Origin of the sequence: Coleofasciculus sp. F4-SAH-05, assembly GCF_040222985.1 — a bacterium.
Lineage (GTDB): Bacteria > Cyanobacteriota > Cyanobacteriia > Cyanobacteriales > Coleofasciculaceae > Coleofasciculus > Coleofasciculus chthonoplastes.
Genome location: NZ_JAVKBY010000255.1, coordinates 1 through 57,671, shown reverse-complemented (window position 1 = coordinate 57,671; position 57,671 = coordinate 1). Strand labels below are relative to the sequence as shown.

Below are 57,671 nucleotides of genomic sequence, written 5' to 3'. Positions count from 1 at the left end.
CTCAATGCCCTGGGAATGCTGCGGGAGTATTATGAAAAGGAATTAGGAATTAGTCATCCTGGGGAGGTTTCCTTTGGGTTTGAATGTGCTGGGGAAATTGTTGCAGTTGGGGAAAATGTTTCTAATTTCCAGATAGGCGATCGCGTGATGGCGTTGGCGACAGGAAGTTTAGCGAGTTTTGTCACCGTCTCAGCGACTCAGGTTGCCCTCAAACCGGAAGGGTTCAGTTTTGAAGAAGCCGCCGCGATTCCCGCTGCCTTTTTAACCGCTGACTATGCCCTGCACGAGTTAGGGAAGATTCAGGCAGGTGAGAGCATTTTAATTCATTCTGCCGCAGGCGGTGTCGGGCAAGCCGCTGTACAACTGGCGCAACGGGCGGGAGCAGAAATTTTTGCCACGGCGAGTCAGAAAAAATGGGAGTTTCTCAAGGCAATGGGAATTAATCATGTAATGAACTCCCGCACCTTAGCCTTTGCGGAGGAGATTAAACAACTTACCAATGGGCAAGGGGTGACTATTGTCCTAAATAGCTTTAATAAAGAGTTTATCGATAAAAGCTTTGAAATACTGGCTGAGAATGGACGATTTATCGAACTCGGTAAAATCGATATCTGGGATAATCAGAAAGTTCAGCAACTCCGCCCCGATGCCGCTTATTTTCCTTTTGAATTAGGAGAAGCCTACCAGCAAAACCCAGATTTACTCCCTTCCCTGTTTGCTCACCTCTTATCCGGGTTTGCCGAGGGTAGCCTGAAACCCTTACCGATGAAAGTCTTCTCCCTAGAAAATGTTGTTGATGCTTTCCGATATATGGCAGGCGCCAAACATATTGGCAAAGTTGTCATATCCATGTCAGCGTCGCCATCTTCAACCGTAGTTCGAGGCGAGGGCAGTTATCTAATTACTGGCGGGTTAGGCGGTTTAGGAATTAAAGCCGCTCAATGGCTAATTGAGGAAGGCGCCAAACATATCGTTTTAGCCAGTCGCCGAGGCATAAACTCACCAGAAGTCGGCGCAGAAATCCGCCAATTAGAGGAAAAGGGAGCAGAAATTTTGGTGGTGAAAGCCGATGTCGCCCAGTATGAGGATGTGGCTCACTTAATCGCCGCTTGTCCCCAACCCCTACGCGGGATTATTCACGCCGCTGGCGTGTTAGATGATGGGGTGCTGCAAAAACAATCCTGGGCAAGATTTGAAACAGTCATGGCGGCGAAAGTGACAGGTTCCTGGAATTTACATCAGTTAACCAAAGATGTACCCTTAGACTTGTTTATTTGTTTCTCCTCAGCAGCATCCATTACCGGAATGGTGGGGCAAGGAAATTATATCGCTGCCAATACATTCCTGGATACAATGGCTCATTACCGTCGCGCCTTAAATCTACCCGCTCTATGTGTAAACTGGGGCGCTTGGAGTGACGTGGGGATGGCGGCTCAACTCAGCCAAGAGCAACAGTTGCGATTAGCGGCTCAAGGGATTGATTTGATTACCGATTCAGACGGGTTTCAAGTGCTGGGCAAATTAATCGCCGAAAATGTCACCCAAGTTACTGTACTACCGATGACCGATTGGTCAAAATGGATGGGTGGATTGCCACAAGTGCCGCCTTTCTATGAGTATTTGAGGTCAAATGTTGCGGCTGCACCGGAGGAATCAACGCCGTCATTCAAGTTAGAGTTGGAGCGAATCCCCGCATCAGCGCGTCGAGATTGGCTCACGTCTCATGTTCGAGGATTGGTAGGGAAAACTCTAGGCTTAAAGGAACCGGAGAAGATTGAGGTAGGGCAACGGTTGTTTGATTTAGGGTTAGACTCGTTGATGGCAATTGAGTTAAGAAGTTATCTACAAAGGAGTTTGGGATGTAATTTACGATCGACTCTACTGTTTGACTATCCAACCTTAGAAGCCCTGGTTGATTATCTCGCGATCGCGGTTCTGGGTTTAGCCGAGTTAACCCCAACTTCACCTAACAGTAAGAGTGACTACTGCTCCACCCTAGTTGCGATTCAACCTCACGGTAATAAACCCCCCTTGTTCTGTCTGCCGGGAATTTTAGGCAATGTGTTTGAACTGGAACCCTTAGCCCGTTATCTGGGAAATCAGCAACCGTTTTATGGGTTGCGATCGCTGGGTTTGGATGAAGACATTGAACCCTATACCAATATGGCTGATATTGCCGCTCACCAGATCAAATCCATCCAAGAGATACAACCCCATGGTCCTTATTTTCTCGCTGGGCATTCCTTTGGGGGAAAAGTGGCGTTTGAAATCGCCAACCAGTTACAGGCTCAAGGGCAGGAAGTTTCTCTACTGGCAATTATGGATATTCAAGTACCTGTTGCCGAACATGAAAAAGATGCCATTCATTGGCATGACAGCAAATATATGATTAGTCTTGCCAGGATGTTTGAAAGCTCCCTAGAGCAAGACTTAAACCTACCATCATTCCTTGACTCTTTGAGTTTGGATGAGCAAATTAACCTGCTTCTCTTGGCTTTGAAAAAGGTGGGACAGGTATTTAGCGAAATCGAATTGAGGCGACTGTTTCAGGTTTATAAAGCCAATATGCAAGCCATGACTCAATATGTCCCCTCGCAGGTTTATCCCAACTCAATCACCCTGTTGCGAGCGAGTGAAATTCACCCAGGAGATAATTTTCTCCCGGATGAAGTGATGACGCAACAAGACCCAACTTGGGGCTGGAGTCAGCTTTGTTCCCAACCCTTAGATGTTCAAATTGTTCCCGGAAATCATTTCACCATGATGATGGAACCCCAGGTTCATAGTTTAGCCCAACCACTCAAAACTTTTCTATGAAAAAACAATAACAATAAAGTTATAAATATGCTCGAAACACTAGACTTAATCATTAATAAACAATTTGTAACTATTCAGGGGAAACGCTTCCACTACGTTATCTGTTTTTGTGCCAATGCTGGAAAGTATTTTCAGCCAAAAGTTGATAATCAAGATAACTATGTCAGATAAAATCCAGTGGGTTTATAGTTCGCCAAATAATCGCCAACTCCGCGATCGCTATAACCAATGGGCAAAGGACTACGAACGCGATTTAACCGAAACCTTTGGTCGTCCCAACCGCGAACCTATCGTCGATCTCACACTTAAATACGTCCCCCAAAATGCCCTAATCTTAGATGCTGGCGCAGGCACAGGTACAATGGGTCAATGGCTGCACAAGGAAGGCTATGACAACCTAGTCGGAATTGACCTTTCCCCAGGAATGCTGGCTGAGGCACAAAAGAAGCATGTCTACACCCAGTTACGCCAAATGATATTAGGCGAACCCTTAGACTTTCCCACAGCTACCTTTGATGCGGTTACAGCTTGTGGCGTATTTACTTATGGACATGCTCCGAGCCATTCGTTTGATGAATTAATTCGTGTTACTAAACCCGAAGGATACATTATTTTTACCCTACGCCCTAACTTCTACGAAAGCAGTGACTTTAAAGACAAAATGACGGACTTAGAAACACAAGGAAAATGGACATTAACCGAACGGGGAGATAAATATCAAGCGGAACCCAAAGGACAACCCGATCTGTATTTACAAACCTGGGTGTATCAGAAGGTTGGACAACAGCACAGTCTCAACAGTGGCAAGCCCCGTTATATTGGGAACAAATCGATGGTGATTGGTGGTTAATGACACTGGGAGGAATGCGTCGCTTAAATGAAAACGAACCCTGACCAATGACCAATGACCAATGACTTAAATTATGTGTCGATTACTGGCTTACTTCGGTTCTCCCATTCAACTGGGTGGGGAACGAGCTCGCACCGACGATGCATCAAATTGATTCAAATCTAAGGACTGAAAAAGTATCATGAAAGACGTTCCTGTTTTAGTGTATTTTCAAGGGAAAGGTAGAGCCGAACTTTCACGCCTTATTTTCACCTGTGGCGAGGTTCCCTTTGACGATCAAAGACTCTCCTTTGAAGAGTACGGGCAAATGCGCTCCAGTGGGGAGCTTCCTTTTGGTCAACTACCGATTCTGAAGCTGGGGGATACCGTAATCAGTCAGTCATGCGCGATCGCACGTTATGCCGCTAAACAGGCAGGACTTTATCCCATAGACCATTTACAGGCAGCCCTATCCGATATGATCGTTGATGCCTGGAGAGACCTCCAAGATCTACTATATGGGTGTTATGTTGACCGGGTGGTGGAACAAGGTCAATTCATTATGAAAATGAGAGACGCATCCGTTAAGGTGAAGCGATTAAACGAGTATTTTGCCACATCTGTACCCATGCACTTAGAGAAACTTGAGCAACTAATCACTCAAAATCAAGCTTCTTCATTTCTGGTTGGCTCATCCTTAACCTGGGCAGATATCGCGGTGTTTGACATTCTGTGTATATATGATCATACGGGGAAATTATGGAATGATCCCACTGCATTTGCCTACATCCCAGAACCAGATGGACCCTATCAACCGCCAAAGGATTTGTTGCAGCCTTATCCAAACCTAGAGACGCTGAAAAGTACAGTGAGTCAAATCCCACAGATTACCGCTTGGCTACAAGCTCATCCCTATTAAGCGAACACGCATTTAAATAAGCTGTCTGATGCCGCGAATTTCCAGCGCTAAGGCAAAACGACGATAAAATTTAAGCAACGAGAATCGAACGCCAAGGAGGGAAATTTATGCCGAACCCGTTTCCGGGGATGAACCCTTACCTAGAACACCCAGAAATCTGGCCCGGAATCCATCACTGGCTAATTGTTGAATTAGCTAGGTCACTTTCTCCTCAATTGCGCCCAAAATACAGAGTGGCGGTTGAGGTGCGTCTGTATGAAACCGCTGGCGAACAATCCCTACTCGTGGGTATTCCCGATTTAACGGTTAAAGGTTCACAGGCGACAACGAAACAACCGATGAGTAATGTTGCTGTCGCCCCATCTCCAACTCAACCCAAGACTGTACAAGTTCCTGTACCGGAAACAATTAAACAAGGATATTTAGAAGTCCGAGAAGTCGCCACGGGTGAAGTTGTAACTGTTATTGAGATACTCTCTCCGATTAATAAACGTTCTGGAGAAGGACGCGATAAATATGAAACTAAACGCCATAAAATCTTCGGCAGCTCAACTCATTTAGTAGAAATTGATTTACTGCGTAAGGGAAAACCCATGCCAGTATATCATAGCAATGGTCAAACTCATTATCGAATTTTAGTCAGTCGAGGGGACTGTCGCCCTCAAGCTGATTTATATGCCTTTAATCTACCCGATACGATTCCCTCATTTCCCTTGCCATTGAAGTCGGGCGATGCAGAACCCGTAGTCGATTTACAGGTATTGTTGAATAATGTGTACGAGCAAGCCAGTTATGATTTGGCAATCGATTATACGCAAGAACCCGTACCGCCATTGTTAGCAGATGAGCGCGTCTGGGTTAATACAGTGTTAACCGAGCAACAACTGCGATAGTGCTAGCAGGGAAAGCTGTCGCGATCGCATCCTAGAAAATGGTTATTAGCCAAAATTTATTTTAAAAGTTTCCTTTAGTCATAAAAATGGTGCGTTACGCTTCGCTAACGCACCCTACAATTTTTTGACAATTTTGCTTATTGATAATGATACAAAATCTCAGTGATACCAAATCTGCACTAGGAAGCGTGTTAATTCTTCTTATCGATTCAGCTTTTGAACAAACTTACGGATTCCCCAAGCACCTATGGCGAATAAACCTAACGTTGTAGACGCTTCTGGAATATCAACGGGTTCTGAATCGGTGGGAATCCGAGTAATGGCAACCGCATCCAGATATGACCGATTTTGGCGAAACCGAAAGCTGAGAGACTCAAAATAGTCTTGACCTACCAGATTATCTTGAATACTGACGCTCATGGGTAGCGTTGAACCGTCTTTGGCTGAAAACACTTGCCAATTATCATTCAGCCAATAGTAGGGCGTGACTTCAACTGTATCCACTCCCGTTTTACTCAATGTGAGTCGGAAATTCTCATAGGTTTCAGTATCAGGAAATTGATCGGGAACAACCAGTTCTTGCTCAACCTCATGGGGAATATTAAATCCGGGATCAACGTAAAGTAGATAGGGTAAATTGCGGAAATTGCCATCACGGGGAGAAACAGGACGGATATTCCAGTTAATTTGGCGCGGTTCCTGGGTATCTGTTGGTGCAACATTCAGTTCCATAAAGAACTTACCCAGTTCTGGCTTACTTCGATCTGTGCGAGCGCTCCAGTAAAGAGCAATATCACCCTCATCTAAATCCAATTGATTCAACGATGAGAGATCGTAGTAGGCTGATGCCCAATTCGCCTCAGGATTAGCCTGAAGTTCACCCTGAGCGACAGTAGTATTGTTTAGCTGCCAATCATTTGCGTTATCAAATGTGCTGTGATAAATTTCTTGCTCATTCGGATTATAGGTAAAAAAATTCGCCGCTTGCGCTTTTGCCGCTACACCAGCGACGAAGGCGACTGATAGTAAAAAAGTTAATTGAAGTTTCACGGAATTACCTCTAAGCAGGAGTTTCGTCTACTCGCCATCATAATTAACCTTCACCAGCGAATAGGTAAAATCCGTATGAATTTACCCGCTAAATCTATGAATTTTTAGTGAACTAATTTTATTTTTTTGAATAAATTTAGTTTTGTTAACTTCTATCAAAATTTATTGTCTGAACCTTGACAAATTAGGTGCGAATACTAAAACAAAAAGCTCTATTTTTCTCTAAAAATAAATTAATCAACAGGACGAATCCCGTTGATCCAGCTTGGTTATATCGGATTTCAGAGAAGCCAGGGAAATCACCACTTCAAAAACGCGGCATCCGATCCCTGTTCACGGCGAATCTTACTATCGTTTTCAAACCAATCAATCACCTGCTGAGGCGTCAACTCTTCCACAGCCACTCCTGTGTCTTGGGCAATATGGGTTAAAAGGCGCAGGGATGAAATAGTTAATCGGGTTAAAAACTTCTCATGGGATGCGAGTAAAGCTTTATCTACCGCAGCAGATTCCTCTGGACTTAAAAATTGTGTTGTTGGTTGTTGAGACATACGTAAAGTGGAGGAGATGGGGGAGATAAGGGAGCAGAGGGAGCAGGGGAAGCCGGGGAAGATGTAGGGGCGGGTTTTACCTATAAAATTTTGACCCAAACCAATCACTTAAGTAAACCCGCCCCGACCACTTACTATAGTTATCTGACCAATGACCAATGACCCAAATCATGGTGCGTTACGGCGACATTCCCATTAGGAGGATAATAAATATGAGTTGTTACGCCTAACGCACCCTACGGTTATACGGTTCTTTCAAATGACAAATGACCAATGACCAATGACAAATGACCAATGACAAATGACCAATGACCAATGACAAATGACCAATGACAAATGACCAATGACAAATGACCAATGACCAATGACAAATGACAAATGACAAATGACAAATGACAAATGACAAATGACAAATGACAAATGACCAATGACCAATGACCAATGACCAATGACGAATAACAAACTATTTCGCCTTAATCAAATAGCCACACTGATGTTCTCCATGATTAATCCAGTGGGTGCGCTCGACTTGACAATCGGGTAGGATAGCGGCAAACATTTCTAACTCATGTCCGCAGACGCTGGGAAAGGATTCAGCGACGTTGGAAATTGCACAATTGTGTTCTCTGAAAATAAACTGGTTATGAGTTGACTCGCTAGCATCGCTGGATTCGACCGGATACCATTCCGCCATGTATCCTTCACTTTGGCGCAGTTCTACCAATTTGGCGACTCGTTCGGCTAATGAACCTTGACCCAAAAGCTGGCGGTATTCCAGGGCTTTGCGTTCCCACTGTTTCTGGAGGATGGTACTCACCTGATCCCGACCCACGGTTTCTTCCAGGGTGTCTAGCAAAGACACGGCAAACTCACCATAATGGTTAGGGAAGCGATCGCGTCCTTTTTTGCTCAAGCGGTAAACATGTTGAGGACGCCCCATCCCCATGGATACCGATTGATACTCAATCAGTCCCTCAGCCTCCAAATCCTTCAGGTGACGGCGAATCGCTTGGGGACTAATCTCCAGAGCTTCCGCTAATGAATGCGCGATCGCTTGCTCCTGTTTGAGTAAATACTGCAAAATGTCTTGCTTGGTAGAAGATTGCTGAATGGTGGTCATCGGCTTTTGGGGTGAAATCACGCTTATGTTAGGGCAAGAGAAGAAATGTAGTTGACTTTGACAACATCTTAGTTGTTAATATAACCTACAATAGAGTTAAACAACAAAGGTGTTGTTTTAGTCTAGAGCTAGTGCAACGTTACCGCAATCAGCCCGAACCCTGTAAAACTGGTAACAACAGACTCACCACCTCCCATCCTTAATTAATCGAAGAGAGAATACACAAGCGAATGACTGCTACTGTTAAAAAATTAGTCAACCAGCCCTACAAGTACGGCTTTGTCACCGATATCGAAGCCGATACCATTCCCCGTGGCTTGAATGAAGACGTAGTCCGCCTGATCTCTGCCAAGAAGAACGAACCGGAGTTCATGCTGGAGTTTCGTCTCAAAGCCTATCGCCAATGGTTGAAGATGGAGGAACCGACGTGGTCTCACGTTAACTATCCGCCCATCAACTATCAGGATATCATTTACTACTCCGCCCCGAAAAAGAAAACGGAAAAGCTGAACAGCCTAGAGGACGTTGATCCCGCCCTGCTGGAAACCTTTGAAAAACTGGGGATTCCCCTATCTGAACAGAAGCGACTGTCTAACGTCGCTGTAGATGCGATTTTCGATAGCGTTTCCGTCGCCACCACATTTAAAGAAAAATTAGCTGAATCTGGCGTTATCTTCTGTTCCATCTCCGAAGCGCTGCAAGAACACCCAGAATTAGTACAGAAATATCTGGGTAGTGTGGTTCCCGTCGGCGATAATTACTTTGCTGCTCTGAACTCGGCGGTGTTTAGTGACGGTTCCTTTGTGTTTATTCCCAAAGGCGTCAAATGTCCCATGGAATTGTCTACCTATTTCCGGATTAATGCTGGGGACACGGGACAGTTTGAGCGCACCTTGATTGTCGCTGAAGAAGGGAGTTCGGTGAGTTACTTAGAAGGGTGTACCGCCCCCATGTACGACACCAACCAACTCCACGCCGCCGTTGTCGAACTCGTCACGCTAGATAACGCCGATATTAAATATTCCACCGTACAAAACTGGTTTGCAGGGGATGAAAAGGGTAAAGGTGGAATTTATAACTTTGTCACCAAGCGCGGTTTGTGCAAAGGGGTTAACTCCAAGATTTCCTGGACGCAGGTAGAAACGGGTTCAGCGATTACCTGGAAATATCCCAGTTGTGTTCTAGTCGGAGATAACTCAGTCGGTGAGTTTTACTCCGTGGCGTTAACCAATAATATGCAGCAAGCCGACACGGGAACCAAAATGGTGCATATTGGCAAAAATACCCGTAGCACGATTATTTCTAAAGGGATTTCCGCTGGCAATTCTAAGAATAGCTATCGGGGTTTAGTGAAAGTGAGTCCGAAAGCAAAAGGGGCGCGGAATTATTCCCAGTGTGATTCCATGTTGATTGGGGATACTGCTGAGGCAAATACGTTCCCTTATATTCAAGTTGAAAATAACCTGGCGAAGGTTGAACACGAAGCCTCAACCTCGAAAATTGGCGAGGATCAGCTTTTCTACTTTACCCAACGCGGAATCTCCGAAGAAGACGCGGTTTCCATGATTGTCAGTGGGTTCTGTCAGGATGTTTTCAACGAACTGCCGATGGAATTTGCCGCTGAAGCCGATAAATTGTTGAGTCTGAAATTAGAAGGAGCCGTGGGTTAGGGATTGGAGAAGTACCATGGCGCGTCTTTCACAATTATCGTTTGAAATGGTGCGTTACGCTTGAAATGGTGCGTTACGCTCCGCTAACGCACCCTACGCACCCTACATCCGCCCCGATTGTAGAGACGTAGTATGATACGTCTGGAACATCCCATCCCATCCCATCTCATCTATCAGAATTGGCAAAACCCTGTAGTAACGAGCAATGATTAGAGAAAATAGCGACGTAATTTTATCCGTCCGCAATTTGACGGCAACGGTTGAAGGACAACAAATCCTCAAAGGCTTAAACCTGGAGGTGAAGGCGGGAGAAATTCACGCCATTATGGGACAAAATGGCTCCGGCAAAAGTACCTTTTCTAAGCTGTTAGCCGGACATCCTGCCTATGAAGTTACAGGGGGCGAGATCACCTTTCTAGGACAAAATCTGCTGGAACTCGAACCCGAAGAACGAGCATTAGCTGGCGTATTTTTGGCATTTCAGTATCCCTTAGAAATTCCTGGTGTCAGCAATTTAGACTTCTTGCGCGTCGCCTATAATTCCCGCCGTAAGCATCAGGGATTAGAGGAAATTGATACGTTTGACTTTGAGGATTTGATAGAAGAAAAGCTGGAAATTGTCAAGATGAATCCCAGCTTTTTAGAACGGAGTTTAAATGAAGGCTTCTCTGGCGGTGAGAAGAAGCGGAATGAGATTCTGCAAATGGCGCTGTTAGAACCTAAACTGGCAATTCTCGATGAAACGGATTCCGGTTTGGATATTGACGCACTGAAGATTGTCGCTAATGGGGTGAGTCAGTTGGCAACTTCCGACAATGCCATGATTTTGATTACCCACTACCAACGGATGCTCAATTATATTGAACCGGATTATGTCCATGTCATGGCAGGAGGGCGCATCCTCAAAACCGGGGGTAAGGAATTGGCATTAGAATTAGAATCCCGTGGTTATGACTGGGTAATAGAAGAAGCGGCGGCTGAGGTGATTGCCTAATGAGTATACAACTATCTGCAAAACCGGAAATTTCCTATTTAAAGGCGTTATTAGACCAATGTCGCCAAGATGAACCCTTTGTTGGAGGACCATTAAACGCCACTATCGGGCAACTGCGGGATCAAGCGGCGGCGATTGTGGAAGAATTAGCGATTCCTACCCGTCGAGATGAAGAATGGCGGTTTACGGATTTGTCACCGTTATTGGCGGTGAATTTCCAAGGGGTTGAGGCGTTTTTTGAACAGTTCCTGCAACACTTAGACCTAACCTCCCTCATCCTACCTGAAACCCCAGATAGTCGATTAGTCTTCGTCAATGGAGTATATGCACCAAATTTATCATCGGTGCATGGATTACCCGAAGGCGTATATGTGGGGAATTTGGCGGGTTTACCTGCGGCATATCAGGGACGAATCCCCAATTATCTAGGCAAGCAACAAGGGGCGTCGGATGTCTTCACCGCCCTAAATACATCGGGACTCACGGATGCGGCGGTGGTGTGGATACCCAAAAACAAAGTAGTTGAAACACCGATTCATCTGCTGTTTATTTCCACCACTAACGACGTACCTGTCATTTGCCAACCGCGCTGTCTAGTGGTTGCTGAAGCGGGTTCGGTGGTGAATCTGATTGAACATTACGCAGCGAATGTAGAAGGATGTCCTGATATTCCGGTAAATCGTCCTTATTTCAATAACCAAGTGACGGAGATTTGGATTGAGGATGACGCCCAGGTTATCCATACCCGGAATCAGCGAGAAGCGATTGATGGGTTCCACATTGGTAAAACAGCCGTCACCCAAGCCCGGAATAGCCGCTATACCTGTAACGCGATTAGTTTAGGGGCGAGACTATCCCGACATAATCTAGAAATCGTGCAAACCGGTGAGGCGACTGAAACCACACTGAAGGGTTTAACCATGATTGGTGGGGAACAGGTAGCCGATACCCACAGTGCGGTGCTACTGAATCATCCTCATGGCATGACCAACCAGTTGCACAAATGTATCATAGATGACCGGGCGCACGGCGTCTTCAATGGTAAGGTTTTCGTGCCGCAAGCGGCTCAATTTACTAATGCGGCTCAATTGAATCGCAATTTATTGCTTTCAGCTAAAGCCCGTGTGAATACCAAACCGCAATTGGAAATTACGGCAGACCAAGTAAAATGTTCTCACGGTGCGACAGTGAGTCAATTAGACTCGGAGGATGTGTTCTATTTACGAAGTCGGGGACTTAATGAAACCAATGCCCGGAATCTGTTAATTGATGCCTTTGTCGCGGAGATTCTCCAGCGAATCTCGGTGGACTCACTACGGCAAAGACTGTCCCAATGTGCGATGTGTAGAACAATTTAGGGAATGGGGGAGATAGGGAAGATAGGGAAGATAGGGAAGATAGGGGAAATTGTGTAGGGGCGGGTTTCACTACATTGGTGTCAACTTAAGCTCAACCCCTCTCCCGTGCAAAAAAAGCTCCCGCATCCGCTGTCATCCCCCCTCTTGTAGGGGGGAACGAGGGGGGTAGGGGGAAGGGGGGTCCGGAGTTGGGGTTAGGGGATGAGGGGAAATGTCAAGCAGTAAATAGACACAGCTTAAAACCTTGCCAGCATTGGTTTTTTACCTTAAGTTGACACGGATGGTTTCACTACTATCTTTTTGGTTACACCCAGATGTAAATAAACCCGCCCCGACTAAATGACAGATGACAAATGACAAAGGACAAATGACAAAGGACAAATGACAAAGGACAAATGACCATTACCCAAGAAAAAACCCTAGCTGCTATCGTCCGTTCTGACTTTCCCATTTTGCAGGAGAAAGTTCACGATAAACCGTTAATTTATCTTGACAGTGCTGCCACCTCTCAGAAGCCGTTGGCGGTGCTTAATGCGCTGCAAAACTACTATGAAAGGGACAATGCCAACGTCCACCGAGGCGCTCATGCGCTGAGTGTCCGCGCCACAGAAGCGTATGAGTCAGCGCGGGATAAGGTGGCGGCGTTTATAAATGCGGCGTCGCGGAATGAGATTGTGTTTACCCGAAATGCCTCAGAAGCGATTAACTTGGTGGCGTATAGCTGGGGATTAAATACGTTGCAGCCAGGGGATGAAATCATTCTCTCGGTGATGGAACATCACAGCAATATTGTTCCTTGGCAAATCATTGCTCAGAAGACGGGGGCGGTGTTGAAGTATGTGGAACTGACGGAAACTCAGGAGTTTGATTTAGAACAGTTCAAGTCTCTGATTTCTGAGCAGACAAAGTTAGTTGGTGTTGTCCATGTCTCGAATACGTTGGGATGTATTAACCCAGTTGAAGAGATTTGTGCGATCGCACATAAATATGGCGCTAAGGTATTGATTGATGCTTGCCAATCTGTCCCCCATACACCCATTGATGTGCAGGCGATGGGTTGTGACTGGTTAGTCGCATCAGGTCACAAAATGTGTGCGCCGACTGGGATTGGTTTTTTGTATGGCAAGTTAAACGTGCTGCTGGAAATGCCGCCGTTTATGGGTGGGGGTGAGATGATTTCCGAAGTCTTTCTCGACTATTCCACCTACGCCGAATTGCCCCACAAATTTGAAGCCGGAACCCCTGCGATTGGGGAAGCGATCGCGCTGGGTGCGGCGGTAGACTATTTAATGGGGATTGGTATGGATAAAATCCATGCTTATGAGGAGGAATTGACGGCGTATCTGTTTCAGCAGTTACGGGATGTTCCTGATTTGACCCTGTATGGTCCTCAACCGACTGCAGAGGGGAAAGGAAGGGCTGCTTTGGTATCCTTTAATGTGGAGGGATTGGCGGCGAGTGATGTGTCTACGTTATTGGACCATGAAGGGGTGGCGATTCGTTCGGGTCATCATTGTACGCAACCGTTGCATCGTATTTTAGAGGTAACGGGTTCGGCGCGGGCGAGTTTGTATTTTTACAATACGCGGGAAGAGATTGACGTGTTTGTTCAGGCTTTGAAAGAGACGATTGATTTTTTTAAAAGCGTTATGGAGTAGAGTTGTGGGGTGGGTATTGCCCACCCTACGGTTTTTGGTTGTTAGGGATTTATATTTTTTTAACGCAGAGGAACGCAGAGGTAAGCGCAGAGGGACGCAGAGGTTTTTTGGGAGAATAGGTTAGTGCTATTCAATTGAGATTATAGATATGTTGATAAGCTCAACTCTAGCTGAACAACGAACTGTTCTGGACAATATTAGTTGGCAAACTTTTGAGGCGTTATTGGTAGAAACGGGTGAAGACAGGGGGTATCGGTTTGCTTATGACGGCGGCACGTTGGAAATTATGACGCCTCGTTTTGACCATGAGAATCCTAAGGCTAATTTGGGTAATTTTATTGTTGCATTAGCTGAAGAGTTAGATATTGAGATTAAAAGCGCTGGTTCGACAACACTGAAACGAGAAATAGTTAAGCGGGGGATAGAACCAGATAATTGTTATTATATCCAAAATGAGCCTGCTGTTCGAGGTCGGCAAGACATTGATTTAGAAATTGATCCGCCGCCTGATTTAGCGATTGAAATTGATATTACCAGCAGTTCTGTGGATAAGTTGGGGATTTACTCGGCGCTAGGTGTCCCTGAAATTTGGCGGTATAATGGACAAGTTTTGCGATTTTATCAATGGGTAGAAGGACACTATGTTGAGTATGAATCTAGTTTGGCTTTTCCTTTGGTATCTGTGAGTGCAATGAGCCGATTTATTCAGCAGAGTAAAACAATGGGTGAAATTGCACTGTTGAAAGCGTTTCGCGCTTGGGTGAGAGAAAATTTATAAATCAAGTATGAAATACAGTTGTGGTACCGCTAAAATAGCTAAAATATTGGAATAAGCTTTCACGCATTTAAATTGGGTATTAGTAGCGAGCAAGATGCTCGCACTACAAGGATTTCTTCTTTATAACCGTAGGAGTTATCAGCGATGGGTATTGAGAATAGAAGATGGAAAGGATTATTCGCTCCCACTGAAGTTGTTGAACTCAAACAGATGTGTCTAACCCCTGGACAGATGTTTCAACCAGGAAAATATAAGGCTGAAGATTTACCAGAAATTGCCTTTGAAATGGGTTTGGTTGAGAGTGTGACAAATGGGGAAACTCAACAGGATAAAGTTGATCCGGCTACTGAAAACGAGTAAGCGAAGACGCATTTAAATTGTGTGTTACCTGTTGCCTGTTCCCTAATCTCAACCTTATGTGGAATGTCACGATCCTTAAGGCTGGTGGGCAATGCCCACCCTACTGGCGTGACGGAAAACGAGTAAGCTAAGACGCATTTAAATTGGGAATGATAGCGAGCAAGATGCTCGCACTACAAGCAAGGATTTCGTAATTTTTTACATTAGGCTTTAAATGCCGAACAGTTTGTTTTCTGTTGCCTGTTCCCTAATCTCAACCGTTAACTTTCTACTTATGACAACCAATCCTTATGCTTGGTTAGAAGACTCTCTTTCTACTATCCACAAAGCTAACTGGTATCGTTCAGTGCAAACGCTGCACAATCGCCCCGGTGCGGTGGTAAAACTGGAAGGGCAAGAAGTCATTAATTTTGCTAGTAATGATTATTTAGGATTGGCGGGAGATGAACGTTTAATTCAAGCCGCGATTATAGCAACTCAGCACTATGGTACAGGTAGCACTGGTTCTCGGTTACTTAGTGGACATCGGGAATTGCATCGAGAATTGGAAAGTGCGATCGCATCCCTGAAACAAACCGAAGATGCATTGGTGTTTAGTTCGGGTTATCTGGCGAATTTAGGTGCGATCGCGGCTTTAGTCGGGAAGCGAGATCTGATTCTGGCAGATCAATATAATCACTCTAGTCTCAAGAATGGGGCAATTTTAAGTGGTGCAACGGTAATCAACTATAGCCATAGGAATATGGAAGACTTAAAGCGTCAACTGGTTCACCATCGCCCCAATCACCGTCGTTGTCTTATCACCACCGATAGCGTTTTTAGTATGGATGGGGATTTATGTCCGTTGCCAGACATTCTATTACTCGCTGATCAATTTAGCAGCATGGTATTAGTAGATGAAGCCCACGCCACGGGTGTTTTAGGCGTTACAGGTGCAGGCGGTGTAGAACATTTTGGCTGTACAGAACACCCCTTAATTCAAATGGGAACATTGAGTAAAGCATTGGGGAGTTTGGGGGGATATATTGCGGGTTCAGCGACTCTAATTGATTTCTTGAGAAATCGCGCCCCTAGCTGGATTTATACCACCGGATTATCTCCGGCTGATACGGCGGCGGCATTAACGGCGATTGAAATTGTCCAAACAGAACCGCAACGTCGCGATCGACTGTGGCAGAATGTAGAAATGCTCAAGTCTTTGATTCAGCAAAAGTTACCGGAGCTGAATCTATTGCCCTCTGAATCTCCGATTCTGTGCCTTCAATTTCCCAATGTTAAAGATGTTTTGAACATGGCACAACGGCTAAAAACGGTAGGTATTTTTGCCCCAGCGATTCGTCCTCCCACGGTTCCCACCAGTCGGATTCGCATTTCGGTTATGGCAACTCATGAAGCGACTCACTTTCAGTTATTAGTACAATCACTGCTGCGGGGATTGGCTTAATGATATAACATTTTACGGTAAGTCTAGAACCCTGATTCGGGGCGGGTTTAGTTACATCTGGGTGTAACCCAAAAGGTGGTCGTGAAACCCGCCCCTACAGAATTTTATCCATTGTTAATTTGTGAATGTATTACCCTCAATGCTTAGTGTTATATTATTCATACTCAGCATTTTCTGGTTCAAATTTAACCTTGTTATACGCATCAGTTAAAGAAATTTCAAAATCGAGTGAGGAGAACGAGATCGCCTCATCTGATTCGTCATATTCGCGTAATGACCATTGTTTAGTGTCTGTCTTAGAAAAATGTTCGACATATCGTTTAGTTTGATCCAGGGGTAAAGGTGCGTTACGCTACGCTAACGCACCCTACGAGTCTTTACCTCCTTAACGGTTAAATAATGACAAATGACAAATGACGTAGCTTGCTTCTCGCTTGCGCGAGTATGACATAGGACAAATGACTCAGAAGTCGATGAGAAGTCGATAAGAACTCGAACAACTCCATCACGAACTCAAATCACCACCGGATTTAATAGAAATTAGCAAGAGAAAACCCTTGCAATTAACTGAGTTCACGAGGACATTCATGTGTTATCCCAAGTTTTGGCACAGGCGACGACTCAATCAACCTTTCGGATTACTCCCCCTATATTTTGGCTGATTACAGGTGTTCTACTTTGCCTAGTTGAATTCTTTATCCCCAAATCTTGGGCGAAGCGATTCCGGTTTATTGCCCTAATGATGGGTGTAGGTGCGCTACTTGTCTCATTTATTGTATGGCAGGGCGCGATCGCACTGGGGTTTGAGTGGCAATTCCTGATGTATGACGGCTTTAGTTTGCAGGTGATGTATTGGATGGGATTATCCTTTGCATTTGCCATCTGGTTGCGCCCGATATTGATTCGGCGTCCTAAATATACTATCCCAGAGGCAACTCAAGCCCAGGTGTTAACCGAGATCTTACCGGGAGAAACGGGACGAGTCATGTATGAGGGTTCCTCTTGGCAAGCCTGTTGTGCCGATCCGCATCTTGCGATCGCACCTAACCAAACGGTTTATGTGTTGCGGCGAGAGGATAATACCTTGATTGTCATGCCATGAGTTAATCCTTCCTCGTTTGTCCTTTATAGAAGGTAAGCGTATGCTAAATTATCGCGCGATCGCTATATTGAATCCTCATCCATCCTGGTTCTGGTTTTTTAGCGGTATTGTTCTTTGTCTGCTGGAGTTGTTTCTGCCGAAAGTATTAATTCCTAAATTCCGGCTTGTGCCGCTGTCCATGGGACTTGTTGCGCTAATATTAGGCTTAAAACTGTTTAGATTACACTATGTTTTGGCGTTTAAATGGCAAGTCGCTTACTGGATGTTACTATCTACTTCCTCGGTTATCTGGATACGTCCAATGCTGCTGAAGCGGAAAAAATTTAAAGTTCCAGAAGCAACGGAAGCCAAAACATTAACGGAAATTTCACCAGGAGAAACCGGACGAGTTCTCTATGAAGGTAGTTCTTGGGCAGGGCGTTGTCAAGAACGGCACATGAGTATTCCTGCCAATCAAACCGTTTATGTTATCGGACAAGAAGATAACACATTAATTGTTTTGCCGGAACATTTATTTCGAGCATAATGGGTTCTTTCTCCGCAATATTCGCAAACCATCAAGCCAGTAACATTTAATGGCTAATCGATTCACATTCAATCAAATTGTCTTTCAACAGGAGAATTAAAATGTATCAGTGGTTATTTATGGCATTTATCGCATTAACCGGGACAACTTTAGCCGGGAGCGTCAAAATCATTAAGCAGGGAGAAGAGGCGTTAGTTGAAACCCTGGGTCGATATGATGGTAAAAAACTGGAACCCGGTTTAAACTTTGTCATTCCTTTTCTCGATCAGATTGCCTGTCAGCAAACGATTCGGGAACAAGTGTTAGAGATTCCACCGCAAAATTGCATTACCCGTGATAATGTTTCGATTAGTGTGGATGCTGTGGTATATTGGCGGGTCATTAATTTAGAAAAATCCTATTACAAAGTTCAGAATCTGAAAGCCGCCATGGTGAATTTAGTTTTAACTCAAATTCGCTCAGAAATGGGGAAACTTGAACTGAACCAAACCTTTACCGCCCGCACTGAAGTGAATGAGATGCTATTGCGGGAATTAGATATTGCCACAGCACCGTGGGGAGTCAAGGTAACACGGGTAGAATTGCGGGATATTGTGCCATCTAAAACCGTGCAAGGGGCAATGGAATTACAGATGTCAGCCGAACGGAAAAAACAGGCGGCAATTCTCACATCAGAAGGAGAACGAGAAGCAGTGGTTAATAGTGCCAGAGGGGAAGCTGAGGCACAAATCATTGAGGCAGAAGCGCGTCAACGAGCCGCTATTTTAGAGGCGGAAGCGCAACAAAAGCAGCAAGTTCTCAAGGCGCAAGGGACAGCCGCCGCGATGGATATTCTTGGCAAAAAGTTAAACGCCTATCCCTCATCAGCCCAAGCACTACAGTTTTTATTGGCACAAAACTATTTGGATATGGGGATAAAAATTGGTAGTAGTAACAGCAGCAAGATCATGTTTATGGACCCGCGCACGATTCCAGCGACGTTAGATGGGATTGGTTCGATAATAACAGAGGAGAGTAATGGAGAGTTAAGTAAGTTGGCTTAGAATTAATTTCATCGGGTGCGTTACGCTTCGCTAACGCACCTAAAATGCTGATTTGTTGTCGTCCTCACCAGAAACCGGGGTTCTAGGAATCTGATCTGCGTAAAGTACGGAGTTTAGTCAGTTTTGAATGTATGCGATCGCGTATTTCTGGATGTAGAAACCTACTCCAATTTTCTGTTTTTTGCGTGTCGTTTGTGTCGGCTAATCTATTGAAAACAATAAACGCAGTCTGATTGAATAAGTAACTCAGAAAAGCCCAGATGGTGTTCGACTTACACCAATTTTACATTGTACAGTTTGAAGCGATTATCATTTGTGATGATCATATAATCTTCGGCTTTCGCTTGAGCGATAATCAAGCGGTCAAAAGGATCTTGATGATGAAAGGGCAAATGCTGCAATATTTCGTAATGACTAAACTTAGCGTCTAAAATTTGAAACTGATTATTTATTAGAAAAATTTTCAACTCAGACAATGAAATCGACAAAGACAACTTGCCAATACTAATCTTAATGGTCATTTCCCACAAACTCGCTTGACTGACATAAATGGAATTAGCAGGATTACCGATTAAGTCTTGTGCCTGCTTAGAAAGGTTAGTGTTCCCTTCAACAAACCAAATTAAGATATGAGTATCAATTAAATAGTTCATGGTAGCATATAGTCTTCAAAACCCGGAGGTGTTGCATCAAAATCATCTGCCACATAACTAAAAATACCTTTGCCACAACCAAATTGGCGAGGCTTAGTAGGGACTATATTTTCCGCTGAATTTTCTTTGATAGTCTGGATCTCATTTAAAAGTTGAACATCTTGCAATAATAAAATCCACTGAATTAGTTCTAGTTTGAGAGATTCTATCTTCATGGTTTTTACAGATATAAGTTTTTTGAATTAAACTACGCGCTAGTAAGATGAGGCACTAGCACATCTAAATTTATTTATAATGCGAGGGTTTTGAAAGGGAATAGTGGATATAGCGGTAAATATATTGATATCGATATCAGGAGTTTCCAAGAATATACTTTTCGACTTGCAAACTCGCCTGATCAATTGCGTTGATAATTGCATCAATATCATTTTTTTGCTGCTCTAATGGTGCAATTTGTCTAACTAATGCACTACGCTCAGCATCACGATTAGCGGTTTGAACCGTCCGTATCCGTAGGGTTTTTCACGGGTGCTATAAAAATAGACTGGCATACTGGCAATTGGTATTTTTGTACTATTTTAGTCTAAGATGAATGGCACTGACTGGTATGCTGGTGGGCAATGCCCACCCTACGATATATCAAAGTTTCGTCGCTCCAAAAATGCTTATTGAGCGTGCCATTGAGTCTAAGAGCCTGTAATTGTGCGATCGCCCTCGCGTGCAAGTTACCAGAGCGTTGTATTGTGCGCCTTCTCAGTTACTAGGGGAACTCCGCCGATGAGTTATTACACACTCTTTAAAGGGTGGCTACCTCTAAGCCAACCTATCGGGTTCTTCGCACTCCCCGTTCTCTCTCCGCCCACTGTTAATAGAACAGCGTTACTCTTCCTCTCGTACTAAGTATGTAGGCTCTGAGACGTCAGGGCACGCAAGGCGCGATCGCAATCCGGTTCATAAGTAATAATTTATACCTTATACGTCAATTCTAGGGGGAGGTTTAGCCACAATTGTAGGGGCGGGTTTAGGGACAATCGTAGGGGCGGGTTTAGGGACTCAATTCAGATATTCACCAATAACGGAACAACAAAACCCGCCCTCCTCACCACTAACGGAACAACAAAACCCGCCCTCCTCACCACTAACGGAACAACAAAACCCGCCCTCCTCACTGAAAAACAAAACTAGCCCTGATTCATAAATTATCAACTGGAAAATCTGATGCTAGGATTAATTAATCTGTTTGTAGTAAGCGCTTCAGCGCTTCTTCTGGCACGAAGCGTGCCTACTACGAACGAACTCCCGAAAACTATGTCCTCGCCACGCTCTCTGAGAATTGAACTCACTGTTTCTGCCTCCAATCCCAAGTTACTCGAAGGTTTAGAAACCTGGTTGCGCTTGGGTTTAATCAGTGATGCCCAAGTTAAACAATTCGGTCGAATCTATTTATCTTGTCGCCTCCCTCAACCAGCAATTGCGCCGCTTCCCTCTCGCCCCCAATCCCGGAAGGTGGAAACCAAGGTAGAGGAACCCGTTCCTATTCCTACTGTGTCGCCCCTATCCCGCATCTGGCAGTCATGGCAAGAGGAACTGAGTGTACGCTGGCTGCTGTTTCTGGGTGTCTTTCTGGTTGTTGTCTCCTCCGGTGTCCTCGCCGCGACTCAATGGCAGAATTTTCCGCCAGCGGGACAGTATGGTGTGTTATGGACATATACCATTGTCTTTTGGGGAATTAGCCTGTGGGCGGGAAAACGTTCTAATTTAAAATTAACCTCTCAAACCTTACAACTGATTGCCTTACTTTTAGTCCCAGTGAATTTTTGGGCAATGGATGGTTTTGGGTTAGGGCGTCATCCCTGGGAATGGATAGTTGTTGGTATTGCGGCGTTAAGTTTAACGGGAATTACGGTTATCAATCCGTCTATCCAAACCAACTCATTCCGGCTTACCTCCCACGCTTCTCTAGTTTTATGGTTAAGTTATCTACACTGGGGTTGGAATTGGTCACAGGTTCCATTAGTCGCTGTTTATTTAGGCGTCATCGGAACTGCGATGTTTCTCCCCTCTGCCGCTTCAACCCCTCGCGCTTCTCCATCTGTGCCGAATAATGCACCCACGGGTAGTTTAGTGGTCATTTATGCCCTCACGGTGTTATTAGGACGGGCAATTTTCGTGATCAATGTGCCAATTACCCAACTCGGTTTGGCGATGGGAATCTGTGGTTGGTTGTTGGCGCGACAGGGAAAGCCTTCAGCCGACGCGCGTGAGTCTGTTTCCTCCTTTAGCACAAAAGTCTGGGATGGAATTGGCGGGGGATTACTGTTGATCGGTTGGTTGGTTTCGGTAGGAGAAGAAATTCCTTGGCAAGCCACGGCGGTTAGTGGGTTGGCGATTGGGTTTTTCGCCCAGCGCTTACAGTATTTTCGGCGGCGTCTGGATTTAGCTGCCATTTTTTTGATTGGCTTGCAAACGCTGTTTTTACTATGGCGATTAATCCCTGCGGCGGTACAAGAACAGGTAATCAGTTTCCTCTCTCAACAGTTTGGTTCAAACGTGGAAGCTTGGTGGGGTATCGCCCTATTTCCCTACATTATTCTGTGGGTGGGTTTGACCGATTGGCTATATCGGAAGTCGAACCCTAAATTAGCCCGGTTTGGGGAAGGACTTACATTAGGATTAGGTGTGATGTTAACGGTAATCAGTACCCTAAATCCGACGACGCGATCGCTCAATCTGTTACTCTCCACTGTCACCCTTGCTATTGTTACTCATCGCCGCCCTCCGCTGCGGGTGCCTCTGGTTTATCTCACCCACATTACTGGATTATTAACCCTCTGTTCGTTTATCGATGGATGGTTTCCAACTCTCAGCGAACCCCTCTGGGCAAGTTTATTGTTAGCGTTAATGGTGGCAGAATGGAGTCTGAGCATAAGGCAGGAACCTTTCAGAAGGCAGGAGGCAGTGGTTCGACAGGCTCACCAACCGGGCAGGAGGCAGGAGGTTTCCAGAAGGCAGGAAGGGCAAACGGTAGCAGCAAATCCTCCGTTTTCTGTCCCCAAACAGAGTTGGTATCTAAGTTGTTGGCACATTGGTTTTGTCCTCGCTGGCATCAGTTATGTGTTACTGGCTGGGGAAAGTGTTACCTATTTGATTCCCTTTCCCACGCACCCTTCGACTTCGCTCAGGGTTAACCCTTGGGGACTTTTATGGTTACTCACCCCATTAACCTTAACTGGAGTTGCCAGTCTTACTCAGCGATCGCGGCGCATTCAGGCAGTTTCGTGGAGTGCGATCGCGTTATTTCTAGTACAAGGGCTAACCCTAGCCTCACCGCAGAGTCGGCTGATTGGCTTAGGGGTAGCCACAGTGGTAATGTTCCTGAATAGTCGCTATTTGCGCCAAACGGTAACCGCCGTCATTACGATTGGTTTTGCCCTCAGCTTTTTTGCTGCATGGCTGTGGCAAGGAATTCCCGGATTACCCGCCCTATCTGTCGCCGATTGGTATTTGGTTGGTGCGATCGCAAGTTTCGGATTGTGGCTGCTACGGGCTAGCTTAATTCCCCAATCTGGCGATTTAGCCGCCTTGTACGCCCAAGCCTCAGATAGATGGGCAATTGCCCTGTCTTCTACAGAATTAGGATTCCTAACGCTGCACAGTACCCAGAGTTACGTCGAACTCATTTCATCCAGTTGGCATTACCTAGCCGCATCAGTGTTAATGAGCGGTGCGATTTGGTTTCGCTGTTGGCGATCATTTACACAGTTTGGTGTCTATGGCATCAGTTGGGCAATCGAATTAGCGATCGCGGATACGATTCTGTTACGAAATGGTTCATCCTTAACCTTAGCCACCGCCAACATTATCCTGGCACTTGTGATACTATTCCTCACCGATTGGTGGTTTGCCAGTTTAGAGGGGGATACAGAGGAACCTGTAGAGACGCGCCATGGCGCGTCTGGCGCATCTAGGGATGCACTGGAGATTTTACCCTTAATTTATGCCCTAATTGGCGTTAGTTTACGTTGGACGTATTTCACCCCTTATACCGGGTTACTCACCCTCGGTGCAGCATTAACCGGTATAGGCGTAGGGCGTCGCCGTCTTCCCTGGAAAGGGATCACCTATCTTTCCCTAGCAGGTATTTCCATTGCTTGGTATGAATTGGTAATTTACCAGATGATGCAAGCCGATGGCGGAAATCCGGCAGATGGCTTTACTATTCTAGGAGGTGTAGCGGCTGCGATCGCGGTTATTTATCGAGTGTTGGCTTGGTTTTGGCAATCGCGCGATCGTTCCACCCTTCTCAACCTCAGTATCACTGAAATTAAAATCACCGCCCACATTCATTGGGCAATTGCCAGTTTGCTGATGGTGTTAACGGCGGGAATGTCTGTGGGAACAACACCAAATCTGAGAACCATCGGACTTGCCATCAGTTGGATACTGGCTATTTATGCGTTATTACAGGGGCGTATAAGACAAAAACGCCAGTTATCTCCCTCATCTCCCCCATCTCCCAGACGCGCCATGGCACGTCTCTACATGGCTGCTAACCTCTGGATATACGCCGGATTAACCGAAGTCGCCGCCACAGGTGTTTATGCGCGTTTGACATGGACACAGTTGAGTATATTTGACCCTTGGAGAGGGGTAATGGCTTGTTTATTCGCGATCGCGCTTTTTCAACTGCCTTGGCGACGATGGGGATGGAATGATAAACCTTGGCAACATTACGCCATTATCTCTCCTTTACTAACGGTTTGCCTCAATTATCAAACCCTATCTTCCATCAATTTACTAGCCGTTGCCGGATTTTATACCTGGGTTGCCAACCGCCAGTCTAATTTACGCTGGACATATTTGAGTCTATTTTTTGTTGATTGGGCAATCTGGCGGGTTTTGGTTAATCAACAGATCACTGAACCGTTGTGGTATGCCGCCCTCATTGGCGGATCTTGCCTCTACATTGCCCAAATTGATCCAGTATTAAGACTTCCCCGACAACGACAAACTCGTCATTATCTCCGCTTACTGGGTAGTAGCATCATTTGTTTAACCGCGTTCTTTTTCCATCAAGAGACGGGACTGATTCCGGGAATCATTAGCCTAATTGCCATATTTACTGGATTAGGACTGCGAATTCGAGCATTTTTAATGGTTGGCACTGCAACATTTGTGCTAACGGTATTTTACCAGTTAGTTGTGTTAAGTTTTCGCTATCCCTTTTCCAAATGGGTCATTAGCTTAATCGCTGGCATCATTTTTATTAGCATTGCCGCTAACTTTGAACAGCGACGGGAGCAAATTCTGGGAATTTTCCAAAACTGGGCGAACCAGTGGCGAGAATGGGAATAAGGATTTCGTCATTTGTCATTTGTCATTTGTCATATTCGTGAAGCACTAAGCCAGCTAGGTCATTGGCTTTATTCAGTGAGTATTCAACCAGACATAATATGAAATGCTGACCACTCAGCCAGGTGGGAACCTCAAGGTTTTATGGAACCTACAACCAACGCCCTGGATTTAATCGAGGGTTAACCTTTATGGTTTGAGAGTTAACTATCTAACCTTTAACGATTGAAGTTTAAGCGTTAAGCGTTGAGCGTTAAGCTTTGAGGTAAATAGTGGATGGAGTTGGGTGCTAATCCAACAACTCATTGCTTGACTAGCAACAGCTCTACGCATTTGAGCTCTCCATCCTAAAATCCATAAATTTAGAGATTTTCGAGTGACCAGCAATTCTATTTTAGTCGGGAATCTCAATCATTGTCCGAGCATTGCTAATTGACAGTACTCGGTCAACCGTTGATTTAAACTCTTCGACAAACGCTTGTCGTCTCTCAATCTCTTCTGCCAGATTAGTGGGATCGAGCAGTTCGACACCTTCTCGTTCTAAGAAACTATCCGCCAGAGATTGATATTTTTCAGATGCCGCATTTTTACCCAACACCTCCTTCGCTAACTTATCGAGTCGATCTTTTACCCGTGTTTGAGCGGCTTTGTACTCATTCTGAGTGCGAGTATACGCCGACATCATCGTGTGAAAAACTGCCTCATAGTACATGATGAAATTCTTCATCTCGATGGCTTCAGCTACTGTCATTTCTTGACCCGCGACGGAAACCATGGTGGAGGCATTCGACAAAACAACGGCTCGTTTAATGGTGCGTCGTCTGTCAATTAAAGCATCAACTCGTTGTAAAGCTGCGCGTGCTTTAGAGGCATGGTCTTCTCTTGATTTATAGCCTGTTGGCACTTTGCCGACTTCCACAACAGCAATTAACGTATTATTATCTAAATTGCCTCGTGCCGAATCAATCCGTTTTTCCAACAGCGTCAACTCTGCCAAAGCATCAGTTACCGTCATCGTAGTCATTTCTACACCTCCTTTTCTATAAAAATTATGGATAAACAGGTGGCAAGATTAGCACGGGCAAAACGGCTTAATTCAACACCTGTATTCAAAATATATATTGGTTAAGGTGCGTTACGCTACGCTAACACACCCTACAGATAGGGTCTTTGCGTAAGTCCTAAGAGTCTGTCATTCTGAGTCCTGAGCGAAGCGAAGGAACTGAAGCGGAGTGAAGAATCTCACCAGATACTTCGCTCAGGACTCTGTGAACCATAACAAAAGCTCAGTTTGTGACCGCGAACAGTATATTTTCATAACCGCCAATAACCACTCCAGTACATTGACACTCCCCTTAGTTTGCCCCTAAAATAGCGTTCTAAGCGGAGGTCAGTTCACAACTTGAAGTTAATACTTGTAGCTCCCAGTTCACAACTGTTTGCAGCGTTTCAACAGTATTTCAGCTATTTACCCAACGTGGAAATTGTCAATGACTATTTCCAGTGGTTGTCGGAATTTGACTGTTTAGTCAGCCCTGCCAATTCATTTGGCCTGATGGATGGGGGTATGGATGCAGAAATTGTGCGGTTTTTTGGTCATTCTCTGATGACAAAAGTGCAGCAGCACATCCTGGAAGAATTCCTGGGTGAACAGCCTGTTGGCACCTCATTCATCGTGGAAACCGGTCATCCAAAACATCCTTTTTTAGCTCATACACCCACCATGCGAGTACCCATGTCTATTGCTGGCACGGATATCCCATACATAGCAATGTGGGCAATGCTTTTAGCCGTTCGACGACACAATCAAAATGCCACCCGAAAAATAGATAAAATTGCCTGTCCTGGGTTAGGCACAGGAATAGGGCGAATTCCCTATCACGAAGCGGCTAGACAGATGGCAGTTGCTTATGACAACTTTTTACATCCACCCAAGTTTCTCAATTGTATCGTTGCGGCTGAACGACAACTTCAGATTTGGGAAAGCGAACGTTCAAACTTTGCCTGATACCGAGTTGCGTTCTATCATGTCTAGGACGAGCGAAGCGAAGAATCTGGACAGATGCTTCGCTACTGTTCCTTCGCTTCGCTCAGGACTTCACTCAGCATGACAAATTCTACCTTAGACTGCAACTTGGTATGAGTCGCGAGTTGGTGTGTACTTTGGAGCAGGTGGCGAGAGTCGAACTCGCATCAGAAGGATACGACGCTTCTATGTTAGCCATTACACCACACCTGCATTTTGGTGGCGGGGGCAGGAGTTGCACCTGCTGATATCCAGGTTATGAGCCTAGCAAGCCACTCTTGCTTCATCCCCGCGTATCACCAATACCCCTGACTGGACTCGAACCTACAACCCCCGCGTTAACAGCGCGTCGCTCTACCATTGAGCTATAGGGCAATGCCAGTCCCCCAGGTCAGTATTGAACTGACGACCTCTTGCTTTTCAGGCAAGCGCTCTACCCAACTGAGCTACCAGGGGAAATGATTGATTGGCGCAGGGACTGAGATTTGAACTCAGATCATCGGTTTTGGAGACCGAGATGTTGCCGTTACACTATCCCTACATTCGATGGGTTGCCCCATGCTTCCTTAGCAGGGAAGTGCTTTCACCAATTCAGCCACCTCTCCAGATAGCCCCAAGGAGACTTGAACTCCTCTTTCTGCCTTGAGGGGGCAGCGTCCTAACCACTAGACGATGAGGCTGGAGCAGTAGGAGTAGCAGGAATTGAACCTGCGACTGGCACCTTATGAGGGTGCTGTTCTGCCGACTGAGCTATACTCCCAAAAATTGAGTGGGAGCAGCAGGACTTGTTCGCGAAGCGTTCTCGAAGAGTACCCGCAACCAGACGGTTAAAAGCCGCCTGCTCTGCCAGTTGAGCTACGCCCCCACATTAGTGAAAAAATGTGTTACATATTCAGTTTTCAAGGTTCGGCATGAGCGCTTGGAGTCAAGCTGTTTGGCTCTTTTACCTTCGCTCTTAAATATATACTACAAATATACTACAAAACTGTCAAGGGTTTGGGCGAAAGAATTTTTGGACTTGACTCAAAACCTTATAGAGAGGACAATACAAGCGCGATCGCACAACCCATGCCCCAACGAAAAAGCCCGGAACGATTCCGGGCAACTAACAGGGATTTTTTCTGGGTTATGCATCAATTGGGCAGAGGTTGTACGGGACAATCCTTTCCACAATACACTTCGACAAAACGAATCGTCGCCGTATCCTTATACTCCTTCGTCTGGTTAAACTCCTTTTGCGGTGAGGGATAGACCCCAGCCAAACTATCATCATTTGCAGCACCAAGCCGAAACGTTATGTCAGGAGACGGGTGTTGGGCAAACTTGACGTATTCCCGCGACTCATTAACAGTGTTATAGGTCAGAGTCGCCTCTCCGTAAACCTCTTCTGCTTGCTTGAGGGGGGTTCCAGATCCAACACCGTCAGCCGTTTGATAATTGGGATTGTCTGTAACTAGCGCCTCAATGATGTCGTCATCACTCATCGGTATTCCCGCCGGATACAAGATGTAGTATTGGGGTTTACCTTCTTGAACGATCGCGATCGCATCAAAATCGACCATAAAGGTTGACATCACCTGAAACTCAGCTTGATCTGCCAGCAATTCTTTCAGTTCAACCAGCGTCATCCCAACTTGTGCTACTCCAATCCCCTTTGTAGAGATCCGTTGGGTTTGAACCGATTGAGTTGATTCAGGAGGATCAACCGTGGGACTTTCGCCAGGTGAGGTGTCAGGGGATGATGGCTGCGCCGATGGTGCATCTTGAGAAGACACAGGAGATGTATCTGTCGGGTTTGGAGAGTTATTCTCGCAACTGACGAGTAGGCAAAAAATAAACGTGATTAGAGGGATTTTTAGTTGGCGCATGATTGACCCCGTTTTAACTCCAATGGCACGCTCCAGTCAGCATTGTGATCTTATGGGCTTTTGTGTTTCTCTAATATTTTCCCCACACCCCACACCCCATACCCCACACCCAGCCGACCTTTGACGCGAGCGTGTCACCCCCACAAGTCAATCAGCCTTCTTCCCTAATAATCGAACACCTATCCCCACAGCATTGAATACCAGCAAACCTAACACCGAACCCGGTTCGGGAACAGTAGCGGCTACAGCGCGATCGGCTTGAATTAAACCGAAACCACTGTCAAAGTCAAAACCAGGACTTTCCATATCCAGAGCAGTTGTTTCCAATATACGATAAATTTCACTTGGACTCGTATCCGGCGCAGCGTCCAACATTAAAGCCGCCACAGCTGCCGCATGGGGAGCAGCCGCCGACGTACCAAAGAAGTTGGGAAACCCATCACCTTCGGGATCTCTAGGATCTAAGAAAGGAGGTGGAAAAAAGGTTGTATTCGTTCCATCAGCCGCAATAATCTCTGGCTTCAAGCGAATCTCCGGATTTGCCAAGCGATTACCCGCCCTATCAAACAGAATCGGCGTGGGTCCTGCTGAGGAAAATGGCTCCAATAAAGCTGGATCAACACCAAATTCGGGTGTATCTTGATAAAACGCCGCGCCAACAGTTTCTGCTCCCCTAGCATTAGGATGTCCAAACACCGTTCCACTGGCAGTATCGTACTCGTTCAGCGTACCCTCGCCAAACAAGATATACTTCATCAATCCAGGATCTAAACCCTCTACCTTTGATATCGCTAAGTTAAACCCATCTGTCCCTAATGAGCCATCATTGAAAAACGAGAAAAATTCAACCGCATCATTCCCCACATTGGGATTAACACTGCTCGCCAATATATTCGTTCCTGACTCATCAAACAGGAAAATATCCAGATCATTAAGAGAACCCGCACCACCGCTCACCGAAAAGAAGGGTGAATCCCACTGGAACGAGATGCCAAATCCGCTATTTTCAGGAATTGTCAAACTTTGGAAAATATCAACGCCTGCACCTGAATCAAAATCATGAAATTCACCGCCGACTAACTCCTCAAACAGATTACTGCCATTAAACGCACTTTCGTAAGACTGTCGAGCATCGTTACCCGCCGCCGAGAAATAGGAAACACCCTGAGCAACGACAGTATCAATGGCTTGAGCAATGACTCCATCCTGGAACATTGGCTCCGTGGGGTAAAAGATGTCATCGACAATAATATCCACACCTGCATCAGCGAGTGCCAAAATCCCTTGGGCAAAATCGGTTTCATTAAAAGCCGCCGTGTGAAACGCCAAATCTGCGCCTGGAGCCACATCATGGATCAGTTGCATCATGGCACGACCTTCATCGATACCAAAGATATCGTCACCTAAACTCCCGTCATTGGGTAGATCTTTGAGCACCTGAATACCCGATGGCAAATCTCCATTCGCCACATCCTCTGCGGCTGTACCAGAAAAATTAAAGCTATCCGATAAAACTCCAATCGTCACCCCGGTTCCATCTACACCAAACTGCTCACGCGCTATATCTGCACGTAAGGCGACATTAGCCTGACTGGTTGTTTTGCCGACATTGGTTATCGGTTTATAGGCGGGTTTAGCAAATTTCAAGCTTTCTAATTGTGCTACAGACGCGAGAGCATCAATCGGCAGCATCCCTGACACAAAGGAGCCAAATATCGAAGCATTTTGCAATCCTAATCCTTGTAAATCAGACAAGAGAGAATTGACGTCACTCGCGGCAACAGCATCAATGACTACGTTATTATTGTAGGTCTGCAATGAAAATGAGGCATTCTGCCCAGAATAATTGCCTCCATTAACAGCCATTGGCGCTAAATCAAACATTAGCTTACTCAGGGAGCCTTGTTTAATGGCGCTTGTTTCAATAGCGTTTCCTCCACTATTGAATGTGATTGCCTCGGCTCTATTGGGTAAATAGCTAATTGTTGCCGTGGCAATGATTGTAACTGATGCAGCGGTTTGAGCGAGACGTTTCATTTTTTCGTCCTGCCAATGAAATTATTATTTATCTATTTCTAGAATAAATCGTTTTAAAGTCAATATGTTATACATCTCTGTTACTTCATCAAAAATTCATTTTTTTACATCAATATAAATCCTTATTTACATGAAAATTTTGTAAAGGAAAAGGAGGTGCATGATGGCAGATTTTTCATTAAATTGTTATAATGTGTTAGTTATTTAAAAATTCCAGAGAAAACGTTACTGGTTGTTACTATGCCTCTCAGCAAGAGGAGGCGATTGAAATCGCGGCTACACAAACAAAGTCCGCCTGCGCGGACTAGGTTATAACGGGGGTAGCTAACCCGGATTTGGTATTAGGGTAACGCCAATACAATTTGGCTTAACCTTGAATGGGGCAAGATGTGAGTTAAAAGCTAAAGGTGGTGCGGATAGCCCCGATTACAATGTCCTCATTATCATTATCATGGTCAGGTGCAGTGAGCCAGATGATTCCCGGTGTAATGGCAATGTTATCGGTTAGCTGATACTGATAAAATGCCTCAATGTGCAGCGACGTATCATCATCCTCGGTACTGAATCCTGGAATATTAACGCTAGAATCAGTAACTTTCGGTTCCATCCCCACCAAAATTCCAGCGACACTCCCTTCTTTGCCTAAATCCGGGAAAGCTAAGCTAACCGCCCAATTCCAAATATCTAAGTCACCGCGATCAATTTGTCCATCCAGCGTCGAAAGGGTTGTGGTTTGGGTATAGCCTAGCCAACCGCCAAGGGCGAAGCGATCGCTTAATCGCCATGATAGTTCTACACCATAAGAATTGCTAGATGTGGGGACAGCATTACCGATCGCGTCTTCGGTAAAACTGCGAAAATTGGAGCGTCGGCTGCCAGTATCGGTGTCTTGATTGTAGGAATGGATATAGGTTAATCCAATATTCAGTCTATCGCTGGGCTTAAACAGGATCTGGGCAAGCGCCCCATAAGGACCATTGAATATGCCAGTATCATCTCCGGGATCAGCCGCCTCACTCGCTAAATAGCCGGCACTGAGTTCTAGCTTGTCACCGAATGCATGATTAATCCCGATACCTGCACCATCCAGATAATAATAGATGGAATGCCTTGTCCCAAAGCGAGACAGCGCCCCACTACCCCCATCACCATCCAGGAAGGGATTAACGGTACTGGCAAAGTCATCAGACGCACCCGCATTGGCATCAATGACAACACGGGTATTTTCACCGAGGGGAAAATCGTAGAGTAAAGCGTCTATCACAACATCACTATCCGTTGCTCCGGCAAAGAAAAGATCCCCTTCCGGTGTAATCGTCTGTTCTGTCAGAGAACCTAAACCTTCAGCTTGCAGTCGGGTTCTGAGTACATCTTCCCCGGTGAAACTGGTATTTAATTCTAGGCGGGTGCGATGACCAAAAATGGTTATATTATCGATATCATCTCCATTGGCATCCTCTCCCGCAGCCACGCCCGCTAAACCAAAGACGACTTCGCCGGATAGTTGGGTGGTTGTGGAAAACTGATTATCCTCTAAGAAGGCGACTCGTCCTTCTAAATTATCTACCCGCGCTCCCAGGGTGGCGAGTTCGGCTTCAAATTCCTGAATTAATCGTCGCAAGGTTTCTAAGTCACTTCCATCAACACCATTATTCCCTGCGATTAAGCGTTCGATTTGCTGCAAACAGGCATTTAACCCAGCGGCAAATTCATAACGAGTCATGGCACGGTTTCCTCGATAGGTGCCATCGGGATATCCTGCAATACAACCATAGCGTTCAACGAGCGATCGCAAGGCTTCATACGCCCAGTCTCCAGGCGATACATCCCGTAACTGAGAGACATTGGTTACTTGATCTAAAGCGTTTGTCTCGTTGCTGTAGTGGTTCAGTTGCTCCCAAATCTCATCGCTGGAATCGTCACTAAGATTAAGATGAGGACGTTGAGCGATCGGGGTTAGGGGCACAATGGTTTCATGGTTGGGATTGGCTGGAATGGCAAGGGGGGCGGTTGTTTGAAGCGAATCGACTTCAGTTGCGATCGCACCAACCCCCACACCAAGTATTGCTGCCAATATTGTCGGGCTAACTACTCCATAGTTCCACAGTAGACTGGATTGTTTCATGTCCTCACACCTATGACCTAATAGTTGGGAATTGATTTTCCCTGGACTTAATCAAAATAATGATTTTCATTATCAAAACAAAGCGGTATTCCGTCAATCCCCGTACCGGGGACATGACCAGTTTCTTGGCAACAAAAGGGGCTACCCTTGCTGTACCGCCTCAAAGCAGACCGCATGAAGGGTAAGCTGGCAGTCAAGCCGTTCAACATTTTCATCCCTGGCTTGTTGTTGACTAATCTTTAAAATTGACGAATCTTTGAACTCAATCGTTTGATGACACTGGAGACAGACAAGATGATGATGGTGTTTTAAACCCGAATAATTTAACTCATAATGCTTATGTCCTTCTGCTAGTTCCAGTTCTCGCAGCACACCAATGCGAACCATTAACTTAACGGTTCTGTAGACGGTGGACAGGCTGACATTTTTTCCTTGATCCTCTAACCAATCATGCAATTCTTCGACACTAAGATGCTCACCTGGGGGTAGTTCCTGAAACACTTGCAGAATCGTCTCTCTTTGAGGAGTCATTCGCAAATTTCTCCGGTTGAGGGCTAATTTGAGTGAGTTTGCCGTTAAGACTTCACGCATTCGTCATTCGTCATTTGTCATTTGTCATTTGTAAGACTGTAGGGTGGGCATTGCCCACCAGCCGTCCGTGATTACTTAAGAGGGTGACGCCGTAGTTTCGCTTTCGCTAGTCGTTGCGGGTGAACCGTTAGCCTCTGGCGTTGAGGGATTGGGTGTTTGTGGGTTGCCACAGCTTGTCAGGGCAATTAGAGTCGCGGCTGCACCCGTGAGGGATAAAAAACGAACCGATGACATTGTTAAGAATTTTTAGCAATAACTGAGTGAACGGTTCTTAGTCTACAGCTATTGACAGTATTTTGCAATAACTGAGGAAAAAAGAAATATGGCTCACAGGGGAATCACATCAAACTTGCCCATGCAGCCATTTTCCGCGATCGCATCTTGGTGAGGATGGAACATATACTCACCGGGGTAGGGGTAGGAAAATTCCAAAATATGCCGTTCCGCCGTTCCCAGGGTAATTACATCCGTTTCCAGGGTAGGGGTGAGAGTGCGCCCGGTGGGATAAACCTGGAACAGATTGGCATGAATATGAAACGTCGCCGCCGGATCAAACTCAATCATATTCAGCAGATACAGACGCACGAGTTGGTTTTGATAGATCGGGATGGGATGGTCTAAGTAGTAGTCAGGGATACCATTAAAGGCGTAGAGTTCATTCTGATTATCATTATTGATATCATATCCACCCATCACCAGAACCATCTCATCAGCGGGAGGGCGTTTTTGGGGAGGATCAATAATGAACATACCATAAAGTCCTTTGCTGATATGGCGGGTCACAGGGGCAATGTGGCAATGATAGAGGTGGACACCAGAGGGTTTAGCCTCAAATTCGTAAATCGTTTCCTGACCATGGCGTATCGGTTTCACCCCATCCATTTCCGACGGGTGAGTGCCATGAAAGTGCATACTGTGGGAATGTCCGCCTTGATTGTGGAAAATAACCCGAATGCGATCGCCCTCGGTGGCGCGTAAAGTGGGTCCGGGAACGCGATCGTTAAAGTTCCAGCTTACGAAGGAAACAGCACTATTGAGTTGTAGAGAAGAATTTTTAGCAACAATCTCAAATTCACGAATGGTGCGCCCATTTTCCTGTTTAATCGTGCCAGAGTCAAAGTCTCGCAACACAGACATGGGGTTAAACTGATCCGGTGTTGTCTCTGGCAGCTCAGGAATGCGTACTCTAGAGGTGGAACGTCGTATCCAGGTTTGTCCTGCGATCGCGGCACTCGTCACTCCAGCGCCGATTAATCCCCCCTTCAGTATCTGGCGGCGAGTCCATGGTTTCATGTTTGATCCTAGATGTGGATTTTTCATTAGCGACGGCTCGTGACAATCATTAATTGATAATAATTCTTTTCTAGCAACTTAATCAAGGGAATGTGTTTACCGTACTAAGTGGGTGGACATTAAAGATAAATGTGACTAAGCTATCTTTTCCTAATTCTATTGTGTCGCCCGGATTGAGAAGGTGTCGATTGGCGGGAGTGAGACGCATACCATTTAAGTATGTACCATTGGAACTGCCAACATCTTCGATAAAATAGTGGTTTCCCTCAAGGGAAATAGTGGCATGGTTTCGAGATACAATGTAGGAATTGGGGAAGTTGGACACATCAATCTCCGGTTGTATGCTGCCCTCAGCCTTACCAATGTTAATCACCGAACAGTTGGGCGGTAACTCCAGGGGGGTGTTGGTTTGAACGTGGAAGAGTTTTGCCTGTTGTCCCGGTTGTATTTGTGTATTTTTCATAACGTTTGCGTGGAGATAGGTTTCTGAAAGACGGAGAAGACGATGGGAACGTGCTACCGGATTTCTCAATAAAACAAGTTAGCTCCGATACTTATTATGTTCGATCAATCGGAAATTGAAACGGTTTATCCTCAAGTCGATTGTTAAGATATTCTAATTTATTATGCCAGTCCAACTCAGCCGCCAAGAACTCAAGTTCTTGGCTTATAGCTTAAGTCGGTTAAAACCGACTACAATTCTTGTCCAGAGGTAGGTTGGGTCGAGGAACGAGACCAACATAAGCTAGTACTCTGTTGGGCCCTTGCGAAGTCGAAACCCAACCTACTCACAGATCGCCATCTTAAAAGGTGTGTTTTAGCTTGGACGGATAGGTAACAAATATAGCTTGACCTATCCAATAGCCTTTCATCTGTTCAAACGTCAGGACTTGACGCCCATAAAGCGGATTCCCAATGGTTACCGTTTGCGCTTTGGCATCAACCGATAATAGGGCGATGGCATGGTTAAATATTACGCCATCTACCGGTTCTTTGACTGTCAGTACAGCCGGTTGACCTACAGTAATTAAATCATCAATTGTTAAACCCCTTTGATAGTTCGGCGCTAAACCCAGCTTTTCCATTGCCCGAATTGAACCTAATGAGTAAGTTCCTTTTCGCGTCGTATGGGTGAGTTTAACCACATCCCGTTCCGATAAATTTGGATCTAATCCCACCAATCGGGCTAGTGTAGCGATACTGGCTGGGGCGCAAGTGTGAGATGTGGTTTGGAGAACAACTCCTTCAATGACTAACGGTTCACTTGCCATCCCCGTAATGGGTAATGTGTAATACAGAATAATCACCAACGGTAGCATTATTCCCACGACGACTCCCACCAGCAGACGTAACCGTCGGCGAGAACGTTGTCCAGACAACTCAATTGATACAACTAGCCCTAACGTTAAGCATCCCAACGCCAGGATAATGGGCTTATGATAAGCACCGAGATATAAGCGAACAATTAAGGGTAGAAAGCGATAAATATTGAACTGTACACCGAGAATAATAACCGTTGCAGTTGTCGCGATCGCGAGAAATATGCGATTAATCTTGCGGCGGTAATTCTTTGGGTTGTTAGAGAGAGTGGCTTGGGCGGCTAAACGGTTTCCCACAATTGCACCGCTACTGAGAGGAATCAGGCAAAACAGGGTAATAAACAGGATGAGATAGTGCGATCGCATTGCCCAAAGGGTTAGGGAAACCCCTAGGATATAAGCCGCGAGGAAAAGTTGAGGCAATGTGATCTGCGGTTTAAGCGGAAGTTTGAGTAGACTGTTCATGGTTGTTTTGACAACAGCAGCTTTGATTGTTTTGAACCCAAAAATTGGAAGCGTTTCAACCTTTGGATTTCTTGCCCACTCTCTGTTACATTAGTACATAATGGTGCAAAATTTGAGTGGTTTACCTATAGGAATTAACCCTGATTCGTCAGGCTGAGAATCCCGACTTGTGGGGAATCTAACTTCCAACTCAAATAGGATGGCTATAGGGCGCGATCGCACTCACCAAAGAAAGCTGCTGTATGGGGTAGTAAATCGATGGCGAGTGGAGTCTACTTCGGTATATCTCCCACTGAGTTGGGGTTATGCAATTGTTGGGCTTTGGGATTGTTGACAAACACAGCATCACCTGTCCAATATCCGTTAATATGGTCAAAAGTTTTCACCTGACGCCCATAGAGAGGGTTGCCAATTGTTACAGTTTGTGATTCTGGATTGATAGATAATAGGACAACAGCATGTAAAAAGATGACGCCATCTACATCTTCATTGACACTGAGAACAGCCGGTTGATTCGTGGTAATTAAATCAGCTATAGTTAACTGACGTTGGTACTTTGGCGCGAGTCCTAACTGGCGCATTGCCCGAATTTCGGCTAAAGCCGTGGTTCCTAATCGACTCGTATGGGTGAGTTGAACCACATCTCGCTCTGATAAACTGGGGTCTAAGCCCACCCAACGAGCCAGAGTCGCAATGCTAGCCGGGGCGCAGGTATGAGAAGTGGTTTGTAGCACCACGCCCTCAACCACAAAAGGTTCGCCTAGCATCCCTGTGACGGGGAGTAAGTAATGGCTAAATATGGCTAATGGTAGTATCATTCCGATAACGGTAGCCATTAATAAAGGTAGAGGTTGAGAGATTCCTCGACCAAATCCCACGAAAAACACAACCAATCCTAAAGCAAAACATCCTAATCCGAGGATAAAAAGGTTTAGATATTCTGCAATATAAAGTAAAATAATTGTCGGAATCCAGTGGGGTAATGGCAGATTTGTGGCAAAAATGGCTAAATCTGTAACCTTGACACCTTGTAGCAGAATAAGTGAAGCCAAACTCGTCGCGATCGCACCCACCCCAAATAGAATAATATAAACCAGTCGCTGATGATGTTTCAGGGCTTTATCGATGGTATCCAAGGTAACTCCGCACATCACCCAACGATGGGCTAAATTTGCACCAATAATGGAGGCGATGACGCAAATCAAGGCGATAAAGACAGTGTAGGAATCTGATTGGATTGCCCAAATCGTGAGGGATATTGACATCCCATAAGCAGCGATAAATAGGTGAGATGGTTTGATATACTGTACAATTTTTATAGAACTGTTCATTGTCTTTTCTAGAACAGCAGCTTTGATTTTCTCAAGACTAATCGCACTCACCAAAGAAAGCTGCTGTATGGGATAGTAAATCCGTGGCGAGTGGAGGCTACTGCGATATATCTCTAGCCGATTTGGGGTTATGCAGGTTCGTAGTAAGGGCTTTAGCCTGAGATTCTGTTGGGTTGACGAAACCCAACCTACAACGATATGAGTTGTTCATTTATCAGTGGGGAGGGCGGGTTTTGTTGTTCATTTATCGGTGGGGAGGGCGGGTTTTGTTGTTCATTTGTCAGTGACAAGTTAAGTTAGTGGCTAAACCCGCCCCTACAATTATGGCTAAACCTGCCCCTACCATTGACCCTTCACTGCGTTCTAGGGCATACTTATGACTTTTCCATTGTAGTAGTTCAAAAGTATAGCCCCAGCTTCATCTAAGGTTTCGCCAAAAGTAATAATTCCTTCTTCATGTCCCGCCATTACCAGAATCTTTTTTGCCATCAGATTCTCTTGGTCAAATAATCGGAGAATTTCTCGTGCCATTTCCGGAGTGCCGTAGGGACAGTCTTGGGCGGTGGTGGGGACTTGGTTGATTAATTGCTGCCACAGGGGGAGATTGTGAACGTGAATAATTGCGTTAATTGTCGGATTTGCCGCATAGAGAGTGGCATGAGTTAACGCTTCCGATGAGGCTTGGATGGGTCCGGTGCAGGTTAAAGAATTCTGGTCTAAATCAAAATCGGTGACAATAGTATAGTGATGTTCTGTTAATCGGGGAAGACTGCCTGTTTTTGTGCCAGAGATGATAAACTCACCGGAGGGCGTATAACGAATACTGAGATTACCAAAACCAATCCCATTTTCATACATGCCGATTAGATGCAATTGATAGAGCTTATCGCGCCATTGATTAAGTTCGGCAATCTTTTTATAGGGGAGTGGTTTTGTCTCAATCCAATGGCATTGATACTTAACGTAACCTTCATCGATCATAGTCTTTTATTCCTATCGTTATTGGTAATGACGAGGGAACAGGGAACAGGGGAAGGGGAACAGGGAATAGGGAAGAGTGACAAAGGACAAAGACCGAATGACCAAACTGCGGTAGTCTAGTGTAGGTGACTCTTTATATTTGTTTGACGCGATCGCTCTATGTCCTCCACTGTTACCAGTCCTGCTCGCACGATTCGTATCGGTTCCCGCAAAAGCCAATTGGCTTTGGTGCAAACCTATTGGGTACAGGAACAACTAAAAAAACACTACCCGGATCGGGACTTTGAAGTCCAGACGATGAGTACCCACGGGGATAAAATCTTGGATGTGGCACTCTCCAAGATTGGTGATAAGGGACTCTTTACCAAGGAATTGGAAGTAGGGATGCTGAATCAGGAGATTGATTTAGCGGTGCATTCCCTCAAAGATTTGCCCACCGCGTTACCAGAAGGATTAGTCTTGGGGTGTGTGACGGAACGCGAAAACCCCGCTGACGCATTGGTGGTTCACGCTAAGCACCAAGGTAAGCAACTGGATACCCTTCCCGAAGGTGCGGTAATTGGCACCTCATCCCTGCGGCGTTTGGCACAATTGCGCTACCACTTCCCCCATTTCACGTTTAAAGATATTCGCGGAAATCTGAATACCCGACTCGGAAAACTGGATGCTGGGGAGTTTGACGCTTTGATTTTAGCCGCCGCTGGGTTAAAACGATTGGATATGAGCGATCGCATCCACCAAGTTATACCCTCGGAGATTTCCCTCCATGCCGTTGGACAAGGGGCGTTGGGCATAGAATGTCGGGGGGATGATCCAGAAATCTTGGATATACTCAAAGCCATTGAACATTCCCCAACCGCACAACGGTGTTATGCAGAACGGGCATTTTTACGAGAACTCGAAGGCGGTTGTCAAGTCCCCATTGGCGTAAATACAGAGATTAAAGGGAATAGCCTAATCCTTACAGGTATGGTTGCCCGTTTAGATGGAACAAGCTTAATTAAAGATACCGTGACCGGGGAGGCGACTGAGGCGGAAGCTTTAGGGGTGGAACTGGCTCAACTATTACGTCAGCAAGGGGCACAAGAGATATTAGACGAAATCTTCGCTCAAATTCAGCGGTAGGGTAGGGGCGCACCGACGTGCGCCCTTCCCCCAAAATTTAAATCTAAGCTTCGTGTTAATTCTCATGTAGGGGCGACCCGCTTGCACAAATCAACAACTGTGTCCATTTAAATTGATCGGGTCGCCCTTTACTTCAATTCTAATTTGCCTCTTAAATAACATTGGGCTGTCTGGTTGGTTACAATTAATATTAATACAGACAAGCATACCCTATTCGGTGAAATGCGCTCATCCGATCGCGATCGCACTCAAGCCTTTCTAGATAAGTGGTTGGGTTCTCAGGGGAATGAGAGAGCCAACTATCAAGCCTTTTTCCAAGATTTATGCACAGCATTAGGCGTGGCTAGTCCGCCGCCGAAAGGAAATGTCCCTGGTGATCCGTACTGTTTTGATAAAGAAATAAAGTTTTTCCACGCTGATCGTGATATTACCACTCGGTTTGCTGATTTCTACAAAGCGGAGCATTTTTTAATTGAAGCAAAGCAGGGTGGAACAACCGCCGGGAAGGGAACAGCGAAGCGGGGGACAGAAGCCTATCGCAAGGCGATGGAAAAGGCATTTTTCCAAGCGCGGTCTTATACGCCATTTTTGCCGTCAAAACCACCGTTTTTAATCACTTGTGATATTGGGTCTCACTTTGAGGTATGGACGGGGTTTAGTGGGGATTATGGCGGTTATGGAGCGAGAGAGCGAATCGAGTTAAGGGATTTGCTCAAATCGGATGTCTTTGACCGTTTTGTGACGATTTTTACTGATCCGCAGCAACTGAACCCAGAGAAATATCGAGCAAGAGTAACGCGGGAAGTGGCTGATGATTTGGCAAAGCTGGCGAAGGGATTAGAAGCTCAAAAGCATCCGCCTCAGGCGGTGTCTAATTTTCTGATGCGCTGCATCTTTACGATGTTTGCTGAAGATGTGGAGTTATTGAAAGGAGAGGTATTTACCCATGCGTTAAGGGAACGTTGGATTCCCAACCCCGCTACATTTAAACCGGAAATTGAAAACCTCTGGCAAATTATGAATACTGGGGGTCAGTTTGGGTTTGAGACGATTCTCAAATTTAATGGTAGTTTCTTTGAAAATGCCACAGCATTTGATTTGCCGAAAGACCAGTTAGAGGTATTACTACAAGCAGCGGAGAAAGATTGGAGTCAAGTTGAACCCGCCATTTTTGGCACATTATTAGAACGGGCATTAGATCCGAAAGAACGCAGTCGTTTAGGGGCGCATTATACACCTCGATCCTATGTGGAACGGTTAGCACGTCCGGTGGTTCTGGAACCGTTGCGACAGCGTTGGGAGTTGGATATTGAACCGGAACTCAAACGCATTTTAGAACTCAAAGAGGGACAAGACGAACCAACCGCCGCGCAGAAGAAGAAAGCCGCCGCAGAAATTCAGGCATTTCTCCAAGAATTGCGAACCATTCGCATCCTTGATCCCGCTTGTGGATCAGGGAATTTCCTCTATGTCACCCTGGATTTACTCAAAAGTTTAGAAGCGGAAGTGGTGCAACGATTTGAGGATGTGATTGGACGGGTACAGCTTGAACTTGAACAAGTGAATCCCTCTCAGTTTCTGGGTATTGAGATCAATCCCCGGGCGGCTGCGATCGCGGAACTGGTAATCTGGATTGGGTATCTACAATGGCACTTCAAGCGCTTTGGTACAGCCGCGCCGCCAGAACCGATTTTACAGAAGTTTGAGAATATTGAATATCGAGATGCGGTGTTGGCTTATGATGGCAAAGAACCGGATATTGACCCAGAAACAAAGCAGCCGCGTACTCGTTGGGGCGGGCGGATGATGAAGCATCCGGTTACAGGGGAAGATGTACCCGACCCAACGGATCAAATTCCAATTTATCGTTATATTAATCCTCGTCCGGCTGAGTGGCAAGCGGCAGATTATATTGTTTCTAATCCTCCGTTTATTGGCAATGCCAAAATGCGGGAAGTGTTGGGGGATGGCTATGCAGAAACGCTACGCAAGGTTTATACAGATGTACCAGATACAGTTGATTTTGTTATGTATTGGTGGCACAAGGCGGCTGAGTTAGTTCGGGTGGGTCAGGTGCAGCGATTTGGATTAATTACGACGAATAGTATTCGCCAGGTTCGTCAGCGAAAAGTCATTGATTTTCACGTTAAGCAAAAGAAATCTATTCGGCTTATCTTTGCGATTCCGGATCACCCTTGGGTGGATGGAGGGGCTGCGGTTAGAATTGCGATGACGGCGGCTGAGTTGGATGATCCGAAAAAGTCGGTTAAAACTGCCCAGTTGGGGGCTGTAGTGGTTGAGGATGAAGGGGAGACACCAGAAAAGTTAGCCGAACACGTTGAAGTAGAATTGCAAAATGTGGGACGGATTTTCAGTAACCTTCAGGCTGGTGTTGATGTTAGCAATGCAGTACCCCTGAAAAGTAATCAGAAGTTATGCTGTCCTGGTGTAAAGTTGCACGGCATGGGATTTTGTTTAACTGAAACAGAAACAAATAGTCTTGAGTCTGATATTATTTATCCTTATGTAAATGGACGTGATTTACTGCATACATCTAGAAAATTATTTGTGATTGATTTATTTGGGTTAACAGAAAAAGAAATATATAAAAAATATCCAAGAGCCTATCAATGGGTCTATGAGCGTGTCAAACCAGAGCGAGAACAAAATAATCGAGAATCTTACCGTGAATATTGGTGGATTTTCGGTGAACCTCGTGCTAGCTTCAGACCTGCATTAATTAACTTAACTAGGTATATTGCAACAGTAGAAACTGCCAAGCATCGTTCTTTTCTATTTTTAGATAATCAAGTAAAACCTGACAATAAAATCATTGTTATAGCTCTTGATAATGCTTACTACTTAGGTATTCTCTCTAGTAAAGTTCATGTGGCTTGGGCATTAGCTTGTGGAGCACAACTTGGTCCGACACCTGTATATCCCAAATTGAGTTGCTTCGACCCCTTCCCCTTCCCTAACCCCACCCCCGAACAAAAACAAAAAATCCGCGAACTTGGCGAAAAATTAGACGCCCATCGCAAGCAAGTCCAAGCCCAACATCCCGATATCACGATTACTGGAATGTATAACCTGCTAGAAAAACTCCGTGCAGGTCAACCCTTCACCGATAAAGACCGAGACTACAACAATAAAGCCTTAGTTTCCACCCTCAAACAAATCCACGATGAACTCGATATCGCCGTTTTAGATGCCTATGGATGGCATCATGATATTAGCGATGAAGAAATTTTAGAACGATTAGTCGCCCTCAACGCCGAACGCGCCGAAGAAGAACGTAACGGGTTAATTCGCTGGCTGCGTCCAGAATACCAAGCCCCCGATGAAGTGAGAACCCAACAGGTAATTCCTGGTGTCATAGAACCCGAAACCGAAACCGTTACCCCAGCCGTTCAAAAACCCTTACCCAAGAAACCCAAAGACCAACTCGCCGCCATTCGTGATTTATTACTTTCTAATAGTGGGGAATGGACAGTTGAACAAATCGCGGCTCAATTTAAAGGTGGACAACGCCAGAAAAAAGCCATTGCTGAAAACTTAGAACGCTTAGAATGGTTTGGCGTTTTAATTAGCCGTAAAGATGGCAATATCACGCGCTGGCAATTTGCTCAAACGTAGTTTATGGTCAACAAGATTAGGTCACGATATTATCGTGACCCTACCGAATAAATTATCCCTGGGATGTGGTAGGGGTACGGCACTGCCGTACCCTATTATCTGATACATTAGAAGACGTTCCGCAGCAAAGCTAAAATAATGGGATGGATTTTACTGTTAAATCGGGCGCACGTTATTAAATCGGGCGCACGTCAGTGCGCCCCTACAGTGTTTATCAGGATACATTCGCCTTCCAGCATTCTAGTTTCAGATTTCTGACTTGATTCATCACTCTGAAATCCCTATCTTCTGAAACAATGATCAAATTATGTTGTATGGCTGTGCAGGCTATCCATAAATCGTTAATTCGCACACCTGCATCCTTGATGTCATACTTTCTGCGCTTTGGCTTATCTTTCGGGGCAAATTTATTAAATATCTCAGCATAAAACCTACCATAAATTCTCGATGTTTCTGTATCGATGGGATAAATATTTAATTGTTTTACAAATTCATCAAGCAAAGCGAGATTTTCTTGTCTTCTTTGAGACTTCTCAACCATTGTCATTAGTTCGCCATAGATGATTGTATTTATAGATATTTCCGTGTCTACAATCAGTGACTCTAGTTTTTGGATAACCTGAGCATCTCTTTGAGCAAACACAAAGCTACAGTGATTTGTGTCTAACAGATAGACAATAATTTTACCTAAATTTTACCTGACTACTTCCTCGTTATATTGACATATTCCAAACACTCATCAAAATCATCTCCCTTCCAGGTTGGTGCGCTGTCAAGCCAATTTAATAACTCTCCAACTGTGTTTTTTTTATGCTTTTGGTAATGCTCAAGCTGCCATAGTACACCTCTTGAGGTATGCTTAAGAGCGGTGAGATAAGAGACGACTTCTGGCGAAATACCAGATTGCTCAGGCTGAAGGGTTGGATCTGCCATAAATCCTAGTGCTATCGTTTTGATGCTCTCGATCAATTGATCAGGAAAGAAGGAAATGTACTGTTCTAAGACGTCTGACAACTTAACCATTCCTGTGTAGATTTTCCCAGCTTTATCGACTGGATTTTGGTCAGAAAAAGCCTGAAGCATATAGTCCTGAGTAATGAGCAATTCTTTAAATCCCTCCATATATTTGTCCTCAGCTTCCAGTTTTTTGACAACCCTGCTGGGGAATAAATCACTGTATTTAGTTCTGAGGTGTTTAGAGAGAGGTTTATACTCAGAAAAGAAAAATTTCGTATTTTCTCTCAGATTATTTGTTGACTTTATCTGCTCCGAAGTCTCTACAAGCTTGATCAAGTCATCTCTGATTTCATCTCTAGATAATTGCCCTGTGCCAGATTCATACAACTGTTCTAATGCTAGCTTGGCTGAAGCTAAACCGTTAACAAAGTTGTCGCTCTTATTTGAGAGTAACGTTGAAAGGGATCGGATTGAATTTTCTGTTGCTATATGCATAATCAGATTCCTTAGCTATGGACTAAAGAAGGTTGAGAGATAAACTCTACTGCTATTATGCCTTGCCTTGGGTTGTAGACGGTGAGGACATCATCATTAAAATTGGCGTAAGTCTGAAGATATGAGAATCCCACGCTAAAACGAGCTAGAGTAACAAAGTCAGCAGGTATTAAATTAGACAAATGGGGACACTGTATGTTGTCGGGACGCCAATTGGCAACCTAGAAGATATGACCTTCCGGGCGGTACGCATCTTACAAACAGTCGATACTATCGCCGCCGAAGATACCCGCCACACGGGAAAATTGTTGCAGCATTTTCAAATTAAAACCAACCAAATCAGTTACCACCAGCACAATCGCCAGCAGCGCCTACCTGAATTGCTAAATCAGTTAACCACAGGAAAAACTATCGCCCTGGTTACGGATGCGGGAATGCCAAGTATCTCTGACCCCGGTTATGAACTCGTCCAAGCTGCTATAGAAGCTGGAATTCCGGTTATCCCCATCCCCGGTGCTACGGCGGGAATTACCGCCCTCAGCGCCTCTGGACTCCCCACAGATCGATTTGTGTTTGAAGGCTTTTTACCCGCGAGTGGACAAGAACGCCAACAACGGTTGGAGGTGTTAGCGGCTGAATCGAGAACGTTAATTTTTTACGAATCGCCCTACCGTCTCCAGCAAACCCTACAAGATTTCGCCAACATCTTTAGTCCGTCTCGTCAAATCGTCCTCGCGCGGGAGTTAACCAAGTTACACGAACAATTCTGGCGAGGCACCATTGAAGACGCGATCGCATATTACACTGACCACGAACCCAAAGGCGAATTTACTCTTGTCCTCGCTGGCGCACCTGCTGAAACCCCTGTCCTCTCTGAAGCCGCCCTCAAAGCCGAACTTAGTCAACTGATTAACCAAGGACTTTCGCGATCGCAAGCCGCCCGTCAATTATCTCACCTCACCAATCTCCCACGACGCCAACTTTACCAAATGGCACTATCCTTACCTTAGTACATGAACACTTACCTGGTATAGTCCTGGATCACAAACACTTGACGGCTCGATTTAGGCTGGTTCTGCTTTTTGACACGAATTAGGCGATCACGAAACGTTCCTTAACCATCCCCATCCTGATCAATAGCAGCAATAGCGCGATCGCATTCGTCTGGGTGTTGTTCGTAGTATCCCCAAGCAGCAATCAGGTCTTTTTTAGTAAGTGTAGGATAATTTCGCAAAAGTTCCTCGTCATCTGCCCCCTGCTTGCGGAAAGCTACCAATGTCCATAGGGGGATGCGCGTGTTGCGAATCCGAGGTTGTCCACCACATACGCCTGCTGTAACCTGAATTCGTTTGCTGCTGAGTTGCTCAAGCAGCAAGGTGCGTTCCTCTGGGGTGAGGGACTCAATAATTTGCACCAGTGAATTGACCAGTTGCGTGTTCATCTACTTTAATTCAGGTTTTCTAACAACCCTTACACTAAAGATTCTCGCGATCGCAAGCCGCCCGTCAATTATCTCACCTCACCAATCTGCCGCGACGCCAACTTTACCAAATGGCACTATCGTTAACCGAGATCCCGTAGGGGCGGGTTTAGGGATTAATTGAACAAATACACCTTAAACCAAACAACGAAACCCGCCCTGACCGATGACCAATAACTGAAAAAGACCATCAACTTGACAGATGGTCTTTTATGTGCTACAAATTTTGTTGTCATTTTTGGAGGAAATCTGCTGCCCGTTCCCAAGCGCACAGCTTAAGATTTCTTTATATTTTTATCGTAACAGAGAATACGTTTTTTATCAAAATTTACATTCTTAACCAGAGATATCTGCCGTCCGATAGTGTTCAGCCTGTTGAGGACGCCCCCACACGATCCGTTCTCGCTTGTAAATCGCCATCCCCGGTTTAGCGCCCTTGGGCTTATAGACATGCTTCGGCTCAGTATACACCACCGGCACCACATCACTCTGACGACCTCGACTATAATGAGCAGCTAAGTCAGCCGCAAACTGGAGATCCACCTCATCCGCCACCGCCCCCGGATCTAACCGTAATAAGACATGACTCCCAGCAATCTCTTGGGTATGAAACCACAAGTCATAATCCCCAGCCGTGCGAAACGTCAGTTGGTCATTTTGGCGATTGTTACGACCAATTAACAATTCAAACCCACTGGGCGTGCGATATCGGTAGGGTTCAGAGGCTTCAACATCCCGACTGCGTTGATCTTGAACATCCAAATACCCTTGCCCAATCAACTCCTCGCGGATTTCCTGTAACGCCTGCAAATCTTCCGGCGTCGTGTAGCGATCAATCTGAATTAAGGATGCCTCAACCTGTTCCAAATAGTCAACTTCCCCTTGCACCTCTTGCAGTAACGGTACAACCGCCAGACGCGCCCGTTTCAGCTTTTGATGACGTTTATAGAGGGATTGAGCGTTTTGCACGGCATTTTTGTCGGGATCGAGGGAAATCGTCAACGGTTGATTGGTTTCAAAATCCAGAACCGTGATCTGGTTCATTCCCGGTTGCCAATCTTGCAGATGCGCCATCAATAAGTCAGCCTGTTGACGATACTCATCCGCCTGTTCCGATTGCTGTAACCGTTGTTCAAAGCCTAACGCCTTGGAGCGCGATCGCACTAAAAAATTGTTGACTTTCTGAGTCAGTTGGTTACGGAGTCGGCTAAACTCTTGTTGATTCAGTTGGTCAGTATAGTAATGATGCAGTAAAACCTGGACATTTGGCGCAGGCTTAACCACACCCCAACCCAGCACATTATATCCATCCTCTGTCCAACCCGGTTTGATTGTGTAGGGGCGGGTTTGACTATTATCGTTTGTTGTCACCCTGACGTGACTAAACCCGCCCCCATCTTCCCCAACAAGGGCGGGTTTAGTTAAGTTATCAGTTTTCTCCAAAACGTTATCCGTAAAACCCGCCCCTACAACTTGATCCCAATTCTCCAGCGCCCATAGCCATTCTTGCCAGCGCTGAAATAACCGTTGCCAATCTTCTGTCTCTAAGGTTTCCGTGGATTGGTTGGGATCTAACTCAGCCGCTTGGATGATAGAACGCACCAAGGCGGGACTTAATCCCCGGTAACTCTTAAGTAATTGCCGTTTTAACGCTCCGGGAACTAAGCTAACTCGTTCTTGCCAACGCTCCTGGGACTCACTTAAACTGGGTAAATCCCCTAACAATGCTGGTGGATGTTCGTAAGGCTGACCCGTTTGAATCGGACGGACACTGGATTGCTGAGAACTCACCTGATGGGCGGCGGTGACGATGATATTTTTAGCATCGGTCAGAATCACGTTACTATATTTCCCCATAATTTCCACATACAGATGCCAGAGAATTGGATCTCTAGGGCGTCGGGCAAATTGCAAGTCCAATACTCGCTCCCAAGGGGCAATAAACTGAATTCCGACTAGCGCCAACCCCTTTAACTGATGTCGCAGTTGATCACTAAACGTAAACGTATCCGGTAGGCGAGGTGGCGGATCAGTCAAGCAAATTCGGGCGGCTTGGGGATGCCAAGCCAGCGTCAGCCATCCTCTACCCTGAAGTGTTCGTAAGCATAGAGCAATGGTAAAGCGATCGCGCTGATAAACTTGTTCGAGTCGTCCTGGTATCCAGCCAGCTTGTAACTCAGCACAAGCGGCTGTCAAGGTCGTAACGTCAACCTGTTGCATATTTGATAAGTAGTTGGACAAAAGTTGCGAGTCTAGTACAATTATCAGGTTTTATGCTAAAATAAGCAGTATAAGCCTAAAAACGACCATGATAGTTTTTGAGTTCAAGGTAAAAGCTAAACTAACTCAATACGCAGCTATTGACGAGGCAATTCGGACAGCGCAATTTGTCCGAAATAAATGCTTACGATACTGGATGGATAACAAAGGTGTCAACAAGTACGACCTCAACAAATATTGCAGTGTATTAGCGAAAGAGTTTAGCTTTGCTGCGGAACTCAACTCTCAGGCGCGTCAATCATCGGCTGAACGTGCTTGGAGTGCTATTAGCCGTTTCTACGAAAACTGTCGGAACAAAATCAAAGGGAAAAAGGGTTTTCCTAAGTTCAAGAAAAACTGCCGTTCTGTTGAGTACAAAACATCAGGATGGAAGCTATCGGAGAATCGGAAAGCCGTTACCTTTACCGACAAGAAAGGAATAGGGCGACTAAAGCTTAAAGGCACTTACAATCTGAACTTCTACCAACTTGACCAAATCAAGCGAGTAAGGTTAGTTCGACGTGCTGACGGTTACTATGCACAATTTGCGGTTAAGGTTGACGTGCGGCTTGTAGAGACGCACCATGGCGCGTCTATACCGACTGGGAAAGCCATCGGCTTAGACTTGGGCATCAGATACTTTCTGGCTGATTCTAATGGTCATACAGAGGATTCACCAAAGTTTTACCGCTTCTCAGAAAGGCAACTCAACAGAGCTAACCGCAAAAAGTCTAAGAAGTACCGGAAGGGAGCCAAACCGCAATCAAAAAACTATCATAAGGCAAGGAAACGATATGCCCGGAAGCATTTAAGAGTAAGTAGGCAGCGAAAAGAATACTGTAAGCGAGTTGCGTATTCCGTTATCCAATCTAACGACTTGGTAGCTTATGAAGACTTAAATGTGAAAGGGCTGGTAAGAAATCGTCACTTGTCTAAGTCCATTTCTGATGCAGGCTGGTCTACATTTCGACAATGGCTAGAATACTTTGGATATAAGTACGGGAAAGTAACCGTGGCGGTTCCACCACATTACACCTCTCAAGATTGCCCAAAGTGTCACCATAGAGTTAAAAAATCCCTATCTCAACGAACACACCTCTGTGGCAACTGTGGGTACGTTGAAGATAGGGACATTGCCGCCAGTCTAAACATCCTGCAAAAAGGATTAAGTACGGTAGGGCATACCGGAACTTACGCTTGGGGAGACACACCCTCTTGGTCAGTTGGAGTAATCCTGCTGGCTAACGGTGAGTCAGGGAACCAAGAATCCCCGCTCTAAAGACGCGGGGAGTGTCAAGTAGATAACATTGAAATCAAATCCCTCGTAATCGCTCCTCAGGCGGCTTTTGCCGTTAGTTTTTCATGGATATTCAACTGATCAATATCGGTTTTGGTAACATTGTTTCGGCAAACCGTGTCGTGGCAATCGTTTCCCCAGAGTCTGCCCCAATTAAGCGTATCATTACAGATGCTCGCGATCGCGGACAACTGATTGATGCCACGTATGGGCGGCGCACTCGATCTGTCATTATTACCGATTCTAGCCATGTCATTTTATCAGCGATTCAGCCAGAAACCGTTGCTCATCGCTTTGTCATTGGCAAAGATGGGGCAACCACCCACAATTGATTCGACAAGGAACCGATGATCAAACCAGGCAGACTTATTGTAGTAACCGGTCCAAGTGGCGTAGGCAAAGGAACTCTAGTCCGTTTACTCTTACAGAAACACCCGCAACTGTATCTATCGATTTCCACCACCACCCGTCAACCTCGTCCCGGCGAAATTGAGGGACAACATTATTATTTTGTCAGTCAGGATACCTTTAAGCAGATGGTAACCGCCAATGAGTTATTAGAATGGGCAGAATATGCGGGAAATTATTATGGTACACCTCGTCAACCCGTAGACCAGCATATTCAACGGGGTGAGTCTGTCCTTTTAGAAATTGAACTGGAGGGAGCAAGGCAAATTCAACAAACCTTTCCCAGCGCATTGCGTATCTTTATTCTGCCCCCCAATATGGCGGAACTCGAACAGCGCCTTCGTGGGCGGGCTCAAGATAATGAGGAGGCGATCGCGCGACGCCTAGAACGAGCCAAAGCTGAAATCGAGGCGGTAAATGAGTTCGATCTGCAAATTGTCAATGACAATCTAGAAGAAGCACTATCGAAGCTAGAAGCAGCTATTTTTGGAGGGGCGGAGTAAATGGGGGAGGTGAAGGAGATGAGGAAGATGAGGAAGATGGGGAAGATGAGGGAGATGGGGAAGATAGGGAAGATGGTGTAGGGGCGGGTTTCACTACTATCTTTTGAAATGGTGCGTTACGCTTCGCTCTCCTCACCCTACACCCGCCCCGACTTGACGAATGACCAATGACGTAGCTTGCTTGGCGCTCCGCGAGTATGACCAATGACGAATGACAAATGACGAATGACAAATGACGAATGACAAATAACAATGCCAGTATAGAGGAACCAACATCAGGGGCATCACGATAATCTCTCACCGTTAAAAACCGCAGGTATAATGCAAAGTCAATTAAATACCCCTGTACTCGTAAATACCCCTGTACTCGAACAATTGATTGATTCACTTCAATCCAGTTATTCGGTAGAAGAAGCGTGTTCAACGATTGAACCATTAGTCCGACACCTTTTTCCCAATGAAATTGGGGCGATTTTTGTCATGAACTCCTCAAAAAACTTGCTGGAGGCGATCGCGACGTGGGGTTCTATCCCGTTAACGAGCGATTCTGTCTTTTCGCCCCACGAATGTTTAGCCTTACGACGCGGACAGTCTCATTTGGTCGATGACACTCAGTATTGTTTAAACTGTCAGCATATTCGCGCAAATTCTCCGGCTGTGGAAACCTTTTGTGTTCCCATGATTACCCATGGAGACACTGTGGGATTATTGTCTGTCAGTTCACTGCAACGGGGGCGAATTGCCCAAACTCGACAATTAGCAGAAAAGGTAGCGAAGCATATTGGCTTGGCATTAGCTAACTTAAAACTGCGAGAAACGCTGAAAACCCAGACGTTTCGAGATCCACTGACGAAACTGTATAACCGACGTTACCTGGAAGAATGCTTTGAACGAGAAATCCGCAAGTCTCAACGTCAACCCAAACCCATTGGAGTCATTTTATTGGAAATCGATGAGATGGAACAGTTACAGCAGCAATTTGGGAAATCTGTGGCGGATTTTCTGGTGCGCGAGATTGGGTTTTTGTTACCTAGCCAAGTTCGGGCGTCTGATATTGCCTGTCGTTATGGTGGTCAACAATTTCTCCTATTGTTACCAGAAGCCAAGTTAACCGTCACCCAACGACGCGCTGAACAAGTGCGACAGAGGATTGAGCAACTTAGTTTAGACTATCGCGGTCAATCCCTGGGTTCTCTGACCATTTCTGCGGGGATAGCCAGTTTTGCAGAACATGGTAAGACGGCAAAGGAAGTGCTACAAGCGGCTCAGATCGCCCTAAATTTAGCCATGGCTGGAGGGCGCGATCGCATTGTCACAGCGTCTTAGTGTCGGGTGTCGGGTGTCGGGTGTTGGGTTAGCAACTGAAAATCATGTTTCCGATTTGCCATGGCACGTCTCTACATTGCTCCCAGACGTAGCATGCTACGTCTCTACATTGTTCCCCTGCTTCTGGGACTTCTCGCCAATGAAAGGCAATTTATTTCCATTTTATTCAGAACAGCTTACCGAAAATAGTATATAATGGTAATAAAAGGTGAAAACAATGCAACATCAAGCTATCAAAGTTAGGCTATATCCAACAACTGAACAGCAAGAGATATTAGCTCAACACTTTGGCTGCGCTCGTTGGTGGTGGAATTATGCACTTAATTTGTGCATTGAAACCTATCAGGCAACGGGCAAAGGCTTGACTCGTTCTGCATTGAATGCCTTTTTACCTAAGCTCAAAAAACAGGAGAAAACGCAATGGTTATCTGAGTGCTATTCTCAGGTGCTACAATCGACGACGCTTAATCTGGTAACTGCCTATAAAAACTTCTTTGAAGGTAGAGCTAGATACCCAAGGTTTAAAGCCAAAAAGAATAAGCAATCCATTCAGTACCCTCAATCGGTTCAAGTTGTAGATGGTTGTCTTAAGTTTCCGGGTCGCGTGGCAAAAGTCAAGGCGAAAATACACCGATCAATTGAAGGGAATATCAAGACAGTAACGGTTAGCCTGACGCCATCGGGTAAGTATTTTGCATCCATCTTGACCGAGGTAGAAGGGGGTAGCCTAAGTGTCAGCACCGAAGGCAAGGTTGCAGGGATTGACTTAGGGTTAAAGGATTTTGCCATTGTTAATGATGGCATAAAAACCTCTAAATTTGCTAATCCTAAGCACTTAGCTAAACATGAGCGTAACCTGAAAAGAAAGCAACGGAAACTAGATAGAAAAGAGAAAGGAAGCAAGTCGAGAGATAAAGCCAGAAAACGGGTGGCTAAGGTTCACGAACGAGTTAGCAATGTCCGTCAAGACTACCTGCATAAGCTATCCAGAAAGCTAGTTGACGAAAACCAAGTCATCGTAGTCGAAAGCTTGAATACCAAGGGCATGGTTCGTAACCACAAGCTAGCCAAAGCAATTTCTGATGTAGGCTGGGGAATGTTTGTCAATTTCTTGTCGTACAAACTCGAAAAAGAAGGTAAGGTGCTGGTAGAGATTGACCGATGGTTCCCTAGCTCAAAACTTTGCTCAAACTGCCATTATCAGGTTGATGAAATGCCACTGGAGGTTAGGGTTTGGACTTGTCCGAGTTGTTGTACTCATCATGACAGAGATGGCAACGCTTCAGCGAACATCAGAGCAGAAGGCATCAGGATTTTATCGGTCTCAGGGACTGGGACTGCTGCTGGTGGAGGGGATGTGAGACCGAAACTTGGGCGTAAACCTAAGCTGACGCAATCCCCTACGAAACCAGAAGCCCACACTTACCCGTCAGGGAAGTGTGGGTAGTTCACAGCCGCTACTCCTAACGTTACCAGCACCATACCCACGACTTGAGGAACCGTTAATGAACTTTGAATTAGAATCAAAGCCAAGAGTGCGGTTAAAATCGGTAACGTAGCCCCCAAAACCGAAGCACTAGCTGCACTACTTCTGGCAATTCCCATGGTGTTGAAAACATAACTAATTAGAGTAACACCGCCTAAAACCAGACCACTGATCACTAAATTTAAACTTAAACTCGGCGCAAATACTACACCCCACGATGCTGGGAAGGATATCATTACACCCAAGGCAGAAAATATCAGAACGATGGCTAAGTTCAGCAACAGAATTGGCATCGGATGAAGCTGTTTTGCCAAATTTTGCATCAGCATTAAATGCAGGGCAAAGGCGATCGCAGCCCCTGATGCCAGAGTAACGCCGAATGATGACAGTTCCTCGCTACCACTGGGTAGAGTCGTTAGCACAAACCCAGCAATTACCATCGCGAAGGGAATGAAATGACTCCATCGATTAAAGCGATCGCTCAGTAGTAACAGCACGATGGGATAGATAAAGAAAATGCTCACAGCCACACCGGACACAATGATTCCTAATGCCCAATACAGCAATACTTTGGATAAGAATAGGAAAAACCCACTACATAGGAGAGTACCGAATAAACCCCAATTGCGCCAACGCAGAACCTGTTGAATATCTCGCCACACCCCCCGATAAAATCCCCGACTCAAGATTGCCGCCATCGGTACAACTACCAACATCCGCGACCATAGTACCAGTAAGGAATTCCCTAACGTCGGCATCCAAAAACCACCCACAGGTTCTGGGAATCCCGCAATCGCTGTGGTATTAAAAATAATATTGACAAAAACGTTTTCAAATGCTATTGCTAGCAACGATAACAACACCAGCACTAACCCAACCCACTGTTTCCCCGTGGATTGTTTTTGCGGGCGTTTTTGAAGCTGGGTAGGTGGAACAACAGGTAAAGGTGATTCAGCAGGCGACCTAACGATTTCGCCCTGATTAGAAAGAGGAGAAGACCCATTCTGATCCGGCGCTGGTAACGTTAGAGGATTAGGGGCGGCGGGAGGAATTTGAGAACGGGGTTCAGAGGATGGGGGAGGAATTTCAGCTTTGAGTCGATTCACCAGCGTCTCTAGAATCACCTCGGCTTGTTCCTGGAGACTGTACATCTGGCTCAACTGTTGAGACATTGAGCTGTGATAGCTATTCATATCCTGTTGCAGGGTTCTAAATGTAGTTCTCAGGGTGTCATCCAAGGAAGCTACTAATTCCTGGATAGTTTGCTGGTGATTTTCCACTGTCTGATCAACGGATAGTCTTTCTGAAGACTGGGTGAGTTGTTGGAGGTGTTGACTGAGTAAGTCTTGCAGTTGGTTGGCAAAGGTTGGGACAATATCAGACATCAGTGCTGGCGGTTGAGTCAAGTGCTGCTGTCGTTGATAGTGCAGCGTTTTAATTTCCTCGCTCAACTGGGCTTTCTGTTGTTGTAGCTGTTCAATCTCCTGAGTAAACTGGGTCATGAGACTGTGACGCAACGTCTCTATGCCCTCAATACTCTCGGTCATCGATTGCAAGAGATCGGCAGCTTGTTGTTCTCGATTCTCCCCGTTGTCCGGTTGATTGTCTAGTTGCCCCATTTCCAGTACCACTCGGTTAGTCTATGCAAAGCAGTAATAAGTTCACTGCTTTGCAGTCGGATGTTGAATTTTAGCCAAGCCAAAGTAAAGCGTCAAGCCTTTCAATGAGGAAGAGTGTGTAGGGGCGGGTTTCACCACTATCTTTTTGGTTACACCCAGATGTAACTAAACCCGCCCCGACTTAACAAATGACAAATGACAAATGGCAATCTAAACCGTTACCTTGAATTGTCCCCACCTACTTAACCCTTAATAATCGCTTCACCGCGTTGGTAAAGTTCACGGGCATAATCCGTCCACATTCCTTGTCCCCAATAGCGAAAACAACTGGTTTCCAGTAACAACGTGTACAATAATGCTTGCTGATAATCACTCCGCTGCGTCACCGAGGAATCTTGCTGCACTAATGGGTCATACTTCAGATGAAATGCTGCACTGAGTTGATTCATGGGTTCTAAGACATTTTCATACCCTTTCACCCAACTTAAATCATTCGTCCATGATGCCCCATCAACATGGAATTGATGATCCGTGGCGGTCAAGTCTTCAATTGCATTCGCGACGGCATCGGGTGTAACATTATCCAGATCGACTCGTTGCCAAATTTTATGCTGACCAATGGCTTGACAAGGGGGATAATCTTCTGGATTAACGCCCGCCGCTTCAATTAATTCTAAATACTCCGTCCCATTCATCGGCACGACACCTGTTTTACCGCCCCCTTGGTCACGGATTTCATGGTAAATGCGAAACAAATCACGGGGATATTCGTTCATCATCACGCCCCCATTTTCGCCATCGGCAATTTGGGTGACTAAGGAGGGAATCGAATGATTGCCAATTGACTGCTTACCCCGCCCCTTTGCCTCAAAATAGGGCTGCATTTGTGCCACTAATTTGGTATCTGACCCTTGCGTTTTAATCAAAATTGTGATATAAATTGTTTCGCCCTGAGAATTGCGAGCGACTAAACGATTAGGAATATATTTCTGATCCTGCGATAATCCCGAACCATCCAGATTTTCCAGAGAATGTTCCTGTACCATTAACCAGCGATAGCCACAGTCTTTCAGCGCTTTGATATATTCATACAAAGTATCGGGATGATTGGGTAAATGCATCTCTGGTGGCGAAAAGCCTTTCACCCGCTTTAAGGCATCGTACCCAAACATAGCGGCAAAATAATGTTGCCATGCCTGAATATGCAGTTTAATATCAGGAATTGGGGTAGAGGGAACAACCGCATGACTCCACATCGTTCCCAGCCATTCCACATAAGGCTGATAAGCGCGATCGCAGGTAATCCGTTTAAGATTATTCAGGATATCCTCCCGCCCCATTTGCTGGAATCCCCACAATAGATTACCCGAATAGTCCAGCATAATCCGAGGATTGCACCCCTCAGCTACCAGTTGGGGAATAAAGTCACCCATACGACGGTAGCACCAGGCAAAGGGTTCGGCATTATGATTATCGCCATCGTGGGGATGTTCAAACATATACTGGAGATTACTGATTAATTCACCATTCACCCCGGCTGGAATCGTGGGTTGGTGCAGATGTAAGGCGCAAGCGAATCCTGAGGTGATATCCTCGATACGCAGATTCGTTGTCGGTAAAAATACGGGTTCATTTTGTTGCACCGCTGCCCGAATTTGCTCTTCCCACCCGCAAATATTGGGTAATCCTGCCCGTAATTCCGCTAAAGCGGGTTGATTCGGGGTTGATGTTACTGCACTCATGATCCTTTCCTTGATGATTGCGCTATTGCTAGCATACACAATTCGTCATTTGTCATTTGTCATTTGTCATTTGTCATTTGTCATTTGTCATTTGTCATTTGTCATTTGTCATTTGTCATTCGTCATTCGTCATTCGTCAGGGAATCGGTAAGGTAGAACTTTGAGTTAACTCCCTCTGCTCCCCC

General features: G+C 45.5%; 49 protein-coding genes, 7 tRNA genes and 1 pseudogene (1 of these 57 running past the window's edge). 26 read left to right on the top strand and 31 right to left on the bottom strand.

Annotated elements, in window-relative coordinates; translation table 11 throughout:
* From RIG27_RS31460 to RIG27_RS31445, 4 genes are all read left to right on the top strand, one after another.
* Nucleotides 1-2,817, top strand: the final stretch of a protein-coding gene (locus tag RIG27_RS31460; protein WP_446351004.1) for an amino acid adenylation domain-containing protein. Its footprint begins 7,914 nt before the window's first position; only the last 2,817 of its 10,731 coding nucleotides appear in the window; its start codon lies off the left edge, out of view; it ends in the stop codon at nt 2,815-2,817.
* 160 nt (nt 2,818-2,977) lie between these two features.
* The gene (locus tag RIG27_RS31455; RefSeq protein WP_446351003.1) at nt 2,978-3,667 is read left to right on the top strand and encodes a class I SAM-dependent DNA methyltransferase; all 690 of its coding nucleotides are present in this window, start codon (nt 2,978-2,980) and stop codon (nt 3,665-3,667) included.
* A 181-nt stretch (nt 3,668-3,848) separates the two neighbouring features.
* Nucleotides 3,849-4,565: a glutathione S-transferase family protein gene (locus tag RIG27_RS31450; protein ID WP_446351002.1), complete on the top strand. Its 717-nt coding sequence runs from the start codon at nt 3,849-3,851 to the stop codon at nt 4,563-4,565.
* A gap of 107 nt (nt 4,566-4,672) precedes the next feature.
* Complete coding sequence (locus RIG27_RS31445; protein ID WP_446351001.1) at nt 4,673-5,458, top strand: DUF4058 family protein; 786 nt, start codon at nt 4,673-4,675, stop codon at nt 5,456-5,458.
* 201 nt (nt 5,459-5,659) lie between these two features.
* On the opposite strand, the gene RIG27_RS31440 is transcribed toward RIG27_RS31445, so the two are convergent.
* From RIG27_RS31440 to sufR, 4 genes are all read right to left on the bottom strand, one after another.
* Nucleotides 5,660-6,508, bottom strand: coding sequence for a hypothetical protein (locus tag RIG27_RS31440; RefSeq protein ID WP_446340060.1), 849 nt, complete (start codon nt 6,506-6,508; stop codon nt 5,660-5,662).
* 299 nt (nt 6,509-6,807) lie between these two features.
* A complete protein-coding gene (locus RIG27_RS31435) occupies nt 6,808-7,059 on the bottom strand; it encodes a hypothetical protein (RefSeq protein WP_446340061.1) in 252 nt (83 codons plus the stop codon).
* A 255-nt stretch (nt 7,060-7,314) separates the two neighbouring features.
* Nucleotides 7,315-7,521 carry a hypothetical protein gene (locus RIG27_RS31430; protein ID WP_446351000.1) on the bottom strand — a complete coding sequence of 69 codons (207 nt, stop codon included), beginning with the start codon at nt 7,519-7,521 and terminating at the stop codon, nt 7,315-7,317.
* Nucleotide 7,522: 1 nt separating this feature from the next.
* Entirely contained in the window at nt 7,523-8,179 is a 657-nt protein-coding gene (gene sufR, locus RIG27_RS31425) for an iron-sulfur cluster biosynthesis transcriptional regulator SufR (protein WP_446350999.1), read from the bottom strand.
* 230 nt (nt 8,180-8,409) lie between these two features.
* Between sufR and sufB the strand changes: the two genes are divergently transcribed.
* The 10 genes from sufB to RIG27_RS31375 all read left to right on the top strand — a co-directional run bounded on the left by sufB (nt 8,410) and on the right by RIG27_RS31375 (nt 19,112).
* Nucleotides 8,410-9,849, top strand: coding sequence for a Fe-S cluster assembly protein SufB (gene sufB, locus RIG27_RS31420; RefSeq protein WP_446340064.1), 1,440 nt, complete (start codon nt 8,410-8,412; stop codon nt 9,847-9,849).
* 205 nt (nt 9,850-10,054) lie between these two features.
* Entirely contained in the window at nt 10,055-10,843 is a 789-nt protein-coding gene (sufC, locus tag RIG27_RS31415) for a Fe-S cluster assembly ATPase SufC (protein WP_446350998.1), read from the top strand.
* On the top strand, nt 10,843-12,201 hold the full coding sequence (sufD, locus tag RIG27_RS31410; RefSeq protein ID WP_446350997.1) for a Fe-S cluster assembly protein SufD: 1,359 nt from the start codon (nt 10,843-10,845) through the stop codon (nt 12,199-12,201). Before sufC ends, sufD begins: the two co-directional genes overlap by 1 nt.
* A 395-nt stretch (nt 12,202-12,596) precedes the next feature.
* The gene (locus RIG27_RS31405; protein WP_446350996.1) at nt 12,597-13,859 is read left to right on the top strand and encodes a SufS family cysteine desulfurase; all 1,263 of its coding nucleotides are present in this window, start codon (nt 12,597-12,599) and stop codon (nt 13,857-13,859) included.
* 148 nt (nt 13,860-14,007) lie between these two features.
* On the top strand, nt 14,008-14,637 hold the full coding sequence (locus RIG27_RS31400) for a Uma2 family endonuclease (RefSeq protein ID WP_446350995.1): 630 nt from the start codon (nt 14,008-14,010) through the stop codon (nt 14,635-14,637).
* Nucleotides 14,638-14,781: 144 nt separating this feature from the next.
* Nucleotides 14,782-14,997 (top strand): hypothetical protein, encoded by a 216-nt coding sequence (locus RIG27_RS31395; protein WP_446350994.1) that lies wholly within the window; start codon nt 14,782-14,784, stop codon nt 14,995-14,997.
* Between the two features lie 274 nt (nt 14,998-15,271).
* Nucleotides 15,272-16,441 carry an 8-amino-7-oxononanoate synthase gene (gene bioF, locus RIG27_RS31390; RefSeq protein ID WP_446350993.1) on the top strand — a complete coding sequence of 390 codons (1,170 nt, stop codon included), beginning with the start codon at nt 15,272-15,274 and terminating at the stop codon, nt 16,439-16,441.
* Nucleotides 16,442-17,030: 589 nt separating this feature from the next.
* Complete coding sequence (locus RIG27_RS31385; protein ID WP_446350992.1) at nt 17,031-17,543, top strand: NfeD family protein; 513 nt, start codon at nt 17,031-17,033, stop codon at nt 17,541-17,543.
* A gap of 40 nt (nt 17,544-17,583) precedes the next feature.
* Nucleotides 17,584-18,069, top strand: coding sequence for an NfeD family protein (locus RIG27_RS31380; protein ID WP_446350991.1), 486 nt, complete (start codon nt 17,584-17,586; stop codon nt 18,067-18,069).
* 101 nt (nt 18,070-18,170) lie between these two features.
* Nucleotides 18,171-19,112, top strand: coding sequence for an SPFH domain-containing protein (locus RIG27_RS31375; protein WP_446350990.1), 942 nt, complete (start codon nt 18,171-18,173; stop codon nt 19,110-19,112).
* Nucleotides 19,113-19,384: 272 nt separating this feature from the next.
* Here RIG27_RS31375 and RIG27_RS31370 read toward each other — a convergent pair whose 3' ends face one another.
* Both RIG27_RS31370 and RIG27_RS31365 read right to left on the bottom strand, forming a co-directional pair.
* Nucleotides 19,385-19,765 carry a type II toxin-antitoxin system VapC family toxin gene (locus RIG27_RS31370; protein ID WP_446350989.1) on the bottom strand — a complete coding sequence of 127 codons (381 nt, stop codon included), beginning with the start codon at nt 19,763-19,765 and terminating at the stop codon, nt 19,385-19,387.
* Nucleotides 19,762-19,980 (bottom strand): hypothetical protein, encoded by a 219-nt coding sequence (locus tag RIG27_RS31365; protein WP_446350988.1) that lies wholly within the window; start codon nt 19,978-19,980, stop codon nt 19,762-19,764. Before RIG27_RS31365 ends, RIG27_RS31370 begins: the two co-directional genes overlap by 4 nt.
* 1,093 nt (nt 19,981-21,073) lie before the next feature.
* On the opposite strand from RIG27_RS31365, the gene RIG27_RS31360 reads away from it, so the two are divergent.
* Nucleotides 21,074-25,120, top strand: a complete 4,047-nt coding sequence (locus tag RIG27_RS31360; RefSeq protein ID WP_446350987.1) for a DUF2157 domain-containing protein — start codon at nt 21,074-21,076, stop codon at nt 25,118-25,120.
* 391 nt (nt 25,121-25,511) lie between these two features.
* Here the strand turns inward: RIG27_RS31360 and RIG27_RS31355 are convergent, their stop codons facing one another.
* Nucleotides 25,512-26,141 (bottom strand): hypothetical protein, encoded by a 630-nt coding sequence (locus RIG27_RS31355; RefSeq protein ID WP_446350986.1) that lies wholly within the window; start codon nt 26,139-26,141, stop codon nt 25,512-25,514.
* A 378-nt stretch (nt 26,142-26,519) separates the two neighbouring features.
* Here RIG27_RS31355 and RIG27_RS31350 point away from each other — a divergent pair, with 378 nt between their 5' ends.
* Complete coding sequence (locus RIG27_RS31350) at nt 26,520-27,125, top strand: macro domain-containing protein (protein WP_446350985.1); 606 nt, start codon at nt 26,520-26,522, stop codon at nt 27,123-27,125.
* A gap of 156 nt (nt 27,126-27,281) precedes the next feature.
* Here RIG27_RS31350 and RIG27_RS31345 read toward each other — a convergent pair.
* From RIG27_RS31345 to RIG27_RS31265, 17 genes are all read right to left on the bottom strand, one after another.
* Nucleotides 27,282-27,356, bottom strand: a tRNA-Thr gene (locus RIG27_RS31345).
* A gap of 4 nt (nt 27,357-27,360) precedes the next feature.
* A tRNA-Met gene (locus RIG27_RS31340) sits at nt 27,361-27,436 on the bottom strand.
* Between the two features lie 89 nt (nt 27,437-27,525).
* A tRNA-Phe gene (locus RIG27_RS31335) sits at nt 27,526-27,599 on the bottom strand.
* 11 nt (nt 27,600-27,610) lie between these two features.
* Nucleotides 27,611-27,684: transfer RNA gene (locus tag RIG27_RS31330), tRNA-Trp, on the bottom strand.
* Nucleotides 27,685-27,751: 67 nt separating this feature from the next.
* Nucleotides 27,752-27,823, bottom strand: a tRNA-Glu gene (locus tag RIG27_RS31325).
* 7 nt (nt 27,824-27,830) lie between these two features.
* Nucleotides 27,831-27,903, bottom strand: a tRNA-Ile gene (locus RIG27_RS31320).
* 10 nt (nt 27,904-27,913) lie between these two features.
* Nucleotides 27,914-28,008, bottom strand: a tRNA-Lys gene (locus RIG27_RS31315).
* 268 nt (nt 28,009-28,276) lie between these two features.
* Complete coding sequence (locus tag RIG27_RS31310; protein WP_446350984.1) at nt 28,277-29,011, bottom strand: hypothetical protein; 735 nt, start codon at nt 29,009-29,011, stop codon at nt 28,277-28,279.
* A 147-nt stretch (nt 29,012-29,158) separates the two neighbouring features.
* Nucleotides 29,159-31,048: a S8 family peptidase gene (locus RIG27_RS31305; RefSeq protein WP_446350983.1), complete on the bottom strand. Its 1,890-nt coding sequence runs from the start codon at nt 31,046-31,048 to the stop codon at nt 29,159-29,161.
* A 394-nt stretch (nt 31,049-31,442) separates the two neighbouring features.
* Nucleotides 31,443-33,173, bottom strand: a complete 1,731-nt coding sequence (locus tag RIG27_RS31300) for an iron uptake porin (RefSeq protein ID WP_446350982.1) — start codon at nt 33,171-33,173, stop codon at nt 31,443-31,445.
* A 141-nt stretch (nt 33,174-33,314) separates the two neighbouring features.
* The gene (locus tag RIG27_RS31295) at nt 33,315-33,764 is read right to left on the bottom strand and encodes a transcriptional repressor (RefSeq protein ID WP_446350981.1); all 450 of its coding nucleotides are present in this window, start codon (nt 33,762-33,764) and stop codon (nt 33,315-33,317) included.
* A gap of 75 nt (nt 33,765-33,839) precedes the next feature.
* Complete coding sequence (locus RIG27_RS31290) at nt 33,840-33,998, bottom strand: hypothetical protein (RefSeq protein WP_446350980.1); 159 nt, start codon at nt 33,996-33,998, stop codon at nt 33,840-33,842.
* A 93-nt stretch (nt 33,999-34,091) separates the two neighbouring features.
* Nucleotides 34,092-35,057, bottom strand: coding sequence for a multicopper oxidase domain-containing protein (locus tag RIG27_RS31285; RefSeq protein WP_446350979.1), 966 nt, complete (start codon nt 35,055-35,057; stop codon nt 34,092-34,094).
* A gap of 82 nt (nt 35,058-35,139) precedes the next feature.
* Entirely contained in the window at nt 35,140-35,520 is a 381-nt protein-coding gene (locus tag RIG27_RS31280; protein ID WP_446350978.1) for an FHA domain-containing protein, read from the bottom strand.
* A gap of 340 nt (nt 35,521-35,860) precedes the next feature.
* Entirely contained in the window at nt 35,861-36,841 is a 981-nt protein-coding gene (locus RIG27_RS31275; RefSeq protein ID WP_446350977.1) for a cysteine peptidase family C39 domain-containing protein, read from the bottom strand.
* Nucleotides 36,842-37,113: 272 nt separating this feature from the next.
* Nucleotides 37,114-38,172, bottom strand: a complete 1,059-nt coding sequence (locus RIG27_RS31270; RefSeq protein ID WP_446350976.1) for a cysteine peptidase family C39 domain-containing protein — start codon at nt 38,170-38,172, stop codon at nt 37,114-37,116.
* A gap of 363 nt (nt 38,173-38,535) precedes the next feature.
* Nucleotides 38,536-39,153, bottom strand: coding sequence for a class II aldolase/adducin family protein (locus tag RIG27_RS31265; RefSeq protein ID WP_446350975.1), 618 nt, complete (start codon nt 39,151-39,153; stop codon nt 38,536-38,538).
* A gap of 159 nt (nt 39,154-39,312) precedes the next feature.
* On the opposite strand from RIG27_RS31265, the gene hemC reads away from it, so the two are divergent.
* Both hemC and RIG27_RS31255 read left to right on the top strand, forming a co-directional pair.
* The gene (gene hemC / locus RIG27_RS31260; protein ID WP_446340089.1) at nt 39,313-40,278 is read left to right on the top strand and encodes a hydroxymethylbilane synthase; all 966 of its coding nucleotides are present in this window, start codon (nt 39,313-39,315) and stop codon (nt 40,276-40,278) included.
* Between the two features lie 174 nt (nt 40,279-40,452).
* Nucleotides 40,453-43,914, top strand: a complete 3,462-nt coding sequence (locus tag RIG27_RS31255; protein ID WP_446350974.1) for a DNA methyltransferase — start codon at nt 40,453-40,455, stop codon at nt 43,912-43,914.
* 214 nt (nt 43,915-44,128) lie between these two features.
* On the opposite strand, the gene RIG27_RS31250 is transcribed toward RIG27_RS31255, so the two are convergent.
* Both RIG27_RS31250 and RIG27_RS31245 read right to left on the bottom strand, forming a co-directional pair.
* Nucleotides 44,129-44,584 carry a type II toxin-antitoxin system VapC family toxin gene (locus RIG27_RS31250; protein ID WP_446351013.1) on the bottom strand — a complete coding sequence of 152 codons (456 nt, stop codon included), beginning with the start codon at nt 44,582-44,584 and terminating at the stop codon, nt 44,129-44,131.
* Between the two features lie 32 nt (nt 44,585-44,616).
* A complete protein-coding gene (locus tag RIG27_RS31245; RefSeq protein WP_446350973.1) occupies nt 44,617-45,366 on the bottom strand; it encodes a hypothetical protein in 750 nt (249 codons plus the stop codon).
* A 182-nt stretch (nt 45,367-45,548) separates the two neighbouring features.
* Here RIG27_RS31245 and rsmI point away from each other — a divergent pair, with 182 nt between their 5' ends.
* A complete protein-coding gene (gene rsmI, locus RIG27_RS31240; RefSeq protein ID WP_446350972.1) occupies nt 45,549-46,376 on the top strand; it encodes a 16S rRNA (cytidine(1402)-2'-O)-methyltransferase in 828 nt (275 codons plus the stop codon).
* Between the two features lie 104 nt (nt 46,377-46,480).
* On the opposite strand, the gene RIG27_RS31235 is transcribed toward rsmI, so the two are convergent.
* Nucleotides 46,481-46,807 carry a DUF433 domain-containing protein gene (locus RIG27_RS31235; RefSeq protein ID WP_446340093.1) on the bottom strand — a complete coding sequence of 109 codons (327 nt, stop codon included), beginning with the start codon at nt 46,805-46,807 and terminating at the stop codon, nt 46,481-46,483.
* Nucleotides 46,808-46,866: 59 nt separating this feature from the next.
* Between RIG27_RS31235 and RIG27_RS31230 the strand changes: the two are divergent.
* Nucleotides 46,867-46,947 (top strand): annotated as a pseudogene (locus RIG27_RS31230) (hypothetical protein); the annotation flags it as partial.
* A gap of 235 nt (nt 46,948-47,182) precedes the next feature.
* Here RIG27_RS31230 and RIG27_RS31225 read toward each other — a convergent pair.
* A complete protein-coding gene (locus tag RIG27_RS31225) occupies nt 47,183-49,066 on the bottom strand; it encodes an Rqc2 family fibronectin-binding protein (protein WP_446350971.1) in 1,884 nt (627 codons plus the stop codon).
* Between the two features lie 88 nt (nt 49,067-49,154).
* Between RIG27_RS31225 and RIG27_RS31220 the strand changes: the two genes are divergently transcribed.
* The 3 genes from RIG27_RS31220 (at nt 49,155) to gmk (ending at nt 51,313) form a co-directional block, all read left to right on the top strand.
* Nucleotides 49,155-50,384, top strand: coding sequence for an RNA-guided endonuclease InsQ/TnpB family protein (locus RIG27_RS31220; protein ID WP_446350970.1), 1,230 nt, complete (start codon nt 49,155-49,157; stop codon nt 50,382-50,384).
* 83 nt (nt 50,385-50,467) lie between these two features.
* Nucleotides 50,468-50,734 carry an extracellular matrix/biofilm regulator RemA gene (remA, locus tag RIG27_RS31215; protein ID WP_446350969.1) on the top strand — a complete coding sequence of 89 codons (267 nt, stop codon included), beginning with the start codon at nt 50,468-50,470 and terminating at the stop codon, nt 50,732-50,734.
* Between the two features lie 15 nt (nt 50,735-50,749).
* Nucleotides 50,750-51,313, top strand: a complete 564-nt coding sequence (gene gmk, locus RIG27_RS31210; protein WP_446350968.1) for a guanylate kinase — start codon at nt 50,750-50,752, stop codon at nt 51,311-51,313.
* A 132-nt stretch (nt 51,314-51,445) separates the two neighbouring features.
* On the opposite strand, the gene RIG27_RS31205 is transcribed toward gmk, so the two are convergent.
* On the bottom strand, nt 51,446-51,601 hold the full coding sequence (locus tag RIG27_RS31205) for a hypothetical protein (protein WP_446350967.1): 156 nt from the start codon (nt 51,599-51,601) through the stop codon (nt 51,446-51,448).
* Nucleotides 51,602-51,634: 33 nt separating this feature from the next.
* Between RIG27_RS31205 and RIG27_RS31200 the strand changes: the two genes are divergently transcribed.
* Both RIG27_RS31200 and RIG27_RS31195 read left to right on the top strand, forming a co-directional pair.
* The gene (locus RIG27_RS31200; protein ID WP_446350966.1) at nt 51,635-52,639 is read left to right on the top strand and encodes a GGDEF domain-containing protein; all 1,005 of its coding nucleotides are present in this window, start codon (nt 51,635-51,637) and stop codon (nt 52,637-52,639) included.
* 217 nt (nt 52,640-52,856) lie between these two features.
* Nucleotides 52,857-54,086, top strand: a complete 1,230-nt coding sequence (locus tag RIG27_RS31195) for an RNA-guided endonuclease InsQ/TnpB family protein (RefSeq protein WP_446350965.1) — start codon at nt 52,857-52,859, stop codon at nt 54,084-54,086.
* Here RIG27_RS31195 and RIG27_RS31190 read toward each other — a convergent pair.
* Together RIG27_RS31190 and RIG27_RS31185 are read right to left on the bottom strand one after the other, a co-directional pair.
* Nucleotides 54,062-55,744 carry an EamA family transporter gene (locus RIG27_RS31190; protein WP_446350964.1) on the bottom strand — a complete coding sequence of 561 codons (1,683 nt, stop codon included), beginning with the start codon at nt 55,742-55,744 and terminating at the stop codon, nt 54,062-54,064. The genes RIG27_RS31195 and RIG27_RS31190 overlap by 25 nt on opposite strands.
* A gap of 242 nt (nt 55,745-55,986) precedes the next feature.
* Nucleotides 55,987-57,486, bottom strand: coding sequence for a glycosyl hydrolase family 57 (locus tag RIG27_RS31185; RefSeq protein ID WP_446350963.1), 1,500 nt, complete (start codon nt 57,484-57,486; stop codon nt 55,987-55,989).
* Nucleotides 57,487-57,511: 25 nt separating this feature from the next.
* On the opposite strand from RIG27_RS31185, the gene RIG27_RS31180 reads away from it, so the two are divergent.
* On the top strand, nt 57,512-57,637 hold the full coding sequence (locus tag RIG27_RS31180; protein ID WP_446350962.1) for a hypothetical protein: 126 nt from the start codon (nt 57,512-57,514) through the stop codon (nt 57,635-57,637).
* The last annotated feature ends 34 nt before the right edge of the window (nt 57,638-57,671 follow it).

What these genes read in the sequence shown, in the direction of transcription:
- RIG27_RS31370 (WP_446350989.1), bottom strand. Translation starts at nt 19,765, where the DNA reads ATGAACTATTTAATTGATACTCATATCTTAATTTGGTTTGTTGAAGGG.
- RIG27_RS31265 (WP_446350975.1), bottom strand. Translation starts at nt 39,153, where the DNA reads ATGATCGATGAAGGTTACGTTAAGTATCAATGCCATTGGATTGAGACA.
- RIG27_RS31380 (WP_446350991.1), top strand. Translation starts at nt 17,584, where the DNA reads ATGCTAAATTATCGCGCGATCGCTATATTGAATCCTCATCCATCCTGG.
- rsmI (WP_446350972.1), top strand. Translation starts at nt 45,549, where the DNA reads ATGGGGACACTGTATGTTGTCGGGACGCCAATTGGCAACCTAGAAGAT.
- RIG27_RS31365 (WP_446350988.1), bottom strand. Translation starts at nt 19,980, where the DNA reads ATGAAGATAGAATCTCTCAAACTAGAACTAATTCAGTGGATTTTATTA.
- sufR (WP_446350999.1), bottom strand. Translation starts at nt 8,179, where the DNA reads ATGACCACCATTCAGCAATCTTCTACCAAGCAAGACATTTTGCAGTAT.
- RIG27_RS31275 (WP_446350977.1), bottom strand. Translation starts at nt 36,841, where the DNA reads ATGAACAGTCTACTCAAACTTCCGCTTAAACCGCAGATCACATTGCCT.
- RIG27_RS31280 (WP_446350978.1), bottom strand. Translation starts at nt 35,520, where the DNA reads ATGAAAAATACACAAATACAACCGGGACAACAGGCAAAACTCTTCCAC.
- RIG27_RS31405 (WP_446350996.1), top strand. Translation starts at nt 12,597, where the DNA reads ATGACCATTACCCAAGAAAAAACCCTAGCTGCTATCGTCCGTTCTGAC.
- hemC (WP_446340089.1), top strand. Translation starts at nt 39,313, where the DNA reads ATGTCCTCCACTGTTACCAGTCCTGCTCGCACGATTCGTATCGGTTCC.
- RIG27_RS31235 (WP_446340093.1), bottom strand. Translation starts at nt 46,807, where the DNA reads ATGAACACGCAACTGGTCAATTCACTGGTGCAAATTATTGAGTCCCTC.
- RIG27_RS31220 (WP_446350970.1), top strand. Translation starts at nt 49,155, where the DNA reads ATGATAGTTTTTGAGTTCAAGGTAAAAGCTAAACTAACTCAATACGCA.
- RIG27_RS31190 (WP_446350964.1), bottom strand. Translation starts at nt 55,744, where the DNA reads ATGGGGCAACTAGACAATCAACCGGACAACGGGGAGAATCGAGAACAA.
- RIG27_RS31225 (WP_446350971.1), bottom strand. Translation starts at nt 49,066, where the DNA reads ATGCAACAGGTTGACGTTACGACCTTGACAGCCGCTTGTGCTGAGTTA.
- RIG27_RS31445 (WP_446351001.1), top strand. Translation starts at nt 4,673, where the DNA reads ATGCCGAACCCGTTTCCGGGGATGAACCCTTACCTAGAACACCCAGAA.
- sufB (WP_446340064.1), top strand. Translation starts at nt 8,410, where the DNA reads ATGACTGCTACTGTTAAAAAATTAGTCAACCAGCCCTACAAGTACGGC.
- RIG27_RS31310 (WP_446350984.1), bottom strand. Translation starts at nt 29,011, where the DNA reads ATGCGCCAACTAAAAATCCCTCTAATCACGTTTATTTTTTGCCTACTC.
- sufD (WP_446350997.1), top strand. Translation starts at nt 10,843, where the DNA reads ATGAGTATACAACTATCTGCAAAACCGGAAATTTCCTATTTAAAGGCG.
- sufC (WP_446350998.1), top strand. Translation starts at nt 10,055, where the DNA reads ATGATTAGAGAAAATAGCGACGTAATTTTATCCGTCCGCAATTTGACG.
- RIG27_RS31455 (WP_446351003.1), top strand. Translation starts at nt 2,978, where the DNA reads ATGTCAGATAAAATCCAGTGGGTTTATAGTTCGCCAAATAATCGCCAA.
- RIG27_RS31355 (WP_446350986.1), bottom strand. Translation starts at nt 26,141, where the DNA reads ATGACTACGATGACGGTAACTGATGCTTTGGCAGAGTTGACGCTGTTG.
- RIG27_RS31185 (WP_446350963.1), bottom strand. Translation starts at nt 57,486, where the DNA reads ATGAGTGCAGTAACATCAACCCCGAATCAACCCGCTTTAGCGGAATTA.
- RIG27_RS31245 (WP_446350973.1), bottom strand. Translation starts at nt 45,366, where the DNA reads ATGCATATAGCAACAGAAAATTCAATCCGATCCCTTTCAACGTTACTC.
- bioF (WP_446350993.1), top strand. Translation starts at nt 15,272, where the DNA reads ATGACAACCAATCCTTATGCTTGGTTAGAAGACTCTCTTTCTACTATC.
- RIG27_RS31195 (WP_446350965.1), top strand. Translation starts at nt 52,857, where the DNA reads ATGCAACATCAAGCTATCAAAGTTAGGCTATATCCAACAACTGAACAG.
- RIG27_RS31435 (WP_446340061.1), bottom strand. Translation starts at nt 7,059, where the DNA reads ATGTCTCAACAACCAACAACACAATTTTTAAGTCCAGAGGAATCTGCT.
- RIG27_RS31395 (WP_446350994.1), top strand. Translation starts at nt 14,782, where the DNA reads ATGGGTATTGAGAATAGAAGATGGAAAGGATTATTCGCTCCCACTGAA.
- RIG27_RS31300 (WP_446350982.1), bottom strand. Translation starts at nt 33,173, where the DNA reads ATGAAACAATCCAGTCTACTGTGGAACTATGGAGTAGTTAGCCCGACA.
- RIG27_RS31360 (WP_446350987.1), top strand. Translation starts at nt 21,074, where the DNA reads ATGTCCTCGCCACGCTCTCTGAGAATTGAACTCACTGTTTCTGCCTCC.
- RIG27_RS31290 (WP_446350980.1), bottom strand. Translation starts at nt 33,998, where the DNA reads ATGTCATCGGTTCGTTTTTTATCCCTCACGGGTGCAGCCGCGACTCTA.
- RIG27_RS31305 (WP_446350983.1), bottom strand. Translation starts at nt 31,048, where the DNA reads ATGAAACGTCTCGCTCAAACCGCTGCATCAGTTACAATCATTGCCACG.
- RIG27_RS31285 (WP_446350979.1), bottom strand. Translation starts at nt 35,057, where the DNA reads ATGAAACCATGGACTCGCCGCCAGATACTGAAGGGGGGATTAATCGGC.
- RIG27_RS31270 (WP_446350976.1), bottom strand. Translation starts at nt 38,172, where the DNA reads ATGAACAGTTCTATAAAAATTGTACAGTATATCAAACCATCTCACCTA.
- RIG27_RS31400 (WP_446350995.1), top strand. Translation starts at nt 14,008, where the DNA reads ATGTTGATAAGCTCAACTCTAGCTGAACAACGAACTGTTCTGGACAAT.
- RIG27_RS31295 (WP_446350981.1), bottom strand. Translation starts at nt 33,764, where the DNA reads ATGCGTGAAGTCTTAACGGCAAACTCACTCAAATTAGCCCTCAACCGG.
- RIG27_RS31375 (WP_446350990.1), top strand. Translation starts at nt 18,171, where the DNA reads ATGTATCAGTGGTTATTTATGGCATTTATCGCATTAACCGGGACAACT.
- gmk (WP_446350968.1), top strand. Translation starts at nt 50,750, where the DNA reads ATGATCAAACCAGGCAGACTTATTGTAGTAACCGGTCCAAGTGGCGTA.
- RIG27_RS31200 (WP_446350966.1), top strand. Translation starts at nt 51,635, where the DNA reads ATGCAAAGTCAATTAAATACCCCTGTACTCGTAAATACCCCTGTACTC.
- RIG27_RS31450 (WP_446351002.1), top strand. Translation starts at nt 3,849, where the DNA reads ATGAAAGACGTTCCTGTTTTAGTGTATTTTCAAGGGAAAGGTAGAGCC.
- remA (WP_446350969.1), top strand. Translation starts at nt 50,468, where the DNA reads ATGGATATTCAACTGATCAATATCGGTTTTGGTAACATTGTTTCGGCA.